This window comes from Actinomycetota bacterium (genome assembly GCA_014360655.1).
GTDB lineage: Bacteria > Actinomycetota > Geothermincolia > Geothermincolales > RBG-13-55-18 > JACIXC01.
In genome coordinates, this window is the sequence record JACIXC010000004.1 from 1 (window position 1) to 57,671 (window position 57,671).

The 57,671-nt window shown below is 64.8% G+C and carries 52 protein-coding genes and 1 pseudogene (1 of these 53 running past the window's edge); 39 read left to right on the top strand and 14 right to left on the bottom strand.

Features of this window, described 5'->3' with window-relative positions; translation table 11 throughout:
* Both H5T73_04035 and H5T73_04040 read left to right on the top strand, forming a co-directional pair.
* The coding region (locus tag H5T73_04035; GenBank protein ID MBC7246936.1) for a hypothetical protein at nucleotides 1-254 on the top strand (254 nt) is incomplete at its 5' end.
* Nucleotides 255-1,222: 968 nt separating this feature from the next.
* Nucleotides 1,223-2,635, top strand: coding sequence for a hypothetical protein (locus H5T73_04040; GenBank protein MBC7246937.1), 1,413 nt, complete (start codon nucleotides 1,223-1,225; stop codon nucleotides 2,633-2,635).
* Nucleotides 2,636-2,875: 240 nt separating this feature from the next.
* Here H5T73_04040 and H5T73_04045 read toward each other — a convergent pair.
* A pseudogene (locus H5T73_04045) lies at nucleotides 2,876-4,124 on the bottom strand (IS256 family transposase).
* 405 nt (nucleotides 4,125-4,529) lie between these two features.
* Here H5T73_04045 and H5T73_04050 point away from each other — a divergent pair.
* Nucleotides 4,530-5,741, top strand: coding sequence for an alpha/beta hydrolase (locus H5T73_04050; GenBank protein ID MBC7246938.1), 1,212 nt, complete (start codon nucleotides 4,530-4,532; stop codon nucleotides 5,739-5,741).
* Between the two features lie 316 nt (nucleotides 5,742-6,057).
* On the opposite strand, the gene H5T73_04055 is transcribed toward H5T73_04050, so the two are convergent.
* A complete protein-coding gene (locus tag H5T73_04055) occupies nucleotides 6,058-6,411 on the bottom strand; it encodes a hypothetical protein (GenBank protein ID MBC7246939.1) in 354 nt (117 codons plus the stop codon).
* A gap of 649 nt (nucleotides 6,412-7,060) precedes the next feature.
* Between H5T73_04055 and H5T73_04060 the strand changes: the two genes are divergently transcribed.
* The 20 genes from H5T73_04060 to H5T73_04155 all read left to right on the top strand — a co-directional run bounded on the left by H5T73_04060 (nucleotide 7,061) and on the right by H5T73_04155 (nucleotide 28,100).
* The gene (locus H5T73_04060) at nucleotides 7,061-9,685 is read left to right on the top strand and encodes a valine--tRNA ligase (GenBank protein ID MBC7246940.1); all 2,625 of its coding nucleotides are present in this window, start codon (nucleotides 7,061-7,063) and stop codon (nucleotides 9,683-9,685) included.
* 98 nt (nucleotides 9,686-9,783) lie between these two features.
* Nucleotides 9,784-11,097, top strand: coding sequence for a bifunctional folylpolyglutamate synthase/dihydrofolate synthase (locus H5T73_04065; GenBank protein MBC7246941.1), 1,314 nt, complete (start codon nucleotides 9,784-9,786; stop codon nucleotides 11,095-11,097).
* Nucleotides 11,098-11,296: 199 nt separating this feature from the next.
* Nucleotides 11,297-11,710 (top strand): nucleoside-diphosphate kinase, encoded by a 414-nt coding sequence (gene ndk, locus H5T73_04070; GenBank protein ID MBC7246942.1) that lies wholly within the window; start codon nucleotides 11,297-11,299, stop codon nucleotides 11,708-11,710.
* A gap of 348 nt (nucleotides 11,711-12,058) precedes the next feature.
* A complete protein-coding gene (locus H5T73_04075) occupies nucleotides 12,059-13,072 on the top strand; it encodes a rod shape-determining protein (GenBank protein ID MBC7246943.1) in 1,014 nt (337 codons plus the stop codon).
* Nucleotides 13,073-13,089: 17 nt separating this feature from the next.
* A complete protein-coding gene (mreC, locus tag H5T73_04080) occupies nucleotides 13,090-13,953 on the top strand; it encodes a rod shape-determining protein MreC (GenBank protein ID MBC7246944.1) in 864 nt (287 codons plus the stop codon).
* A 3-nt stretch (nucleotides 13,954-13,956) separates the two neighbouring features.
* On the top strand, nucleotides 13,957-14,463 hold the full coding sequence (gene mreD, locus H5T73_04085) for a rod shape-determining protein MreD (protein MBC7246945.1): 507 nt from the start codon (nucleotides 13,957-13,959) through the stop codon (nucleotides 14,461-14,463).
* Between the two features lie 12 nt (nucleotides 14,464-14,475).
* Nucleotides 14,476-16,428: a penicillin-binding protein 2 gene (gene mrdA / locus H5T73_04090; GenBank protein MBC7246946.1), complete on the top strand. Its 1,953-nt coding sequence runs from the start codon at nucleotides 14,476-14,478 to the stop codon at nucleotides 16,426-16,428.
* A 25-nt stretch (nucleotides 16,429-16,453) separates the two neighbouring features.
* Nucleotides 16,454-17,629 (top strand): rod shape-determining protein RodA, encoded by a 1,176-nt coding sequence (rodA, locus tag H5T73_04095; GenBank protein ID MBC7246947.1) that lies wholly within the window; start codon nucleotides 16,454-16,456, stop codon nucleotides 17,627-17,629.
* A 58-nt stretch (nucleotides 17,630-17,687) separates the two neighbouring features.
* A complete protein-coding gene (gene era / locus H5T73_04100) occupies nucleotides 17,688-18,596 on the top strand; it encodes a GTPase Era (protein ID MBC7246948.1) in 909 nt (302 codons plus the stop codon).
* Nucleotides 18,597-18,634: 38 nt separating this feature from the next.
* On the top strand, nucleotides 18,635-19,981 hold the full coding sequence (mgtE, locus tag H5T73_04105; GenBank protein ID MBC7246949.1) for a magnesium transporter: 1,347 nt from the start codon (nucleotides 18,635-18,637) through the stop codon (nucleotides 19,979-19,981).
* A gap of 60 nt (nucleotides 19,982-20,041) precedes the next feature.
* Entirely contained in the window at nucleotides 20,042-20,728 is a 687-nt protein-coding gene (gene deoC, locus H5T73_04110) for a deoxyribose-phosphate aldolase (protein ID MBC7246950.1), read from the top strand.
* A gap of 886 nt (nucleotides 20,729-21,614) precedes the next feature.
* A complete protein-coding gene (locus H5T73_04115; GenBank protein ID MBC7246951.1) occupies nucleotides 21,615-21,830 on the top strand; it encodes a hypothetical protein in 216 nt (71 codons plus the stop codon).
* 116 nt (nucleotides 21,831-21,946) lie between these two features.
* Complete coding sequence (locus tag H5T73_04120; GenBank protein MBC7246952.1) at nucleotides 21,947-22,672, top strand: isoprenyl transferase; 726 nt, start codon at nucleotides 21,947-21,949, stop codon at nucleotides 22,670-22,672.
* Between the two features lie 7 nt (nucleotides 22,673-22,679).
* The gene (gene recO / locus H5T73_04125; GenBank protein MBC7246953.1) at nucleotides 22,680-23,453 is read left to right on the top strand and encodes a DNA repair protein RecO; all 774 of its coding nucleotides are present in this window, start codon (nucleotides 22,680-22,682) and stop codon (nucleotides 23,451-23,453) included.
* 629 nt (nucleotides 23,454-24,082) lie between these two features.
* On the top strand, nucleotides 24,083-24,694 hold the full coding sequence (locus H5T73_04130; GenBank protein MBC7246954.1) for a sigma-70 family RNA polymerase sigma factor: 612 nt from the start codon (nucleotides 24,083-24,085) through the stop codon (nucleotides 24,692-24,694).
* A complete protein-coding gene (locus H5T73_04135) occupies nucleotides 24,691-24,996 on the top strand; it encodes a hypothetical protein (GenBank protein ID MBC7246955.1) in 306 nt (101 codons plus the stop codon). Before H5T73_04130 ends, H5T73_04135 begins: the two co-directional genes overlap by 4 nt.
* A gap of 12 nt (nucleotides 24,997-25,008) precedes the next feature.
* Nucleotides 25,009-25,254, top strand: coding sequence for an acyl carrier protein (gene acpP, locus H5T73_04140; protein ID MBC7246956.1), 246 nt, complete (start codon nucleotides 25,009-25,011; stop codon nucleotides 25,252-25,254).
* 27 nt (nucleotides 25,255-25,281) lie between these two features.
* The gene (locus H5T73_04145) at nucleotides 25,282-26,271 is read left to right on the top strand and encodes a hypothetical protein (GenBank protein MBC7246957.1); all 990 of its coding nucleotides are present in this window, start codon (nucleotides 25,282-25,284) and stop codon (nucleotides 26,269-26,271) included.
* Nucleotides 26,268-27,380: a CoA protein activase gene (locus H5T73_04150; GenBank protein ID MBC7246958.1), complete on the top strand. Its 1,113-nt coding sequence runs from the start codon at nucleotides 26,268-26,270 to the stop codon at nucleotides 27,378-27,380. The genes H5T73_04145 and H5T73_04150 overlap by 4 nt, the downstream gene beginning before the upstream one ends.
* A gap of 489 nt (nucleotides 27,381-27,869) precedes the next feature.
* On the top strand, nucleotides 27,870-28,100 hold the full coding sequence (locus tag H5T73_04155) for a hypothetical protein (protein ID MBC7246959.1): 231 nt from the start codon (nucleotides 27,870-27,872) through the stop codon (nucleotides 28,098-28,100).
* 392 nt (nucleotides 28,101-28,492) lie between these two features.
* On the opposite strand, the gene H5T73_04160 is transcribed toward H5T73_04155, so the two are convergent.
* The 12 genes from H5T73_04160 to H5T73_04215 form a co-directional block, all read right to left on the bottom strand.
* Nucleotides 28,493-28,990 carry a rubrerythrin family protein gene (locus H5T73_04160; protein MBC7246960.1) on the bottom strand — a complete coding sequence of 166 codons (498 nt, stop codon included), beginning with the start codon at nucleotides 28,988-28,990 and terminating at the stop codon, nucleotides 28,493-28,495.
* Nucleotides 28,991-29,198: 208 nt separating this feature from the next.
* A complete protein-coding gene (locus tag H5T73_04165; protein ID MBC7246961.1) occupies nucleotides 29,199-29,471 on the bottom strand; it encodes a sulfurtransferase TusA family protein in 273 nt (90 codons plus the stop codon).
* Nucleotides 29,472-29,566: 95 nt separating this feature from the next.
* Complete coding sequence (locus tag H5T73_04170; GenBank protein MBC7246962.1) at nucleotides 29,567-30,052, bottom strand: DsrE/DsrF/DrsH-like family protein; 486 nt, start codon at nucleotides 30,050-30,052, stop codon at nucleotides 29,567-29,569.
* Nucleotides 30,053-30,100: 48 nt separating this feature from the next.
* Entirely contained in the window at nucleotides 30,101-30,289 is a 189-nt protein-coding gene (locus H5T73_04175; GenBank protein MBC7246963.1) for a zinc-ribbon domain-containing protein, read from the bottom strand.
* 1 nt (nucleotide 30,290) lies between these two features.
* Nucleotides 30,291-30,674 carry a Fe-S cluster assembly scaffold protein NifU gene (gene nifU, locus H5T73_04180; GenBank protein MBC7246964.1) on the bottom strand — a complete coding sequence of 128 codons (384 nt, stop codon included), beginning with the start codon at nucleotides 30,672-30,674 and terminating at the stop codon, nucleotides 30,291-30,293.
* A gap of 4 nt (nucleotides 30,675-30,678) precedes the next feature.
* A complete protein-coding gene (locus H5T73_04185; protein ID MBC7246965.1) occupies nucleotides 30,679-31,857 on the bottom strand; it encodes a cysteine desulfurase in 1,179 nt (392 codons plus the stop codon).
* Nucleotides 31,854-33,674, bottom strand: a complete 1,821-nt coding sequence (locus tag H5T73_04190) for a thioredoxin domain-containing protein (GenBank protein MBC7246966.1) — start codon at nucleotides 33,672-33,674, stop codon at nucleotides 31,854-31,856. The genes H5T73_04185 and H5T73_04190 overlap by 4 nt, the downstream gene beginning before the upstream one ends.
* A gap of 614 nt (nucleotides 33,675-34,288) precedes the next feature.
* Entirely contained in the window at nucleotides 34,289-34,429 is a 141-nt protein-coding gene (locus H5T73_04195; GenBank protein ID MBC7246967.1) for a hypothetical protein, read from the bottom strand.
* Nucleotides 34,430-34,675: 246 nt separating this feature from the next.
* Nucleotides 34,676-35,353, bottom strand: a complete 678-nt coding sequence (locus H5T73_04200) for a Crp/Fnr family transcriptional regulator (protein MBC7246968.1) — start codon at nucleotides 35,351-35,353, stop codon at nucleotides 34,676-34,678.
* A 318-nt stretch (nucleotides 35,354-35,671) separates the two neighbouring features.
* A complete protein-coding gene (locus tag H5T73_04205; GenBank protein ID MBC7246969.1) occupies nucleotides 35,672-36,097 on the bottom strand; it encodes a CBS domain-containing protein in 426 nt (141 codons plus the stop codon).
* A gap of 15 nt (nucleotides 36,098-36,112) precedes the next feature.
* Complete coding sequence (locus H5T73_04210; protein MBC7246970.1) at nucleotides 36,113-37,339, bottom strand: cation:proton antiporter; 1,227 nt, start codon at nucleotides 37,337-37,339, stop codon at nucleotides 36,113-36,115.
* A gap of 4 nt (nucleotides 37,340-37,343) precedes the next feature.
* Nucleotides 37,344-37,799, bottom strand: a complete 456-nt coding sequence (locus H5T73_04215) for a MarR family transcriptional regulator (protein MBC7246971.1) — start codon at nucleotides 37,797-37,799, stop codon at nucleotides 37,344-37,346.
* Between the two features lie 613 nt (nucleotides 37,800-38,412).
* Here H5T73_04215 and H5T73_04220 point away from each other — a divergent pair.
* From H5T73_04220 to H5T73_04295, 16 genes are all read left to right on the top strand, one after another.
* Complete coding sequence (locus H5T73_04220) at nucleotides 38,413-39,996, top strand: CoA-binding protein (protein MBC7246972.1); 1,584 nt, start codon at nucleotides 38,413-38,415, stop codon at nucleotides 39,994-39,996.
* A 299-nt stretch (nucleotides 39,997-40,295) separates the two neighbouring features.
* Entirely contained in the window at nucleotides 40,296-43,097 is a 2,802-nt protein-coding gene (locus H5T73_04225; GenBank protein MBC7246973.1) for a cation-transporting P-type ATPase, read from the top strand.
* Nucleotides 43,098-43,309: 212 nt separating this feature from the next.
* A complete protein-coding gene (locus H5T73_04230) occupies nucleotides 43,310-43,960 on the top strand; it encodes a TrkA family potassium uptake protein (protein MBC7246974.1) in 651 nt (216 codons plus the stop codon).
* A gap of 10 nt (nucleotides 43,961-43,970) precedes the next feature.
* The gene (locus H5T73_04235; protein ID MBC7246975.1) at nucleotides 43,971-44,633 is read left to right on the top strand and encodes an NAD-binding protein; all 663 of its coding nucleotides are present in this window, start codon (nucleotides 43,971-43,973) and stop codon (nucleotides 44,631-44,633) included.
* Nucleotides 44,634-44,648: 15 nt separating this feature from the next.
* Nucleotides 44,649-46,049: an NAD-binding protein gene (locus H5T73_04240; GenBank protein MBC7246976.1), complete on the top strand. Its 1,401-nt coding sequence runs from the start codon at nucleotides 44,649-44,651 to the stop codon at nucleotides 46,047-46,049.
* A 154-nt stretch (nucleotides 46,050-46,203) separates the two neighbouring features.
* Entirely contained in the window at nucleotides 46,204-46,848 is a 645-nt protein-coding gene (locus H5T73_04245; protein MBC7246977.1) for a TrkA family potassium uptake protein, read from the top strand.
* Between the two features lie 595 nt (nucleotides 46,849-47,443).
* A complete protein-coding gene (locus H5T73_04250) occupies nucleotides 47,444-47,764 on the top strand; it encodes a hypothetical protein (protein MBC7246978.1) in 321 nt (106 codons plus the stop codon).
* A gap of 33 nt (nucleotides 47,765-47,797) precedes the next feature.
* Nucleotides 47,798-49,777, top strand: a complete 1,980-nt coding sequence (locus H5T73_04255; GenBank protein ID MBC7246979.1) for a V-type ATP synthase subunit I — start codon at nucleotides 47,798-47,800, stop codon at nucleotides 49,775-49,777.
* Nucleotides 49,778-49,789: 12 nt separating this feature from the next.
* Nucleotides 49,790-50,302: a V-type ATP synthase subunit K gene (locus H5T73_04260; protein ID MBC7246980.1), complete on the top strand. Its 513-nt coding sequence runs from the start codon at nucleotides 49,790-49,792 to the stop codon at nucleotides 50,300-50,302.
* A 21-nt stretch (nucleotides 50,303-50,323) separates the two neighbouring features.
* Nucleotides 50,324-50,926, top strand: coding sequence for a hypothetical protein (locus H5T73_04265; GenBank protein MBC7246981.1), 603 nt, complete (start codon nucleotides 50,324-50,326; stop codon nucleotides 50,924-50,926).
* Nucleotides 50,927-50,987: 61 nt separating this feature from the next.
* Nucleotides 50,988-52,100: a V-type ATPase subunit gene (locus H5T73_04270; protein MBC7246982.1), complete on the top strand. Its 1,113-nt coding sequence runs from the start codon at nucleotides 50,988-50,990 to the stop codon at nucleotides 52,098-52,100.
* 33 nt (nucleotides 52,101-52,133) lie between these two features.
* The gene (locus H5T73_04275; protein ID MBC7246983.1) at nucleotides 52,134-52,454 is read left to right on the top strand and encodes a hypothetical protein; all 321 of its coding nucleotides are present in this window, start codon (nucleotides 52,134-52,136) and stop codon (nucleotides 52,452-52,454) included.
* A gap of 103 nt (nucleotides 52,455-52,557) precedes the next feature.
* A complete protein-coding gene (locus H5T73_04280) occupies nucleotides 52,558-54,321 on the top strand; it encodes a V-type ATP synthase subunit A (protein MBC7246984.1) in 1,764 nt (587 codons plus the stop codon).
* A 108-nt stretch (nucleotides 54,322-54,429) separates the two neighbouring features.
* A complete protein-coding gene (locus H5T73_04285) occupies nucleotides 54,430-55,812 on the top strand; it encodes a V-type ATP synthase subunit B (protein MBC7246985.1) in 1,383 nt (460 codons plus the stop codon).
* Nucleotides 55,813-55,875: 63 nt separating this feature from the next.
* Nucleotides 55,876-56,508 (top strand): V-type ATP synthase subunit D, encoded by a 633-nt coding sequence (locus tag H5T73_04290; protein MBC7246986.1) that lies wholly within the window; start codon nucleotides 55,876-55,878, stop codon nucleotides 56,506-56,508.
* 416 nt (nucleotides 56,509-56,924) lie between these two features.
* A protein-coding gene (locus tag H5T73_04295; GenBank protein ID MBC7246987.1) for a SpoIIE family protein phosphatase crosses the window boundary here: on the top strand, nucleotides 56,925-57,671 show its start. Its footprint extends 1,878 nt past the window's final position; only the first 747 of its 2,625 coding nucleotides appear in the window; its start codon is at nucleotides 56,925-56,927; its stop codon lies off the right edge, out of view.

Consider the following 57,671-nt stretch of genomic DNA (forward strand, 5'->3'; position numbering starts at 1 on the left):
AGAACCCCAACGACAGCGAGGTCACCGTGGACCTGACCTTCCAGACCAACGAGGGCAAGAAGAACGGCCCCCAGGGGTTCGTGATCCCCGCGAACTCCCGGCAGTCCTTCCTCTTGAACTCCCTCCACAACAACCTGAAGGACATCTCCACCCAGGTGGTCTCCCACGGCGGGGAGGTCATCTGCGAGCGCGCCGTCTACGGAGCGGGCAAGGTCTGGGCCCACGACTCCATAGGCTACAGCGGCGCCTTCTGAGAGGAGGTTCAGGGGCGACAGGCGGGGAGAACGGGAAAGAGCGATCGAGGGCCGGCCGCCTGGCCGGCCCTCTGTCTGGGGTCACATCTTCGGTCTTCGGTTGCCCGACCCTTAGGGCTCACTCATATCCGCATCCTCGCCCTTCCGGCGCGGGGTTGCCTTGCCGCGCCAGGCCGGGCGGAAAAGTCATAAGGGGCCGGTGATCGAAGATGTGACCCCATTAGCGCCGTTAGGTCCGTGGCCCCCTTAGCGACCCTTCGGCCGAAGATCGAAGATGTGACCCCACTATATAACCAAGTGTTTGGCGATGGGGGGGTTAACGCACGCACGAATTCTCGCGAAAACCCCGAGAACGCGCTCTCCCGGTGAAGTCATAAAACGCCGCATGATCATGCGGGCTGCGATTAACCGTGAGAGCTCACGAACGCAAGGTGCAACACCCCCGGAATGCCTTATCGTTTCGGCGGGCGCTATTGGTTGAGAAGGTCGAGAGACCACCCTCTCGCCCTTTGCGTCAAATTAAGTCTACTCGAAAGCCCATTCGTTGACGCGGGCAAGAGCGTGATAATATCATGGGATTGCATGCGGAAAAGCGGAAGGTTTGTGGGCGGCTAGTCGGATGTTCTCAGGCAAGTAGCTTTGGAAACATTCGGTAACTGTCCCGGATCCCATCCTGATATTTGCGGGTGAAAAGAGGGGGTGATGAATCGCTGCTGCTACCACCGCAGGCCTTTTCGCATGCATGCGCTTGCAGGGGTTTCCCGCGGCGTTCCCTCGCCGAAGCGCGAAAAGATCAGAGGACGCGGGGAAAAGTGATCGCGCCTGGATGTGAAGGGGGTATCGTCATGAGTCCAAGGGTCCATCTCAAGCGCCCGGCAAAGCCTTTCATGCTTGTTCCGGTGGCGCTGCTTCTCGTGGTTTTGACATGTTCCCCGGGTACGTTGTCCCTTTTCGGAGGGGCGGTGGCCGTGGCCGAGGGGGAGCAGGGGACCCGGGAGGCCGACAACCCACTTTCCCGCTTGCTTTCCGAATACGGCACGGCGACAAATGGCGAGAACGGATACCTTGAGAGCTTATACCTGGCCGAGGGCTGCACCGCGGAGGGCATGGAGACCTGGCTGGTGTTCCAGAACCCCCTTGATGATGGGCCTGCCGTACTGGACATCGACTTTCTCACCGCGACGGGGCGCGTGGAGGGGCCCCGCGGCTTGGAGGTTCCCGTGCTCTCCCGACGCACTCTCCTGGTGAATACCTACCTGCCGGGCTGCTACGACCTTTCCATCGAGGTGAAGTGCAAGGAGAACGTGGTCTTGTGCGAGCGCTCCATGTACGGTCCGGGAAGGGCCTGGGGGCACTGCAACACGGCATCCTGGGGCCCTTTCGAGGTATGGCTCTTCCCCGAGGGCTGCACCGCGGGGGGCATGGAGACCTGGCTTGCCATCCAGAACCCCGATGATGAGGAGAAGGCCGTACTGGACATCGATTTCCTCACCGCGACGGGGCGCGTGGAGGGGCCCCGCGACGTGGAGGTGCCCGCGCTCTCCCGCCGCACCCTGCGCCTCAACGACTACCTGCCGGGCTGCTACGACCTCTCCGTTGCGGTTTACTGCAACGAAGGAGTGGTGGTCTGCGAGCGTTCCATGTACGGCCCGAATAAGACCTGGGGGCATTGCAGCTCTCTGAACATGTACATGATGGTAGCCGACGCTCCCGATGAAGTTTATCCATACTGGCTCTTCCCCGAGGGCTGCACCGCGGGGGGCATGGAGACCTGGCTTGCCATCCAGAACCCCGATGATGAGGAGAAGGCCGTGGTGGACATCGACTTCCTCACCGCGACGGGGCGGGTGGAGGGGCCCCGCGGCTTGGAGGTGCCCGCGCTCTCCCGCCGCACCCTGCGCCTCAACGACTACCTGCCGGGCTGCTACGACCTCTCCGTGGTGGTTTACCGCAAGGAGGGTTGGGTGGCCTGCGAGCGCTCCATGTACGGTCCGGGGGGACTCTGGGCGCACTGCGGGCAGGGAACCCCCACTTTATGGTGGGCCAGCCAAAACGGCGATGATTTATCCGGTGTCTTCGCGGAGGGCTGCACCGCGGCGGGCATGGAGACCTGGCTGGTACTGCAGAACCCGCTGGAGGAGAAGGCCGTGGTGGACATCGATTTCCTCACCGCGACGGGGCGGGTGGAGGGGCCCCGCGGCGTGGAGGTGCCCGCGCTCTCCCGCCGCACCCTGCGCCTCAACGACTACCTGCCGGGCTGCTACGACCTCTCCGTGGCGGTTTACCGCAAGGAGGGTTTGGCGGTGAGCGAGCGTTCCATGTACGGCCCGGGAAGGGCCTGGGGGCACAACACCTCCGGGATCCAGTTATTCGGCATTTGATAAATGCGTCATGCATATTTCTTGAAAGGGTGCGGGCCCTGGGGGCCCGCACCCATTCCTTCTCGGAGCCTCCCTGAACCCCGCTTTCTTCTGCGTGGGAGAGGCAAGGATGCCCCTAACATGGGCTTATGCCATGAATCAACACGATGGGGATATCGCCGGGCCCGCAATCGTACGGCGCCCACGTCCCATCAAGTGGTGTAATAAGCTCCATCGTGCCATCCCTTTGACGACGACGCCCTAGAAGGCCGCCGGCTCTAGCGACTTCACCTCCTTTTCTGAACCTAAGACCTCACCCTCGATCACGTTTATCCTCGCCTTGGCGAGCGTTTCCAGGCTCATGTAACGCCGGGTCACCTGCCACTCGTCGTCCTGCTCGGCCGGGACGGCACCGACCAGCCGGATGATGGCCTGCCGGTTGGGAAAGATGCCAACGACGTCGGTGCGCCTGCGCACCTCGCGGTTCAGCCGCTCCAGGGGGTTGTTGGACCAGACCTGACGCCACTGCGCCTTGGGATAGGGGGCGAAGGCCAGGATATCGTCGCGGGCCTCCACGGTCATCTCCGCCGCCTCCGGGAAGCGCGCCTCCAGCTGCTCCACCATGGCAGCGTGCTGGCAGAAGACGCTCTTTTTGTCGGGCTGAGCGAAGATGGTGCGCACGCAGGTGGCGACCAGGTCCTGGGAGGCCTTGGGGACCTTGCAAAGGAGGTTGCGGGCGAAGTGGGTGCGGCACCTCTTGAAGGAAGCTCCCGGCAGGCGAGCTGCGATGGCCTCCTTGAGGCCGGGGTGGGCGCCCGCGATGACCAAAGACACCCCGGAGAGCCCGCGGGACAGGAGGCCCCGCAAGAACGCCGTCCAGCCCGCGCCGTCCTCTGAGGTTATGAGGTCTACCCCCAGCACCTCGCGGTGCCCGCCGGAATTCACCGCGATGGCGATGACACACACTACATTCACCACCCTGACGCCCTCGCGCACCTTCTCATGTGAGCGCATCGAGCCAGAGGTAGGTGTAGGGACCTGAGGTCAGGGGGCGGTTCCGGAAGGCCTCCGCCATCTCGTCTAGGGCTTTGGCCATACGGGATACCTGGGAGCGGGATATACCCTCTATGCCCGGCGTCTTCACCGGTTTGTCCATCCTTCGGGTGGAGACGCCGGCCAGATAGCAGTCGGAGATGACGTTGATGAGCGCCTGCTCCGCCCGCCTACGGGGCTCGAGCAGCCAGGCGGGAAAGCAGGAGTCCTGCCTGAGCTTGGGGATCTCTAGGTCGATGGTCCCCACCCGCGTGTCCCGGGGTCGCTGCCGGTGACCGTTGCGCGAGTTCACGCGCTCCACCGATCTCTCCCGGTACTCCGCCCCGCAGATGGCGGCCACCTCGGCATCCATGAGCATGCCCGCCATCAGAGTCATCATCTCCCTGAGCAGGTCCGTATCCGCTTCCTCCAGCTGCTTGCGCAACCACTCCATAAGGTCCATAGTAGGGTTGACCATCGCGCTTCTCCTTTGTCTCTCGGCTTACACTTGAGAAAAGGATGGCACGTTGGTCCTTGCTTTGCTAGGGGGTTTTCGGTTTATACACCACTGCCGGAGACTCTAACGGCTTGCGGCTCGAGAGCGAGGGGGAACAAGCGCATCTCGTATCGGGAGAAACCGCCCGGGCCTGCGCCCATGGGCACGGGGAGCCGGGGTGGGACGCGCGACCTCGGACGTCTCAAACGCGAGGTCCTCCGCACCCCTCAAGGTTTCGGCGGAAGCCTCCGTTAAAAACCTTGTGGACGATATGGCGGCGGGCGGCCCGTTCGCCTCCCGTGCGCGGAGCCCGCTTCGCCGCAGGCAGGATGTCCTTGTCCTTGCGCGCGCCGCGCGCGGGGGTCGACGTACAAAGGAGGAGTCAAAATGGCCGAGGAGTTCAAGCGCGCCGGATTGAGGCTCAACCTGTTCCAGAACGAGGAGTTCGACTTCCAGGTGGTGAGGAGCCTGGGCGCCTCCTGCCGGGGCGGCGCCACGCTGGGAGAGTGCCTGGCCACGGCAGGCCGCATCGAGGACGGCGACGTGCGCGGCTGGGCGCGGGAGTGGGCGGCCACCGCGGGGATGGTGGAGGAGCGCGCGGAGGAGTTCGCCGCCGCCGGGGCGAGGAGCGCGGCCCGCGACGCCTACCTGCGGGCCTCCATGTACTGGCGCGCCGCAGAGTACTACGGCTTTTTCTCCGAGCCCGAGCGGCGCGCCCACTGGGAGAACAGCGTGCGCTGTTTTCGCGCCGCGGCCGGGCTCTCGGGGTATAGCTGGGAGGTACTGGAAATACCCTTCGGGGATCTGAGCCTGCCCGGTTATTTTTTCTCGCCCGGCGGCGGAGGAGGGCGTCTCCCCACCCTGATGGTCCTGTCGGGCTTCGACGGCACCATGGAGGAGTCCTATTTCGGCGTCGCCGCCTACGCCCTGGAGGACGGATACAACGTGATGATGTTCGAGGGTCCCGGCCAAGCGGCCATGTGCCATCTCCATCCCGACCGTCCCTTCATGCCCGATTTCGAGAAGCCGGTGGGCGCGGCGGTGGACCTCGCGCTCTCGAGGCCCGACGTGGACCCGGACCGGCTGGCCCTCATGGGCATCAGCCTGGGAGGGTACTTCGCCGCCCGGGCGGCGGTCCACGACCGCAGGATAACAGCGTGCATCCTCAACTCCCCCATCATAGACATGCACGCCTATTTCGCCGGCTCCGCGCTGAAGAACCTGGTCGAGCTGCCGGAGGAGGATTACGAGGCGGCCATGCAGGCGGTGCCGGTCATCCGCTGGGTGATCGAGACCTTCGGCCGGCGCTTCGGGGCGAGGACCGTGCCCGCCATGCTGGAGAGGATGAAGGAGTTCAACATCCTGGGGCGGGAGGGCGAGATCGCCTGCGCCACCTTGTCCCTGGTGGGGGAGGGGGAGGGCGAGGAGGCCCGCAGGCAGGCCGAGCTCTTCCACGCCAGGGTATCGGGGCCCAAGGCCATGCACGTGTTCAAGGCGGCGGAGGGGGCGGACGCGCACTGCCAGGTGGGCAACCTGCCCCTGGCGGCCGGCGTGATCCTGGCCTGGCTGAAGAAGGTCGACTGGGGAAGCCGGGCCTAGCCGGTTTCAGGGTCAACCCCGGACATGGGACGTTTGGTGCTGCCCGGTCGTGTTGATCGGCGCGGTTCCGCGCCGGTTTCCTTCTTCCGGCCCGGGCCGCCTGGAATAGTGGAATAGGGGTCGTGTCTTCGCTTTTTCATTCCGTCGTTTCGTCTTTTGGGTGCGCGCCGTCTCCTCGGAACGAAAAAGTGAAGACACGAACCTCATCTCCGCTCCGCAACGCCTGGCACCGTTGCGCCTCCGGCGCGATCGCTTCCGCGATGCAGGCTGTCGGGTGGGGGAGGGAAATCCCGGCGTGCATATCCGGACGGGTGCTTCAGCGGCGGAACCGTCCGGCGAAGCGGGCGGCGCGCAGCAGGGGGTGGGAGCGCATCTCCTCCAGGAAGTCCCGGATGTCGTCGACGGTCTCCCGCGTGTTGCGTCCTTCTGCTGAGATGTTGCGAACCCGCTCTTCCATGGAGCGGATAGAATCGCCGAGGCTCGCGGAATAACGCGAGAACTCGCGGCCCCAGGCCTGGCCGTCCTTCCAGGCGTAACGGAAGGCGCGGTAGAGGAGCAGGCCCGTCCTGACCAGCAGGGCCAGGGACAGGAAGAGAAGGGCCAGGGACGCGAGAACCGTCATCCAGGCGGCGAAACCCATGCAGTCTCCCTTCCAGTCCCAGGTCATCACTTATGTCATCTCGCCGGTGGTGATAGCATATCCCTCGCCTGGGAGGGGCGGCAAGATTCGTTTCGCGTAGCGAGGCGACATCTTCCTCCCGAGGCCCGCACGCACGATATTCTTGCGGACGCCCGGAGAATTCTTGCGGACGCCCGGAGAAGGGCAGCCCGGTTTCCCCGGATCCCGTATCATTTCAGCAGGAGATTCGGGCGGAAGAAGGTGAAGGGGCCCGCGCGATGCTGTAACGTTTCGGTAGGCGCTTTCCGGGTTGAAAAAGGTTGAGAGACCGCGCGGGGCGTTTGACAAAAAGGGAGGCCGCTTCTTACCATGCATTTTGACGCCTTGCGGGGGCGGCGTTCCGCTTGCGGGCTTATCACGACGGCGCGGACGCATGTGGCATGGTCCATGGGCGGGACGGTAGCCTCGCGGGCGGGGAAGGGGTGGGTGGAGGAAGGAGAGCGTCGGCAGGGTTCCACGCTGCGGACCGGAATGCGGCCTGCATACGCCCGGGGCAGGCAGGGAGAACCATGGAAGAACCGTGGGGATGTATGCCGGGTATGGGAATGGCAGGACCAGGCATGGGAAGTGGCGGGAAGGAAAGACGGCGGAGGTGAAACCCGAGGTGCCAGGTAAGGCCGCACGCGCGGAAGGATGCGACATGCCCAAGGCCTACGACCCGGGCGAGGTGGAGGAGAAATGGTACTCCTTCTGGGAGGAGAAGGGGTACTTCCACGCCGAGGTGAACCCGGAAAGGGAGCCCTTCACCATCGTCATACCCCCTCCCAACGTGACCGGTTCCCTGCACCTCGGGCACGCCCTCAACAACTCCCTGCAGGACTTCATCGTGCGGCGCAAGCGCATGCAGGGCTACGAGACCCTGTGGCTGCCGGGCACGGACCACGCGGCCATCGCCACCCAGGCGGTGGTGGAACGCAACCTCGCCCGTGAGGGCAAGACGCGGTGGGAGATAGGGCGCGAGGCCTTCCTGGAAAGGGTCTGGCAGTGGGTGGAGGAATACGGCGGCACCATCATCAGGCAGCTCAAGCGCATGGGCTGCTCCTGCGACTGGGAGCGGGAGCGTTTCACCATGGACGAGGGCTGCTCGCGCGCCGTGCGCGAGGTCTTCGTGCGCCTCTACGAGGAGGGCCTCATCTACCAGGGATACTACATCGTGAACTGGTGCCCGCGCTGCCTCACCGCCATCTCGGACATCGAGGTGGAGCACGAGGAGGTGGAGGGAAAGCTCTGGTACATCCGCTACGATCTCAAGGACTCCGATGAATGTTTCTACGTGGCCACCACCCGGCCGGAGACCATGCTGGGCGACACCGGGGTGGCGGTCAACCCGCGCGACCACCGCTACCGCCACCTGGTGGGGAAAACGGCCGTCCTCCCCCTGCTGGGGCGGGAGCTGCCCATCATAGCCGACGATTTCGTGGACCCCGAGTTCGGCACCGGCGCGGTGAAGGTCACCCCCGCCCACGACCCCAACGACTTCGAGATGGGGAAACGGCACGGCCTGCCGGAGATCAACATCTTCACCCCCGAGGCGGTGGTGAACGAGAACGGCGGCCCCTACGAGGGGCTGGACCGCTACGAGGCGCGCAACGCCGTGGTGCGCGACCTGGAGAAGATGCACTACGTCCAGAAAGTGGAAAACCACCTGCACGCGGTGGGGCACTGCTACCGCTGCCACACCGTCATCGAGCCCTACCTATCCAAGCAGTGGTTCGTGAGCATGAAGGAGCTGGCGGAACCGGCTATCAAGGCGGTGGAGGAGGGGAGGACGCGTTTCGTGCCTGCCCGCTGGGAGAAGATCTACTTCGACTGGATGTACAACGTGCGCGACTGGTGCATCTCGCGCCAGCTCTGGTTCGGGCACCGCATCCCCGCCTGGTACTGCCGGGAATGCGGGCGGGTCATCGTGTCGCGCGAGGACCCGGACCGCTGCCCGTGCGGCGGGGAGCTGGAGCAGGACCCCGACGTGCTGGACACCTGGTTCTCCTCCGGCCTGTGGCCCTTCTCCACCCTGGGCTGGCCCGAGGACGTGCCCGAGCTCGGTTACTTCTATCCCACCTCGGTGCTGGTGACGGCCTTCGATATCATCTTCTTCTGGGTGGCGCGCATGATGTTCCTGGGCATCCACTTCATGGGCGACGTGCCCTTCCGCGAGGTCTTCGTCACCGCCCTCATCCGCGACGAGTCGGGGAAGAAGATGAGCAAGTCGTCGGGGAACGTCATCGACCCCCTGGACGTCATCGAGCGTTACGGGGCCGACGCCCTGCGCTTTACCCTTGGGCACATCGCCGTGCCCGGGAGGGACGTCTTCCTCTCGGAGGAGCGCATCGCCGGCAGCCGCCATTTCTGCAACAAGATCTGGAACGCCTCCCGCTTCACCATCATGAACCTGGAGGACTTCGACCCGCAGGAGGTCGGGGAGGAAAAACTGGAACTCACCCTGGCCGATCGCTGGATCCTCTCCAGGTTGAGCGGGCTCATAACGTCCATGGACGAGTTCTTCGGATCCTACAACTTCAGCGAGGCCTGCCGTGCGCTCTACGAGTTCTTCTGGGGCGACTTCTGCGACTGGTACGTGGAGCTCTCGAAGCTGCGCCTCTACGGCGGGGACGGCACGGCCAGGCGCACGGCCCAGCACGTGCTGTGGACGGTGCTGGAGCAGGCCCTGCGCCTGCTGCACCCTTTCATGCCCTTCATCACCGAGGAGATATGGCAGCGCTTGCCACACGAGGGCGAGTCGCTGGTGGTGGCGCCCTGGCCGCGGCCGCGGGCTGAGCATCGCGACGCGCGTGCGGAGGAGGAGATGGCCGTACTGCAGGAGATCATCACCTGCCTGCGGCGTCTGCGTTCCGAGATGGGAGTGCGCCCCAACGTGCAAGTGGAGGCGATGGCGGTTCCCCTGGTCGAGGGCAGGCGCGAGCTCTTGCTCGAGCACGCGCTTTACGTGACCTCGCAGGCGCGGCTCTCCTCGCTCCGGCTGGTGGAGGGCGTGGAGGACCCGACCGCCTACGCGCGGGGGGTGGCGGCCGGCGTGGAGGTCTTCATCCCCCTGAAGGGGGAGGCTTTCTCGGAAGAGGCGGAGAGGATAAGGCGCGAGATCGCGCGGCTGGAGGAGGAAGCCCGCCGTTTCCAGGCCAAGCTGTCCAACGACCAGTTCCTGGCCAAGGCGCCTCCCGAAGTGGTGCGCAAGGAGCGGAAGAGGCTGGCCGAAAACCGGCTCAAGGTGGAACGCCTCAGCGAACAGCTGAGACTTTTGGGGGAGTAGCGGCAAACGGGACCTGTTCCCACGGCATCGCCGGCAATAAACGGTCCCTGGCCCCAGGGCGTGGTCCATGGTGTTGACGGTGAAGGGAAGGTTGCGCGGTGGATTTCAGGGAGGCGGAGGAATACCTCGACCGCAGGTCGCGCTTCGGCATAAAACCGGGGCTGGACCGCATCCGCCCGCTCCTCGAGCGGCTGGGTAACCCCCAGCTCGCTTACCCTTCCATCCATATAACAGGCACCAACGGCAAGACCTCCGTCGCGCGCATGGTCTCCTCCATCCTGGGGGTGGGAGGGAGGAGGGTCGCACGTTATACCTCCCCCCATCTCCAGAGCGTTACCGAACGCATATGCGTGGACGGACGGCCCGTGAGCGAGCGGGAGTTCGCCGCGCTGCTGGAGGCGGTCATCCCCGCGGTGGAGGAGACGGACGCGGAAACGGGCGACCCGCTCACCTACTTCGAGGTCACCACGGCCATGGCCTTCCTTCATTTCGCGCGGCGGAAGGTCGACCTGGCGGTCGCCGAGGTGGGGCTGGGCGGACGGTGGGACGCGACGAACCTGGTGCGTTCGCGGGTGCAGGTGATCACCAGGGTCGCCTACGACCACATGGACGTTTTGGGGGACACGCTGGAGGAGATCGCCTTCGAGAAGGCGGGGATCATCAAGGAGGGAAGCGTGGTGATAACGGCGGTGGATCACCCCGGGTCCTTCAGGGTGATCGAGGAGGCGTGCCGGGAGAAAGGGAGCGACCTGAAGATATTTGGAAAAGATTTCCATCTACTTTATAATCTTACCTACGGCGTGGAAACGGGCAAGATCGGGCAGGTTGTGGGCGTACGGGGCCTGCTGCGGGAATACGGCGACCTCTACCTCCCCCTGCTGGGCGAGCACCAGGGGGTGAACGCCGCCTGCGCGGTGGCGGCCTGCGAGGCCTACGCCGGATCGGCGCGGGACCTTTCCCTCACGGAAGTGGAGGCGGGCCTGCGCCGCGTCACCTCGCCGGGGAGGCTGGAGGTGGTCTCGCTGCACCCACTGGTGCTCCTAGACGGCGCCCATAACCCCGACGGCGCGGAGCGCCTGGCGCAGGTGATTGCGAACGACCTCGATTTCGAGAGGCTGGTGCTGGTGATCGGGATCCTGGAGGACAAGGACATGCGCCGCATTCTGGAGGTGCTGCTCCCCCTGGCGGACACCGTGGTGGTGACGCAGAGCTCGGAGGAGAGGGCCGCTCCCGCCCGCAGGCTGGCGGCACTGGTGCGGGAGATGGGCCGCGATTGCGTGGTGGTGGAGGATCTGAGGGAGGCGGTGAAGTTCGCCCGCACCCTGGCCGCGGTCACGGACATGGTCTGCGTCACCGGGTCGCTCTACACGGTTGGGGAGGCGAGGGCGGCCATGGGCCTGCGCCCGGAGTAGGTGTAGGGGTATCGCTCACCCCGTTATCGCTTCGCGGATGAGGTACGGGATAGAAGGTGATCGGAAGGAGGATAAGGCAGGAGGGGCGAAAAGGCGTAACGAGGAATCGCGCGAGGTAACATGGCGGAAGAGGCATGCAAAACACGGGAGCAAGAAGACGGCGTGGAACCGTAAGGGAGGACGGAGGAGCAAGAAAGACATGGAAAAGGAGAGGACCCTGGTCCTGGTCAAGCCCGACGGGGTGGAGAGGGGACTGGTGGGAGAGGTGATCTCCCGCTTCGAGAGGCTGGGCATGCGCATCGTGGCCATGCGCATGCTGAGGATGGACGAGGAGCTCGCCTCGCGGCATTACGCGGAACACGCGGGAAAGGATTTCTACGCGGAGCTGGTATCCTTCATAACCTCGGGCGACGTGGTGGCCATGGTGCTGGAAGGGGAGGCGGCCGTATCTCAGGTGCGCAAGGTGATGGGGGAGACGGACCCCCGCAAGGCGGCTCCCGGGACCATCAGGGGGGATTTCGCGGTGGAGATCACCCGCAACATCGTGCACGGTTCCGACAGCCCGGATACCGCCGCCAGGGAGATCGACCTCTTCTTCCCCGGGCTCGCATGAGAAGCTCTTCCCCGGACTCACCGTGAACGTGGGTGACGTGGGCCGGGTAACGGGCGGCGCGGCACCCGCCGGGATACGCGGCGTTTCGGGCGGCGTGCCGGCCCATGGAGCCGGACGGGGGTGCGGCCCTCGCCGGGTTGAGGGAACCGGGGGATGCCCGCTTCCGTCTACGGAACGGTGGGGCCGTGCCTACGGCATGCCGGGCATCCGCACCTCTTTGACCTGCTGAAAGGAGCGGGAAAGGGTATTGACGGCGTCCCCATGTGATAAAATGTTTGGTGCAGCAAGCGGCCTTCGGGCCGTTAAAAATATGAGGGAAAGGTGATAGGTATGTTCTCCTCCTGGGAGATGCTGGGAAGGGACATGGCCATCGACCTGGGGACGGCGAACACCCTGGTCTACGTGCGCGGGAAGGGCATCGTGCTCAACGAGCCCTCCGTGGTGGCCATCAACACCAGCAACGGCGCCATCCTCGCGGTGGGGGCGGAGGCGAAGAGGATGATCGGCCGTACCCCGGGCCATATCGTCGCGGTGCGCCCCCTCAAGGACGGGGTGATCGCCGATTTCGACGTCACGGAGAAGATGCTCCGCTACTTCATCCAGAAGGTGCACAAGAGGCGCCTCTTCGCCAGGCCCCGGGTGGTGGTCTGCGTGCCCTCGGGGACCACCGGGGTGGAGCAGAGGGCGGTCGAGGAGGCCTGCATACAGGCGGGAGCGAGGGCCGCCTACATCATCGAGGAACCCATGGCGGCGGCCATCGGGGCGGGACTTCCCATCCACGAGCCCACCGGAAACATGGTAGTGGACGTGGGCGGCGGCACCACGGAGGTGGCGGTGATCTCCCTGGGGGGCATAGTGACCAGCGAGTCCATCCGCATCGGCGGGGACGAGCTGGACGAGGCGGTGGTCAACTACATAAAGAGGGAGTACAACCTCATGATCGGGGAGCGAACGGCGGAGGAGCTGAAGATCCAGATCGGATCCGCTTTCCCCGTGGATGACGAGATCAACGCGGAGATAAGAGGGAGGGACCTGGTCACCGGCCTGCCCAAGACCATCGTGGTGCTGGCGGAGGAGATCAGGGAGGCCATAGAGGAGCCCGTCTCCTCCATCGTGGAAGCGGTCAAGACCACCCTGGACAAGACTCCCCCGGAGCTGGCCTCCGATATCATGGACCGCGGCATTTACCTCACGGGTGGGGGATCCCTGCTCACCGGGCTGGACGAGAGGTTGCGGCACGAGACGGCTATGCCGGTGGTGGTCACCGCCTCGCCCCTGTCCGACGTGGCCATAGGATCGGGGAAATGCCTCGAGGAGTTCGATATCATGAAAAAGGTGTTGATCTCCTCATCCCGGCACTGATCCGGGGTTGAGCGATCATGATGGAGAGAGAGAACCGGCGCCAGCGCACGCTGCTGATCATCCTCGTCGTCATCTGCGTCCTCCTGGTCACCGTCTATTCACGCGAGAGCGACGACGGGCTCTTCCACCGCCTGCAGCGCTTCTCCATGGACGTCGTCTCCCCCCTCCAGAAAGGGATGAAGAAGGTGTTCGGCCCGGTGCGGGACGGCATCGCTTTCCTGCTGGACCTGGGGAGGGCGAGGGGGGAACGCGACCGCCTGAAAGAGGAGGTCAAGGACCTGGAGGAGAAGGTGCACGAGCTGGAGGAGACGAAGCGGGAGAACGAGATGCTGCGGGAGATGATCTCCGTCAAGGAAGCCAACCCGGAACTGGAATTCCTGGTCGTGGACGTCATCGGCGCCAACCCGGACGCGTGGGAACAGACCATCCTCATCGGGGCGGGCTACTCCGACGGCCTGAAGGAATACATGGCGGTGCTGAGCGAGGACGGGAGCCTGGTGGGGAGGATCATTCTCTGCACCTCGCAGTCCTCCGTAGTCCAGCTCATCACCGACGAGGAGAGCGCGGTGGGGGCGAAGCTGCAGCGCAACTCGGAGATGGGCGTGCTGCGCGGCGAGGGGGGCGGAAAGGTGCACCTGGAGCTTCTCAACCAGGACGCGGACGTGCGCACGGGAGACATGGTCGTCTCCTCCGGCCTCGGGGGCACCTGCCCGGCCGGCATTCCCATAGGCGTCATCACCGAGATAGGGGAAAAGCAGGCGGACCTTTCGGTGGGCATCATCATCCAGCCCCGGGCCAACATGACCCGCCTGGACAAGGTCATGGTGGTGATGTCGCCACAGCCTTCCACCGCCCCGGGAGTGGCGGAAGGAGGTCGTTGAGATATGATGTCCGCACACCGCCGCCTCCTTTTCGCCATCATCCTTCTGGTCTTCCTGCTCATACAGGTGGGGGTGGCGACGGAGATAAGCGTGGGAAGGGTGAAGCCGGACATCCTGCTGGTGGCCACCATATGCTGGGCGCTGCTGGAGGGGCCGAGCCGGGGCGCGCTGTTCGGGTTTTTCGGCGGCCTGCTCGAGGACGCCTTCACCACGGCCGTTATGGGGGTGGGGGCGTTCGCCAAGACCATCCTGGGCTACGCGGGCGGGGAACTGCGGCAGCGCGTCATATCGAAATCCGTCGTCTGGCCGGCCGTCATCGTCTTTTTCGGCTCCATCCTGCACGAGCTCATCAAGTTCGCGACCTGGGCCATGGTGGGCATGGAGGAGAGGCCCGCCTTCAATTTCGGCATCATAGCCGGGATGGCGCTTTACAACGCCCTCCTCACCCTGGTGGTGTATCCCGTGCTGGCGAGGTTCAGCACCGGCGAGGAAAGGGCGTTGATGTTCTGATGGGGGGTGTAGATGATGCCGGTTAACCCGCAGCAGAAGGGCGCCATGGTCCATCGCTACACCCTTTTCGTGATGTTCGTAGGGGTCATGGTAGCGGTGCTCGTGGTGAGGTTGTGGTTCCTGCAGGTGGTGCAGGGGGACCGCTACCGCGTAATGGCCGAGGGCAACCGCATACGCGAGGTCCCCCTCGAGGCCTCGCGGGGCAAGATCCTGGACAGGAACGGTCAGATGCTGGTGGGCAACCGCTGGGCCCTATCCATTTTCGTCCTTCCCACCGAGTTCGAGAAGCTGGAGGACAAGGAAGGGGAGGCGGCGAGGCTGGCGGAGATGCTGGGCATGAGTGCCGAGGAGGTCCTGGAAAAGGTGCAGGGGGAGGAGGTGCAGCCCCACAAGCCGGTGCTGATCCGCAAGGACGTGGACCCCCGCGTCTACTTCTACATCGCCGAGCGGCAGGTGGATTTTCCCTGGGTGCTGGCGGAGAAGATGCCGGTGCGCGAGTACCCCGAGGGGGACGAGAGCCTGGCCGCCCACGTCCTCGGTTACCTGGGCGAGATATCGGAGGAACAACTGGAGAAGCTGAGCGAGAAGGGGTACAAGGCGGGGGACATCGTGGGCACCTCGGGCGTGGAGGCCTATTACGAGGACATCCTGCGCGGCGTGGACGGCAAGATGATCATGGAGGTGGATGCCCAGGGGAAGCCGCTGCAGGAGCTGGGAAAGGAGGAGCGCAACCCCGGGAAAACCCTGGTCCTGACGCTTGAAAAGGAGCTGCAGAGGGAGGTGGAGAGGAGCTTGCGCGACGGCATGGCAAGGGCGCGCACCTATTTCGACAAGGAGAGGGGTATGAGCTACGTGGCTCCGGCGGGGGCTGCCGTGGTGCTCGACCCCCGCAACGGCGAGATACTGGCCATGGCCAGCGAGCCCACCTTCAACCTCGAGGATTTCGTGGGCGGCATCGACGAGGAGGAGTGGCGCAAGCTCAACGACCCCGCGAATAACTACCCCCTGAACAACAGGGCCATCGTAGGGCAGTATCCGCCGGGTTCCACCTTCAAGGTGGTGACCGCCATGGCCGCCCTGCAGGAGGGGATGGTGGCCGCCCGTTCCCCCTTCCGCTGCAACCACGTGTTCAACCGCGGGGAGTTCGAGCAGTTCCCCAAGACGTGCTGGGGAACGCACGGCTCCATCGATTTCATCGACGGGATCATCCAATCCTGCGACGTGGTCTTCTACGAGTTGGGGTACGCCTTCTACGAGAACCGTAACCGGGAAGGCTGGGTCACGCGCCTGCAGGACTACGCTCTCCTGGCCGGCCTGGGCCACACCACGGGGGTGGACCTGCCAAACGAGTTCGAGGGGAGGGTCCCGACCCCCCAGTGGAAGTGGGAGTTCAACCAGGGAAACCCGGATTACCAGAGGTGGTACCCGGGGGATACGGTGAACATGGCCGTGGGCCAGGGGGATATCCTGGTAACCCCGCTGCAGCTGGCGAACCTCTACGCCGCCATCGCGAACCGCGGGCCTTTTTACCGGCCTCACGTGGGCAAGGAGATCCTCACCTACCTGGGCGAGACGGTGGAGACCATTCAGCCGCAGCGCCTGGGCGATATCACGGAACCCCGGAACGAGCTGGGCATATACGTGGGGAAAGACAAGCTCGACGTGGTGCGTTCCGCCCTCACCGGCGTGGTGGGCGGCGGGGGCACGGCGGCGGGCGCTTTCGCCGGCTTCCCCATAAGCCAGATACCCGTGGCGGGAAAGACCGGGACGGCCGAGGTGCAAGGCAAGCAGCCCTGCGCGTGGTTCGCCTGCTATGCGCCCGCGTACGATCCCCGCTACGTGGTGGTGGTCATGGTGGAAGAGGGTGGGCACGGAGGCCTGGTGGCTGCACCGATCGCGCGCCACATACTCGAATACATCTTCGGCCTGCCCCAGGGCCAGCCCGAAGTGACGGTGACGGAGTAGGAAGCCTTGTAGAGGGAGAGAACATATGCCGCAACGGCTGGGAAGGGTACTGGCTCCCAAGGTCACGGAGCGGAAGAGGAGCGACGAGCTGGCACGGCGGCTGGGCGAGCTCCCCGTCCGTCACGTGGACTGGACGCTCCTGGCGATAACCCTCTTCCTCGTGGTCTTCGGCATGATCATCCAGTATAGCGCCACCCGCGGCGACAACCCGGACCACCCGACCTATTACGTGCTGCGCACGGCGCTGAACCTCCTGCTGGGCCTGGTGGCGATGGGCCTCATCCTCAGCTTCGATTACCGCCGGCTGAAGGTGGCGACGCCCTTCATCTACGCGTTCTTCCTCCTGGCCCTGCTGGCGGTGTTCATCGCGGAGGAATCCATGGGCTCCCAGCGGTGGATAACCCTGGGCCCGCTGAGCTTCCAGCCCTCGGAGTACTGCAAGCTGGTGCTCATACTGACCCTGGCCAATTACCTCTCCGACAACCGCTCCGACCCGGAATCGTTCCGCAGTTTCTTCATCCCCGTGCTGTGGACGATGCCCTTGATGGTGCTCGTCTTCCTGCAACCGGACCTTGGGACGACCATGGTTTTCGCGGCCATCCTCCTGGGTATGCTCTATCTCGTGGGATGCCGCATGCGCTACTGGCTCGGCTTCCTGGGGTTCGGGGTGCTGGGATTCGTGCTGGGTTTCGCCTTCCATTTCTTCAAGCCTTACCAGGTGGAGCGCTTTACGGCTTTTCTCAAGCAGGGGGCGAGCATACAGGGTGCCGGTTACCAGCTCATGCAGTCGAAGATAGCCATCGGGTCCGGCCAGCTGGTGGGTAAGGGCCTGCTCAAGGGCACGCAGACCAACCTGAAGTTCATCCCCGCCCACCATACCGACTTCGTCTTCGCCGTGGTGGGGGAGGAGCTTGGCTTGCTGGGAGCCCTCCTCCTCATCGCCGCCTTCTGTTACCTGCTCTGGCGCGGGGTGCGCATCGCCAACAACGCGCGCGATTTCTATGGCACCATGATCGCCTTCGGCGTCGTGGTCATGTTCGCCTTCCAGATGATCGTGAACATCGGGATGACCATCGGGATCATGCCCATCACCGGTATACCCCTACCCTTCATCACCTACGGAGGGTCCAACCTGGTGGTCAACCTCATGGCCATAGGCCTGCTCACCAACGTCTACATGCGCAGGTTTTCCCAGATATAGGCATTTCGCGATCTATTGGAATATATTGGTAAGAACCTGGGGAGCGGGAAGGAGGAACATGCAAGGGGAAACGGAAGCGGACCGGCCCTTCCGGTCCGGGTTCGTCGGCATCATCGGGCGGCCCAACGTGGGAAAGTCGACCCTCCTCAACAACCTCATGCACCGCAAGTTGGCCATCATCTCCGACAAGCCGCAGACGACGCGAAACAGGATACGCTGCGTGCTGACCCGTGACGACGCGCAGGTGGTCTTCATCGACACCCCCGGTTTTCACAAACCGCGCAATGCCCTGGGGGAGCGTTTGAACAAGGCGGTGCGCGAGACCCTCTCCGAGGTGGACGTGGTGGTGTTCATGCTCGACGGTACCCAGACCATAGGCAAGGGGGACCTCTTCATCGCCAGGGAACTGGAGGAGCTGGAGACGCCGGTGGTGGCGGTTCTCAACAAGATAGACCGCCTTAACGCCGACCAGGTGGAAGCCCAGCTGGCCGTTGTCGAGAAGCTGGGCGAGTTCCGCGATATCATCCCCCTCGCGGCCAAGACGGGGGAGAACGTGCATGCCCTCGTGGAGCGCATAGTAGAATTGCTCCCCGAGGGCCCCAAGTACTATCCGGACGACATGGTCACCGACCAGCCGGCCTCCTTCATCGTGGCCGAGATCATCAGGGAGAAGGTCCTGCAGCTGACGCGGGAGGAGGTGCCTCACAGCGTCGCCGTGGTGGTGGAGGAGATGAAAAAGCGCGAGGAGAGCGACCTCGTGGATATCGATGCCGTGATCTACGTTGAGAGGGATTCCCAGAAAGGCATCATCATCGGCAGGGGAGGCAGGATGCTCAAGGAGATCGGCACGCGGAGCCGGCAGGAGATCGAGCCCCTGCTGGGGGAGCGGGTTTACCTGCGCCTGCAGGTCAAGGTGGAGAAGGACTGGTCAAGGCGGCCGCAGCTGGTCAGGAGGATGGGTTACTGAATGCCCCGGTTCGTAAATGAGGGTATGGTGACAGGCACATGGAGGAGAGGAACCGCGTACTGGGCGAGAGCCTGAGCGAGCTTCTTGAGCAGGGGAGGATGGGCGCGGCGCTCGCCCTGCTCGACGGGCTGCACCCGGCGGACGCCGCCGAGGTCCTGGAGAGCGTGCCCTACGAGGCGAGGTTGCGCATCTTCAAGGCATGGGATGCGGAGGAATCCTCCGAAGCCCTGCTCGAGATGTCCGAGGGCGGGCAGGTGGAGGTGGTCCAGGGCCTGGCGCGTAACCTGGCGGTGCGCATCATCTCCGAGATGCCCCCGGATGACGCCGTGGACCTGCTGGCGGACCTTCCGCCCAAGCTGGCGGAATCCATCCTTTCCGGTATCAACCCCGTTCACGCCGGCAAGCTGCGGCGGCTTCTCGCCCACGGCGAGAACACCGCCGGCGGGCTGATGACCCCCGAGGCCGTGCGGCTGCCCGATTCCCTTACCGTGGGGGAGATCCTGGAGGAATTGCGCGGGGCTCCGGAGAGCATAGAGATGATCTACTACGTTTATCTCCACGACGAGAACGACCGCCTCACGGGGGTGATATCGTTGCGCGAACTGATCGTCGCCGCTCCCGACCTGCCCGTGCGCGATATCATGCACCGCGACCTCATCACCGTGGGGCCGGGGGAGGACCAGGAAATAGTCGCCTCCCTCATCGACCGCTACGACCTGCTGGCGTTGCCGGTGGTGGACGAGCAGGGCAGGCTTCTCGGCATCGTGACCTTTGACGACGTGATGGACGTCATCGAGGAGGAGAGCAAGGAGGATATCTACGGCCTGGCGGGGACCTTCGAAGCGGAGGAAGGGAGGGAACGCCGTCCCTTCCTGGCGGCCTTCCTGGGAAGGCTCCCCTGGGTGCTCGTGGCGCTCGCCCTCGAGCTGCTGCTGGCGGGAGGGATACTCAGGGCGTTCTCCGGCGTGCTCAGGGAACACCTGGCGGTGATGTTCTTCATACCCGCCATCCTCTCCATGGGAAGTACCGTTTCGCTGCAGAGCGCCGCCCGCATCTCCGTGGATATCGCCCACGGGGGGGAGAGGCGCGGGAGAGCAAGGGGCATCCTGGGGGAGGCGGGCGTGGGACTCCTGGTGGCCGTTTTCGCCGGAGGGGCAATGGCCCTGGTGGCATGGTCCATGCGGGAAAGCGCTCGACTGGGAATGGTGGTGGGCCTGGCCATGGCGTGCAGCGTGGTCTTCGCTGCCCTGGTGGGAGCCGCGCTTCCCCTCACCCTGCGGGCCATGGGGAAGGACCCGTCGCGGGCGGGGGAGCCGCTGCTGGCGACCCTGATGGACGTCCTCTGCCTGGCGGTTTACATGGCGATCAGCCTGGCCCTCGTGTGAGAGCGGGAGAGAAGCGGCGTGGAGAAGGAGTACCTGGAATTATTTCCCACAGCAGGCCACCTGGCTTACCTGCTTGACGCCACCCTGCTGCGTCCCGAGGCCACGGAGTCGGATTATCTCGCTTTCCTGAGGGAGGCGGCGGACGGGCGCTTTCGGACCGTCTTCGTCCCCCCCTGCTATCTCCCCATGGCGCGCCTGGAGCTGCAGGGAAGCGGTGTGGCCCTGGGGGCCCCCGTCGCCTTCCCCTTCGGTTATGCCTCCACGGACGCCAAGAAGGCGGAGGCGGTCTTCGCGCTGCAGCAGGGCGCGACGGAGCTGGACATGGTGATAAACATCTCGGCCCTCAAGTCGGGGAGATTGCAGCGGGTGAGGGAGGATATCGGCGCGGTGGTGGGGCTGGCCCGACGTTATGACGCGGGCAGGGGGGAAGGCCACGTGGTGGTGAAGGTCATCCTCGAGACCTGTTACCTCACCCGCGAGGAGATGCGCCAGGGCGCGCTGCTCTCCATGGAGGCGGGCGCGGATTTCGTCAAGACCTCCACCGGTGTCGCCGAGCGGGGAGCCACCGCCGAGGACGTGGCCTTCCTGCGCGAGGTGGTGGGGCCGGGTTTCGGGGTGAAGGCCAGCGGCGGGATAAGGACGCTCCGCGACGTGGTGGAGATGGTGAGGGCCGGGGCCAACCGTATCGGCACCAGCGCGGCCTACACCATACTCCAGGAATACCTCCACATGTTCCCCTGGAGATGAGGGAGAGAGCTGCGCCCGCTCAATTGACCCTTTCCTTACTGCTTCCGGCCCGGGGCCTCAGGGTAACGGTCTCGCTCGCAGGCTCGCTGCGACCGACCCGGTCGTTCCCGGCCTCAGCAAGGTGCGTTTCCTTCCTTCTTCCGGCGGCCGGGCCGCCGGGTAACGGTCTCGCTCGCAGGCTCGCTGCGACCGACCCGGTCGTTCCCGGCCTTAGTGGTTGCGTATAAGGAGGCCGGGCCGGGGTTTCGTGCTCGCTCCGCGACGCGCGGCCTCGCGATGGTTTCCCCTCTTCATGCAGGAGCTCCATCCATGCAAGGGTTTATCACCTACCTTCCTCGTCCGGAGGCCGCTTGCGATGTCGCTCGCCCGACCCCCGGACCCGGCCTTGGTGGGTGGTTCAGTAAAGGCTCGCTGCGACCGACCCTGTAGTTCCCGGCCTTGGTGGGTGGGAATCGGGAGGCCGCTTGCGATGTCCCTCGCCCGATCCCCGGACCCGGCCTTGGTGGGTGATTCAGCAAAGGCTCGCTGCGACCGACCCTGTAGTTCCCCGGGCTGGGTGGTTGCGTGTCCGTACTGCTTCCGGCCCGGGGCCTCAGGGTAACGGTCTCGCTCGGCGCCGCGCGCCTTTCCCGTGCATGCGAAACACGGGGTAGGCGTCCTCGCTGCGACCGACCCTGTAGTTCCCCGGGCTTCGCACCTCGCTTGCCCGTGTGATAGCATTCACTTATGGCGATATCCCGGTGAAGAACCGCGGTAACGCGGCTTGCGAGGGCTCGTGAGGTTTGGTCAGCGCGAAAGGTGGCGGGAAGAGCGATCTTGAGGGATAGCCGAGGGGCTTCCCTGTGGCGGTCGGCCTCGTCGGGGAAGGAAGGAAAGGGAGGCATGTATGGGAAACGTCGCCGGGGCGTATTGCCCCTTCAGGGTGTCCGCCATCGCGGGCGCGCTTTCGCCGTGCAACGATGAGTGCGCGCTCTACATTCCAACCTCCAAGATGCCGCCGCAGAAGAGCTGCGCGCTTTCCATACTCGGCGTCTACGCCCTGCAGAGGATCATCTTCAAGCAGCAGGAGGGGGCTGGAGAGGCCGGGGAACGGGAGGAGTGAGCCCGCGGCACCCCCGTGGGAGTGATGCCGGCCGCGACGGAGGCGGCACGGGCGAGAGGCGGCGTAAGGTGCCGCTCGAAAGGGAATGGGAGGTAAGGTCGAGCGTGGAGGGACCCATGGTAGAAAAGCCGCAAGGGGCGCTTCCCCGCCACGTGGCCATCATCATGGACGGAAACGGCCGGTGGGCAAAAAGCAGAGACCTACCCCGCATAGCCGGCCATAAGGCGGGGGAGAAGTCCATCACGGATGTCGTGCGGGCCGCCTCGGAGTGGGGGATCGAGGCGCTCTCGCTCTTCGCCTTCTCCACGGAGAACTGGAACCGGCCGGAAAACGAGGTCAGTTTCCTCATGAGCTTCAACCGCAACCTCCTGAACAAGCGGGTGAAGGAGTTTCACGAGCGCAACATACGCATCCGCCACCTCGGGCGGAGGGATCGCATCCCCCCCTCGACCCTGCAGGCCATCGACAACGCCGTGGAGATGACCAGGGACAACACCGGCATGAGCCTTAACATCGCCTTCAACTACGGGGGCCGGACGGAGATCATGGACGCCGTCCGCGCGCTCTGCGGGGACGTGGCGCAGGGGAGGGTAAGCCCGGAGGAGGTGGACGAGGAACGCTTCCGCTCCTACCTCTACCTCCCGGACATGCCGGATCCCGACCTGCTGATCCGTACCGCGGGAGAGATGCGCATCAGCAACTTCATGATCTGGGAACTGGCCTACACGGAGCTCTACGTCACCGAGGTCCTCTGGCCCGACTTCGACCGCCGGCAGCTGGCGGAGGCGATAAAGGACTTCCAGCGCAGGGAAAGGCGCTTCGGCGCCATCCGGGAGGAGTAAGGGGTCCTTGGCCACCTACAAGGAAGAGGCCATAGTGCTCCACGCGCACGATCTCGGGGAGGCCGATCGCATCGTCTCTCTCATCACCTCCGGACGCGGGCTGCGCCGTGCCGTGGCCAAGGGGGTGAAACGCACCGCGAGCAGGTTCGGCGCGCGCCTGGAACCCTTCACCCACCTGCACGTGGTTCTCCACGAGGGGAGGAACCTCGATACCGTGACCCAGGCCGATATCATCACCTCCCACGCGCCGCTGCGGGACGATTTCACGGCGTTCCTCTTCGGGGAGGCCATGCTGGAGGTCATAGAGAAGTCCATGCAGGAGAACCAGAGCATCCCGCGCCTTTTCGACATGCTGCGCGTCTCCCTGGACGCCCTGGAAAGGGGACCCCGGGACCCCGCCCTGCTCCTCGCGGCCTTCCAGCTCAAGGTCTGCGCGCTCGTGGGCTACCGTCCCCACCTGGAGAGATGTCTCCACTGCCAGCGTGAGGCGAGGGGGGAAGGGATACGCCTGGACCTCGCGGGGGGCGGCGTGTTCTGCCCCGCGTGCCGCGGCGAGTCGGGTTCCGCCGTCCCCCTAAGCCCGGAGTGCCTGGAACTCATGCGCCGCGTTATGAACGAGGTCATGTCGAGGATCGCCGGGATGGATGCGGGCAAGAGGCTCAGTCGCGAGCTTTTGGGCGTTTCCTACCTCTATGCGGAGAATTTCCTGGAAAGACAGCTGAGGTCCCGCCCCATCGTCCTTGGCTACCTGGACGCCATGTCCCGCGAAAGGCCCGCATAATGCCCGTCGTCCACGAGGTGGACCAGACTAATACCACGGTATTAGGAATATTCACCGGTAGAAGGAAGGCGTTCTTATAAAATCCCTGCTAAAAAGGTATTGACGTTTTAATACTTCGGTGGTACTTTAAGTATGGCCCCAAGGAGCTGATGGAAAGTCCGGAAGGGGTCCCGGAGGGAAGAACCGGAAGGCGCAAGCCGGAAGGGGAGGCCGGAAGGGAAATCGGAAGGGCGGACCAAAGGTTACTTGGGGCCACTCCTTTCCCGCTTTCCCCTCAGCCTTTGCCGTCTTTCCGATCGGCTCCCCTGCGATCGGGCAACCCGCCGCGGAAGGTCTTTATGGCGACCGGAACGCACGACGGGAAGCGGGGGACAAGCGCACCAGGTCACCGGTGAGGTCGCTCCCGCCCACGCGGCCGCGGCAACGTGCGGGCACGCTGTGGGGGACGAGGCACGCGGGCGGTGGAACGGGAGGGGCGTGCCGTAAACTTGCTGTAAGCATGGTCCGTGATATACCCATAAAGGTATAAAAGCCGGGGCCTATGCCCGAAGGCGCCGGGTAACCATGTCCGGCTGCATGTGTTTATAATGTGCGAAAATACCGAAAATACCGAACACAACGCGGCGGATATGGTTGCGGCGGCAGAAAGGGAGGCCGGTTTCGCCATGAGCGGCGACGGGAACCAGGGAACCTGCCACGAGGACGGAGTCCTGGTGCGCAAGGCGCAGGAGAAGCGCGAGGACTTCGACGCTCTCTACAGGAAGTACCTCAAAAAGGTATACACGTATGTCTTTTACCGGGTGGGAAAGGCGGAGGATGCCGAGGACATCACCGAGAGCGTGTTCCTGCATGCGTTGCTGCACCTCGACCGCTACCAGGACAGGGGCATACCCTTTTCCGCCTGGTTGCTGCGCATAGCCCACAACCTGGTGGCCAACTGGCACCGGGACACCGGCCGGCACCGTTCCGTGAACCTGGAAACCGCGGAGGGCCTGAAGGACATGTCCCCCTCGCCGGAGGAGAGCGCGGAAAACAGGGAGGAGATACGGCGCCTGAGGGAGGCCTTCTCTTCCCTGCCCGAAGACAGGCAGCAGGTACTCATCCTCCGTTACGCGGAGGGGATGAAACATCGCGAGATCGGAGAGGTGATGGGAAAGAGCACGGGGGCGGTCAAGGTCCTCGTGCACCGCTCCCTGATAACCCTGCACAGGCGCCTTTCCGAAAAGGAGGAAGAGGGATGATGGAGAAGGGGATGCAAGGAGAGAGGAAGCGTGGTTACCGCCACACGGTGAGGCTGCTCCAGGAGTACCTGCGCCCCGTGGACCCCAGGCCGAGCTTCTCACGCCACCTGGAAGACCTATGCCGCAGCATGGGGGCGGACGAGTTCGTGATGGCGGAGGCCGTGGAGCGGGGGGAAAGCGCCTCGCGGCGCAGGATGATCCTGGGCGGCGCCGTCTTTTCCGCCCTTCCCTTTCTCGGGGTCGCGGCTTATGCTATAGGCAGACATCTGCAGAGGCGTAGGGTCGTGGCCATGGGCGTCTAAGGGAAAGGAGCCATGAGGAGGGAAGAGGTTTTCGCGGTGGTGCGCGCCGCGCTGGCAGAGGCTTTGGAAATACCGGAGGACGAGATCGGGGAGGATTCGCGCTTCAAGGAGGACCTGGAAGCGGATTCCCTTGACCTGGTGGAGCTCCTCCTGGAGATGGAAAGCGAGTACGGGTTCAAGGTCGACGACGAGGAGGCGGCGGAGATCCTCACCGTGGGGGACGCGGTGGACCTGATACTGCGCAAGACAGCCGCTTGAACGATCGAGTCTGGGGTTGGTCTGGCGATGAGAGTGGGCATCCCCGGCGGGCTGCTCTACTACCGCTACGGAAAGCTGTGGACTTCCTTCCTGCAAGCCCTGGGAGCCGAGGTGGTGGAATCCGGTGAGACCACCCGTTCCATCCTGAGCTCCGGGGTGAGCAAGGCGGAGAACGAGAGCTGCCTGCCGGTCAAGGTATTCTACGGGCACGTGCTGGCCCTGCGGGACAAGGTGGACGCCATCTTCGTGCCCCGCCTGGTGAGCGTGCGCAAGGGTACCCATACCTGTCCCAAGATGCTGGGGTTGCCCGACCTGGCGCGCGTGGCCGTGGAGGACAGGACCCCCATCATAGCACCTACCATTAATTTCCAGGAAGGCATGTGGGCCAATTACAGGGCGGTCTATTCGCTGGGTCGTCTCTTCACCCACAACCCCTGGCGCATTATACGGGCGGGGATCAGGGCCTGGAGGGAGCACCGCCTCTACCTGGAGAGGCTCACCCTGGGCCTCGACCACCGCAGCGCCCTGCGGGGGGAGGCGGAGAACCTGCTCTGCGAGGGAAGGGAACTGCGCATAGCGGTCATCGGCCACCATTACAACGTCTACGACACCTTCACCACCATGTCGCTGCTGGACCGCCTCAGCTCCATGGGGGTGGACGTGGTCACCGCGGACATGGTGCCGGAGGACCTGCGCAAGAAGGAGCTCAAGCGCCTTCCCAAGGACATCTACTGGAGTTACGAACAGGAGATAGCGGGCGCCATCCTCGCCTGCACCCGGCACCGCCTGGTTGACGGGATAATCTTCATGATCTCCTTCCCCTGCGGTCCCGACTCCATCGTGCGCGTGCTGTGCGAACAGGAGAACAAGCGCATGGGAGGGGTGCCCCTCCTCGCGCTGGTCATCGATGAGCACACCGGCGAGGGAGGTTTCCTCACCCGCATCGAGGCTTTCGTGGACATGCTGTGGAGGAAGAAGGGAGAGGCGGCGAGGGAGAGGGAGGCGGTGGCGGTATGAGGATAAGCTGGCCCCACATGGGCAGCCTCGAATTCGTGCTCAGCAGCGTCTTCGAGGAACTGGGGCTGGAGTACGTGCTCCCCCCGCCCAGCTCGCAGCGGACCCTGGAGCTGGGCGCGCGTTACGGTCCGGAGTTCGCCTGCTTCCCCCTCAAGACCACCCTGGGGAATTTCATCGAGGCCATAGAGGCGGGGGCGGACACCCTCATCATGGTGGCGGGAAGGGGACCCTGCCGCTTCGGCTTCTATGCCGAGACGCAGCGGCGCATCCTGGAGGAGGCGGGCTACGAGTTCCGCATGGTGCCCCTCGAGTTCGAGCCGGCAAGGATCCCGACCACCGTGCGCAGGCTGCGTGAGCTCAAGCAGGGGAGGTCATGGTCCTCGCTGTTCAGGGCCATAAAGTTCGCCTTGAGCAAGGCCTATCTCATAGACCGCCTGGAGCAGCAGGCGCTGCACCAGCGCTGCCTGGACCGGGAGAGGGGCGCCACGACGAAGGCCCTGGAGAAGTGCTACCGCATGGTCTGGAAGGCGGATTCCTATGCCTCCCTGCGCAGGGTCGAGGAGGAGGCGTTCGCCCTCCTTCTCTCGCTGCCCCGCGCGGAGCGGGAGACGGTGAAGGTGGGTATCGTGGGAGAGTTCTACCTCGTGCTCGAGCCCTTCTTCAACCTGGGGGTGGAGGAGCAACTGGGAAACCTCGGCGCCTACGTGGAGCGCAACATCTACCTCACCGACTGGCTGCGGCCCTCGGGGAGGAACCCGGTGGCCGGCCACCACGACCGCGAGTCGGAGGAGGCGGCACGCCCCTACCTCACCCACTTCGTGGGAGGAGAGGGGCTGCATTCCGTGGGGGGTACCGTGCTTTACCGGCGCCATGGCTTCGACGGCGTGGTGCACATCATGCCCTTCACCTGCATGCCCGAGACCATCGCCAAGAGCATCCTCCCCCAGGTCTCCCGCGACCTGGGCATCCCCGTCCTCTCCCTGGTCATCGACGAGATGACCGGGAAGGCCGGCGTGGCCACGCGCCTGGAGGCCTTCGTGGACCTGGCGCGTTTCCGCCGTCGCGCGGGGGAACGGGGGCTGGACCTTTCCCTGCAGCCGGCGTTCTGAACGGGAGGACACCTTCCGAAGGCCCTTTTTCGCATGGCGCTGTACGCGCCTTTCCCGCCTGACGCGGTAAGGATGCCCCCGGGAGCGTGACGGTAGGCGAAGGGCGTGGGAGGAGCGTTTTTCGCGCCGCCCCGCCGGAAGACGCCCCCCTCTCCAGGGCTAGGGGAAAGGAGAGTTCGCGGCGAGGAGAGAGGGAAAGGGGCTATCTTGCCCGGGCTTGCGGCCTTCTGCCGTATCTTTGCATCGTGCGCCTTCCGGGTTGAAAAAGGCAGAGAGTACGCCGTGCCATCCCGGCAAGGTGGGCGGTTCCGACTTGAGGAGGGGAATCGCCTCCCGGACCTCCTCTTCGGGGACCGTGGTGCCGCATACGGTGCGCGAGGCGGGAAAAGGGTGTGGATAGCGGATGCGTATGCGCGGTGCGTGTGGCGCGAGGTGCGGGTTCGGGTATAATGTATAGGACGTTCGGCTTAACGGGAAGGAGGTAAATCGATGGCGGACGAAAAAGAGGAGTTGTTGAACAAGGAAATCGGCGCCTACGAGGAGGAGCTCAAGGTGCTCGCGGGCAAGCTCCAGGAGCTGGCCGGAGTCGACTGCTCCTTCGGGGCGTGTGTGTTCGATCCCGAGATGCAGGACGTGGAGGCCAAGCTGGCCGAGATCGAGAAGAGGAAGAAGGTCCTGGCCGAGGTGATGGACGCCCTCAAGCAGTGCGGCATAGAGTGAGCGGTTCCCGATACCGGGGAAAAACGGGAGGAGGTCCTTCCGGACCTCCTCTCTTTATCTCTTTCATATTTTTACTTTCATATTTTTACGCCCCCGGGAATCATTACGGCCCGGGGATGACACCGCCTTTGCCCATCACGCCCCGGGAATCATTACGCCCCCGGGAATCATTACGGCCCGGGGATGACGCCGCCTTTGCCCATCACGCCCCGGGAATCATTGCGGCCCGGGTAATCATTACGGCCCGGGGATGACGCCTGCGGCTTCGCAGCAACGCCCCCTGTTGTTTTTTGCCCGCGAGAGGGCATCGGGTCTTTCCACCGGCGGGCAGGGGCCGCTTGATCCCTCCCGCCACACAAGTATCCCGCGGTACACTCTGCGCGGAAGGGCTCCTATTCCACCTCGAAGAACTTCTCCTCCGGGGCGCCGCAGACGGGACATTTTTCGGGCACGACGTCGTCGGCCACGTAGCCGCACACGCCGCATACGAAGTAGGACGGGATCCTCTCGGCCACCAGGTGCTGCAGGGCGCCCTCGTAGAGCCTGGCATGCCGCTCCTCGACGTCGCGCGCGTAGGCGAACATCATCGCCGCCGCCCTCTCGCCCTCCGCCTCGGCGTCGGCGATGAAGGAGTCGTAAGCCACCTGGGCGATCTTCTGCTCGGAGGCCAGGGCCTCCTCAAGGTTCGTCTCCGTGTCCTTTATCTCGCGCAGGAGGCGCAGGTTGTTGAAGGCATGCACGCTCTCCGATTCGGCCACCGCCCGGAATAGCCTGGCCACCCCCGGGTATTCCTCCTCCTCGGCCTTGGCGGCGAAGGCCTTCAGGCGCACCACGGCCTTCGACTCGCCCGTATAGGCGTCGTAAAGGTTCTTCCTCGTCTTGTCGCCCATGCTTCCCCCTTTCCTGTCTTTTCTCCGTCCTTCGTGATGCTTCGGGTGTCGCGAGGCCCCGACATGTCTTCAGGTTCAAGGTTCGGCGCCTCTCCCTTCCCTGCCGCACAGAACAGGGCGACCCTTTGCGGAAGAGGGTCCGGTGCAAAAGCCTGTCCCGATGACCGCGGCCGCTCCGATGCCGTGAGGCGGGACGTCAGCGACCTCATCAACCGCCTCTCTTGCGCACGAAGACGTGGTATTCGCCGTCCCTCTCCTCGAGTCCCAGGAATTCATGTCCCGTCTTCGCGCACCAGGCGGGCATGTCGCTCACGATGCCCTTGTCGTCGGCGACGACCTCCAGCACCTCCCCCTCCGCGAGCTCGCCTATCTCCTGGGAGGTCTTGACGATGGGCATGGGGCAGTAGAGGCCCACGCAATCCACCACCCTGTCCGCCTGCAAGGACATCACCTCCTTTATCCACGTTGCGTGCCTTATCATACTCCAGAACCGCTTTCTCGCCACCTGCCGCGGCGGTCATGTGTTCCGGCGCTGACCGCGGCCCGCCGCCCCCCTGCCCCGAAGCCCGCCGGACATCAGATGAAGAGGTTTATCGCGGAGCGGGAAGCCTTTTCCACGTAGGTGGCGGCGCCGGCGAATTCGTCCACCTCGGGGATGAAATCCTCCTCCGTGAGGCCCATGAGGGCCATGGAGGTGGTGCAGGCGATGAAGCGCACCCCCAGCTCCCCGGCCAGGGATATCATCTCCCCGAGGGAGGGCATGCGGAACTCGCGCATGAGCACCTTCATGGCCGCCTTGCCGCCACCCAGCATGTGTAGGCGGGAGAGGGGCAGGCGGGCGGCGCCCCCGCGGTTCAGAAGGCCCAGCATGCGTTGCAGAAAGGTCTTGCCGCCCCCGCTTCCCCGTTCCTTCCGGATGACGTTGAGGCCCCAGAAGGTGAAGAACATGGTCACCTCCATGCCCATGGACGCGGCAGCGGTGGCGATGTTGAAGGCGGCAAGGGCCCGGTCCAGCTCGCCGCTGAAGACCACGATGGTCGCTACCTCTTCCCTGTCGCTCACGGTACTGTTCACCCCCCTTGCGAATCGTGCGCCCCGGGGTGTCCGCGCCTACAGGGGCTGCCCGCAGTGGGGGCACTTCTCGGCGCCTTCCCGCACCGCCTCTCCGCAGTGGCTGCAGGCGACGATGACGATCCTGCAGGGCTGGCAGAAGGCGGGAAGGTCCACGGCGGCCTCGATCTCCGCCTCGCAATACGGGCACTTGCAGACGGTGCCCTTTTCCCTGTGCTCCTCTTGCATCTCACTTCCTTCCTTTCTTTTCCAGGTAATCCTCGATGGCCTTGTGCAGGGCATCCGCTCCCAGGTTGGAACAGTGCATCTTGTTGGCCGGCAGGCCGCCCAGCTCCTCGGCCACGTCGTTGCGGGTGATCTTCAGGGCCTCCTCCAGGGTCTTTCCCTTGGCCATCTCGCTCACCATGCTGGAGACGGCTATGGCGGCGCCGCATCCGAAGGTCTTGAACTTGACGTCGGAGAGGCGGCCCTCGTCGTCCACCTTGATGTAGAAGGTCATCATGTCCCCGCACACGGGGTTGCCCACCTCGCCAACCCCGTCGGCGTCCTCGATCTCACCCACGTTGCGCGGGTTGGTGAAGTGGTCCATGACCACGTCGCTGTACTGCACCATGCTCTCACCCCCTTTCCTTGAGGTACTTCGCGTATAGCGGCGACATCTGCCGCAACCTCTCCACGATGGGAGGAAAGACCTCCAGGACGTAGTCGACGTCCTGCATGGTATTATGCGGCCCGAAGCTGAAGAGGATGGAACCCTGGGCCCTCTCCGGCGGCACCCCCATGGCGGCGAGCACGTGGGAGCCCTTGAGGGCCCGGGAGGTGCAGGCCGATCCGCTGGATACCGCCACGCCCTGCTGGTCCAGGAAGAGGAGCATCCCCTCCCCCTCTATGAACTCCACGGCAAAGCTTGCGTTCCAGGGCAGGCGCTCCACGGGATGGCCGGTGAGGTGCACGTGCTCCACCCTGCGCGGCAGGCCCTCGATGAGGGCGTCACGCAGGCCGCGCAGGTAGGCGCTCCTTTCCGTCATGCGCTCGCGGGCCAGCTGCGCCGCCACGCCCATGCCCACTATGCCGGGGACGTTTTCCGTGCCGCCCCTCCTGCCGCTCTCCTGCACGCCGCCGTCGAGAAGGGGGATGAGGCGCTGGCCGCGTTTCACCCACAGCGCCCCCGCGCCCTGCGGGCCGTAGAGGAGGTCCGAGGATAGGGAGAGGGCCTGCACTCCCAGTTCCCCGACATCGATGGGGATGTGGGCGGCCGCGGCCACGGCGTCCGTGTGGAAGGGTACCTCCCTCTCCGCCGCCAGGCGGGCCGCCTCGGCGACGGGCTGGACGGTGCCCACCTCGCCGTTGGCCAGCATCACCGAGACCAGGACGGTGTCGTCCCGGATGAGGGAGCGCAGCTCGTCGAGGTCTATGCGGCCGTGCTCGTCCACGGGGACCAGGTCCAGCTCGTATCCCTGCTTTTCCAGGGAGCGCGCCGCGTGCAGGACGGAGAAGTGCTCCACCGCCGAGACCACGACGTGCCTGCCCTTGCGGCGGGAACCGGCGACCATGCCCTTCACCGCCAGGTTGTTGGCCTCCGTGCCGTTGGAAGTGAAGATGATCTCCTCCGGCGCCGCCCCGATGAGGGCCGCAACGCGCTCCCGCGCCTCCTCCACCGCCTCCCTCGCAGCGTCCCCCCTGCCGTGCAGGGAAGAAGGGTTCCCGTAGCGCTCTCCGAGGAAGGGGAGCATGGCATCCCTTGCTTCCGGAAGAAGGGGAGAGGCCGCGTAATTGTCCAGGTATACCTCTCTCATCTCTCACACCTCCCGGGTCGCTTTTCCTTGATTATTCCCGACTTGACCCCCAGGTAAGCGGCGAGCTCTTCGTGCTTCTCGCTGCGGAGAAAACACGCGTCCTCCCCGCATACCTCGGCGTAAGCGGGTCCTTCCGGCGGCGTGCGCGTCGCGGGCTTGGAAAGGAGTATGACCCGGTGGTCGGGGGAGAGCAGGGCGGCGGCGAGGAAGGGGCCGCGCCCGTGGGGGCCATCGCCCTCCACCCTCACCAGAAGGGGGCCCTGCAGTAAAAGGTCGAGGGCGAGCGCAAGGGGCGCGGCGAAGAGGGAATGGGAAGAGACCGCTTCCGCCTGCGAGGCGAGGACGGCTTCCGCCGCGGTCTTCCATTCGGACCCGCCGCCCAGGTGCCACTGGCGGAGCATGGCCTCCGCCGCCCGCGCCGCGCTTCCGGGCCCCGCCGCCTGGGGTTGCAGGCCCGGTGGGGAGAAAGCGGCAGCGACGTCGAGGAGCACGCCCCTTTCCCGCTCCCAGAAGGCGTCCAGTACGAAGCGCAGCAGGATTTCGGCTCTGTCGAGGTAGAGGGGATCTCCGGTGATGCCGTAGGCGCCCTGCATGGCAAGGGCCGCCTCCACCTGGTCTTCGAGGAGCCCCCGGCGGCGTGGGGAACCGTCGTGGTAATGGGCCATGCCCTCTCCGGCACGGTAGATTTCCTCCCACGCGAAGGCGAGGAAACCAAGCGCCAGCTCGCGGTATTCCTTCCTGCCCAGCACCGTCCCCGCCTCCAGTAGGGAGGAGGCGGCGAGGGACGAGGTGTCCGTGTAGGTGGTGCCGTCCACGGGAGGAGGCGACTTTCGTCTGCGCGCGTCCGCCGGCAACGTGTAATACCCCTCGTCCGCGTCCTGGCTCCCGAAGAAGCGCCGCTCCCCGTCGCTCAGTGTATGGAAGATATAGGAAGCCGTCTCCGCGGCCGTGGCGAGGAAGAGCGGTTCGCCCGCGGCACCGTAGGCCCGCAGGAGCAGGGTGAGCAGCGCGGCGTTGTCGCCGAGCATCTTCTCGTAATGGGGGAGGGACCAGTCGCGGGTGGTGGAGTAACGGAAGAAGCCTCCCTCCACGTCATCCCTGAGGTTCCCCTCGATCATGGCCCGCAGGGATTGCGTCACCAGGGCGAGGTATTCCTCCCCCCCTCCGCGGCGGTGGAGATGCAGGGCTAGCGCGAGGGCATCCGCGAAGGGGAACTTGGGTTCCAGTCCAAGTCCGCCGAACTCACGGTCCCAGGCGGCGAGCACGCTTTCTCCCACCGCATGCACCAGCGAGGCGTCCGGAGGGGGCACGTTTCCGGAGGCGGGACGGAGCCCGGAGGCGCCCCCGGCCGTGAAGCCCCGGCCTTCCGCGCCCTCAAGCTCGAGGCGGTTACGCCGGTAGAGCTCGGATATCCGGGCGAGCGCCCTGCGCATGGTCTCGGGAGGGATATAGGTCGCTCCGGCAAGGAGTGTACCCCGCGAGGAGAGAAAGGCGGTTGTAGGCCACCCTCCCTGGTTGTAGCGGCGATTGATGTCCGGGTTGCGATCGTTGTCCACCCTCACCGGCACATAGTTGCGGTTGACCAGTTCGATGACCTCCGGGTCGGAATAGGTGGTCTCGTCCATCACGTGGCACCAGTGGCACCACACGGCGGAGATAGAGAGGAGGATCGGCTTCTCCTCCCTTGCGGCCCTGGAGAAAGCCTCTTCGCCCCAGGGCAGCCATCCTATCTCGTGGGCCCGGTTGGGTCGCGGCGAGAAACGAAAATCACCCCGCACCTCGCGCGCGTCCTCCCTTGCGGCATCGTTCTCTTTCATGCAACCTCCCCCCTGGCAGGCTTCCCTTGTCTTTCTTGCGATGGCCGGGCCGCCGGGTAACGGTCTCGCTCGCAGGCTCGCTGCGAGCGACCCGGTCGTTCCCGGCCTCCGCAAGGTGCGTTTCCGTCCTTCTTCCGACGGCCGGGCCGCCGGGTAACGGTCTCGCTCGCAGGCTCGCTGCGAGCGACCCGGTCGTTCCCGGCCTGGGTGGTTACGTATAAGGAGGCCGGGCCGGGGGCTCGTGCTCGCTCCGCGACGCGCGGCCTCGCGATGGCTACATCCCTTCCTTAGGGCAAGGCCTTTCTCAAACGGGGACATTTCGACGGGGCCATGATGGAGGCCGCTTGCGATGTCCCTCGCCCGACCCCCGGACCCGGCCTGGGTGATTTGTTCAGTAAGGGAGTTTGCGAGCGACCCGGTCGTTCCCGGCCTCCGTGGTGCCCTACGGCAAGTCCCGTGCCCTTCGTTCACCCCTGGCCTTCGATGCCTCCTCCCGTCATCCGGAGAAACGCGAACCCGGCACCGGTTAAAAACAAGGAGCGTTTTACCGCCCCTTGCAAGCGTCCGTTCTTACGTCTTCGCGGGATCTTGATGCCCGACTTACGCCTCGACGGTCAACCCTCGCCGTTCTTCTCCTCGGTCTCGGCGGGAGCATCCTTGCGCATCTGCTTCTCCATGGTAACGCAGGGATACTTTGAATCCGCGCAATGGGGGCAGCAAAGGCCACCCTTTTCCCTGTCCTTCTTCTTGCTCATGGCGCCTCCAGGAGTCTTACCGTTTCCGTGTCCCGTCCAAATCACCGTCTTTTAATAACATAGCGGGCAGGCGGTTTCCGGGGAATGATCCAAATCAAAACCCCTCCTGCCTTTACCGCGGGTTTACCGCGGGAATATCCGCGCCCTCCCTTACGCCGTCCGTTATTCCCCGGAGAAGGGCAAAGGAGTGCCGCGAGGTCGCGTCCTCCGACACGGGCTTCCGCCGATCGTCAGCGCAACGGGGTGCTAGATGGTTTCGAAGTAGGAGAGAAGGGCCCGCTTGTCTTTGACCACCAGGAGCTTGCCCTCCGTGGTGAGTATCTCCTGCTTCTTGAGGCGGCTCATCACCCGCGACACCGTTTCCTCGGTGGAACCGACCAGGCCCGCGATGTCCCGGTTGGTGAGGGGGGTGTCGATGACCAGGCCGCACTTGTCGGTGATGCCGATCTCGTCGGCCATCTTCAGGAGTATGCAGGCGATGCGTTTTTCCACCCTCTCGCCGGCGATGCAGCGCTCCTTGTAATACGCCTGGTCCAGCTTCATGACCACCCGCCGCGTGAGGTAGAGGGCGAAGAGGGGATCGCGGGAAGCCAGCCATTGCAGGTCGTCCCAGCTTATGCGCCATACCCGGGAGTCGTCGCGGGCCACGGCGGAGTAGGAATAGACCCCTTCCTCGTAGAGCGCTCCCTCCCCGAAAAGGTCCCCGGGGTAAAGAAAGCCCAGGATGTACAGCCTGCCGTCCCCGTGCACTATGTTGGCCTCCACCACGCCCTCCTCCACCACGTAGAGGTGGGCGGCCTCGTCCTGGTCTATGAAGATGTACTGTTCCCGGTCGTATCTTTCGGGCTGGAAGAGGTCGCGGGCCTCCTCCCGCAACCCTTCCTCCAGGTGGTTGAGGAACTCCCGCAGCGCACCCTCCTCCAAGGCGAGCCTCCCTTCCTCAGAAGCAGGTATTGCCATTTCAGGATGATTATAGCAACCGAGGCGCCCACCTGGACAGGAAACGCCCGCCCGGACGCCACGAGCCGTGCCGCGTGCCCCGGGCAGACGGCGGGGGGCTCAGTCAGGCGAGATCGCCGCCTTCCTCCCCTGCCGTTCCGCGGCTTGCGGGAACGGGAAGAGCGGCAGGGCCCGTGAACATGTAATTACCATAATATGGATAAGAGGCCGGATTGCCGGTGCGGACAAGGGGCATGGGGCGTATCCGCGGCAAGGGCGGCTCGTGGGGCAGGGGGGGCTCCTTCAGCCTCCGCTTCCTTCCCTCTCGCAGCGGATGCCGCCGACGAGGTCGATGCGGGTGACGAGGCCCACCGGCTTCCTCTCCTCGTCCACGACCACCAGGAGGCGCGTCTGGTCCGCGAACATCTTCATGACCGCATTCTGTATGGATTCCTTCAGCCCGATGGTGGGTGGCGGGGTCTGCATGATGTCCTCCACCCTGCTGTAGGCACGCGAGGCGGGGTCGCGGCGCGCGAAGATGGAGATGACATCCGTGTCCCGCACGATCCCCACCAGCCTGCCCTCGGCGTTCAGTACGGGGAAGCCGTGGAATTTGTGGGTCTTGATGAGGTCCACCAGGACATCCAGCCCGTCGCCGGCGCGCACGCAGACCGGATGCCAGGTCATCACGTCCTCGACCTTTCCCTCCAGGTAGAGACGCAGTTCCACTTCCCTTACACCTCCTCAGACCCTGGCTTCCCCCGCCTTTATTATCGCATGCCGGGTGCAGGGTGGGCCCACCAGCTGGAAAAAGAGGGTGGTGGCGGCGATGACGCTTATGGCCATCATTCCCAGCTCCACCCCGGCTTCCCCGAACCTCCCACCCCCGAACTCGAGCATGGTCTGGATGGAGAGGCCGATGGCCACCCCCGCCTGGGAAAAGAGGCACAACCCCAGGTATTTGCGCACGCTTTCCGGTGCCCTGGATATCATCCCGCCCAGGGAGGCCCCGCCCTGCTTCCCCAACGAGCGGAACACGATGTAGAGCAGGCCTATCCATCCCAGGCTGAGCAGTTTACCCGCCTGCAGCTGTGATCCCACCACCACGAAGAAGATGACGAAGAGGGGGGGAGTGCTCCCGCGCATGATCTCGAAGAGGTCTTCCCGCCGCCACCTGGTGAGGTTTACCACGGTCATCCCCATGGCCATGTTGGCCAGGATGAGGGAGAAGTGCAGGGCGTTGGCCAGACCGGTGGTGAGGGCTATGGCCCCCCAGGTTAGAACCAGGAGCCCCCTACGTGCGGTGTAGCCGCGGATGAGGAGGAGAAAGAGCAACCCGACCGCCGCTCCCAGCATCAGGGAGCCGAGTATTTCCAGCAGGGGGCGGAGCACGGCCTCTGCCACGCGCACCTCGCCTCCGGCGAGGAGGGTCTTGGCCAGGAAGATGGCGAAGGCGTAGATGATGATGGCGATCCCGTCGTCGATCCCCACCACGGCGAATGCGGTGGTGGTGAGCGGACCCGATGCCTGGTACTCGCGCAGCACGTCCACGGTGGCCGCGGGGGCGGTGGCCGAGGCCAAGGCGCCGAAGACCAGGGCGACGTAGAGCTTGCGCGTATAGAGATAGACGGCTATGGTCACCAGGATGGTGGCGGCCGCGGACTCGAGTATGGAGATCCAGAGGATGGACTTCCCCAGGTGGCGGAGCTTGCGGAAGGCCAGCTCGCCGCCGATGTCGAATCCGATGCATGCCAGCGCCAGGTAGGTGAAGAAGACCAGGCCGCCGAAGTTATCGTCGTTGAAGATGGAAAGTAGCGACTTGCCCATGATTATCCCCACGATGATGTAGCCCACCACCATGGGTACCTTGAGGCGACGGCAGAGGAGACCCGCGCCCCAGCCCAGAAGAAGGGCCAGGCCCACCATCATCATGACGACGTGCGGGTTGGCGGGAAGGATCTCCTTGAGCATCCCTTCAGCCCCCCTCCTCTTTCATGTACAGGTATGCCCGGTTGAATTCCGCGAGCGAGGAGGCGAGACGATCCCTCGCCGGGTCGTCCATCCTGCGCAGGATAGACTGCAGCAGGCGCCTTCTGCGCGTGTTGACCCTGCGCACGAGGTCGGCCCCCTCTTCCGTGAGGGCTACTTCCACCCGGCGCCGGTCCGAGGTCAGCGGTTCGCGGCGCAGCAGCCCCTTCGCTTCCAACCGTTCCAGGAGAAAGGTAACCGCGGGCGGGGATACGCTGAGCATGCGGGCTATCTCCGCCGGCTTGCCGGTCAGGTTGGCGACCATGTCAAGGATGCGGAACTGCGGCACGGTTATCTGCTCGCCGCCTTCCCGCAACAGCGCCTCCGCTAGGATGTTCACCATGATGCGGGCGGCGTTGAGGATGCGGTCCTCGAGCACGTCCGCCGCGGCCTTTCCCCTCATCTGCCAGGCCTCCTTTCCCGCAGGAAGGTCGCGCCGTTTCCCGCACCCCTCGGGCGTTCGGTAAGGCAGCGTTTCCGGGCAGCGCGCCCACGTGGAGGCGGGAAACGGTTCCCGATATACCGCAACAGCCCCCGAAAGGTTATTAAGATAATTAAATATTAATATACTTTACTGAATTTGACAACCCGGGGCGGGTTGCCGCCTTCGATTATTGCGCGCAGCGTTCGGGGTGGGGTCCCGTTGGAAGAATATGAGATGCCGGATCGGGCATATCGGGCATATACTGCATATGGCGTTCGGAGTCCGGGTTCCGCGGCTCGTCGTCGAGGGGCGCGCGAAAGGAACTACGTTTTCACCGCGGAACGATCACCTCGGAGGGGGGATCTTGAGCCCCGCTTGAAACACCTCTTTCTTCATGTATAATCATGACCTACATGTGACGCTTTCGGTGCACCGGCCCCGCGCAGACCGGTACGCCTTTCCCCTTCCTGTATTATGTAGAGCGGAGCGCGTGATCGGTTGTCGGTAACCGTAAAGACGGCAAACGTGCGATGCGTGTGCAGGCGGATCGCGCCCGGTGTGCAAGGCTTGCGAGCGCGTGTAAGGAGGAAGCGTGGACGGTTTCCCCAGGGATTTCGACAGGCTCTTCAACCCGTGTTCCGTGGCCGTGGTGGGGGCCTCCAACCTGCCCGGCAAGTGGGGCTTCAACATGCCCCTGAACATAATCGGGGGCGGGTACCGCGGCGAGCTCTTCATGGTCAATCCCCGCGAGAAACGCGTCCTCGGCTTTCCGGCCTATCCCTCTCTGCGGGACATACCTTGCGAGATCGACCTGGTGGTGATCGCCATCCCCGCGCGCAAGGTTGCCGCCGTCCTGGAGGACGCGGCGGAGAAAGGGGTCAGGAACGCGGTCATCGTCTCCTCCAACTTCAGCGAGGCGGGGGAGGAAGGCGCGAGGCTGGAACGCCGCGTGGCGGAGATAGCCGACGGGGCGGGCATCACCATAGTAGGCCCCAACACCATGGGCATCTACAGCAGGACCAGCTCCCTGTGCTGCCTGGGGGCGCCGGTCTTCCCCCTGCCGGGGGGAGTGGGCTTCGTTTCGCAGAGCGGGAACCTGGGTGTGCAGCTCATGACCTGGGGTTACCGCAAGGGAGTCGGCTTCAGCCGCTTCATCGGCAGCGGCAACGCCGCCAACACGGACATCAGCGACTGGCTGGAGTTCCTGGGCGAGGACCCGGAGACGGAGACCATCATCCTCTACATCGAGGGAGTCAAGGACGGCAGGAAACTTCTGGAAGTGGCACGGCGCATCACCCCGCGCAAGCCGGTCATCGCCCTCAAGGCGGGGAAGGGGCGCCAGGGGGAGCAGGCGGTCGTCTCCCATTCCGGGTCCCTGGCCGGCCCCTACGAGCTCTTTCGGGGGGCCATGGAGCAGTCGGGGATAATCGAGGCGGAGAGCACCGAGGAGCTGGTGGACCTGGCCGCCGCCTTCTCCTCCCTGCCCGTGCCCCGCGGGAACCGGGTGGGGGTGATGACCCTGGGGGGCGGCTGGGGGGTGGCCGCCGCGGACGCCTGCGACCGCGAGGGGCTGCAGATGGCCATCCTGCCGGAAGCCGTCATCCGGGAACTGGACGATCACCTCCCGGCGTTCTGGAGCCGGCGCAACCCGGTGGACATCGTGGGCAACGTGCGGCGCGCCAACCACTTCCGTGTCCTCGACGCCCTCGCCCGCTGCGAGGAGGTGGACGTGGTCATCAACATGGGCACCCTCATGGGGCGGGACTTCTGGCTGGAGAACATGTTCAAGACCGCCGTGCGCCCCTTCCTGAGCATGCTCCTGCGGCGCCCCCGCCTCCTGCCGCACTTCCAGCTGTCGGTGTGGAGGGGATTCCGGGAATCCCTCAGGAAACGGGGGGGACAGAGCAGGGAGGGGAGCGGGGGCATAGACCCCGCCGAGACCCTGCAGTGGTCGGACATGGCCGTGGTGCGCCGCATCAAGCGCCTCATGGAGGAGGAAGGGAAACCCGTCATCGCCGTGGCGGTCAACGAGGGGGAGAGGTCCGCCTCCTTCCGCATGCGCAGCGCCGGCGTCTTCACCGCCTCCACCCCGGAGCGCGCGGTGCGCGTGGCGGGCAAGCTGGCCTGGTACGCGCGCTGGAAGGCGAGGTCGCACGGGGGCGGGAAGGCTCCCTGACGTAACGGGGCAAGCGGCGTGGGCAATGCGCGCGGTTCCTCGCGTGCGCCGCGTGAAACCAGGAGACGGCCCGCGGGCGGTTTCCCGCAGTCTGGATCCGACCGCCGCTTCCCGTCGTCCCGGGTAGCGGCCTCGCGGGGCGGTCTCGGCGGGCAGCCCCCGGTAGCCCCCGGTAGCCAAGCCGGCCGGCCCGTTGACACCCGAAGGCGCGGGGTTTAATCTCAATTTTCATAGCTGGACGAAATGACTGGATGACTTTGCGGGGCGTCGTTGCGGGTTAAAACGATGCGAGGAACGGCATGCGGGACATCGCGGAGATATATCGCCTGAACCCCGAGGAGGTCTACTCCGCGTTAGACACCACGCCCCAGGGGCTCAGCCAGGAGGAAGCCGTAAGGCGCCTGGAGGAGTACGGCAGAAACGAGATCCGCGAGATCAAGGGCGTTCCTCTCTGGAAGAAACTGATAGTTCACTTCACCAATTTCTTCGCCATCCTCCTGTGGGTCGGGGGTGCGCTGGCCTTCATCGCCGACCAGGCGCCCCTGGCCTGGGCCATCTTCGGGGTCATCGTGATCAACGCCGTCTTCACCTTCATCCAGGAGTACAAGGCCGAGAAGGCCACCGAGGCCCTGAAAAGGCTGCTGCCCCCCATGGCCACCGTCATCAGGGGCGGCGAGGAGAGGGAGATCGAGGCCACGCAGCTGGTCCCCGGGGACCTCATGGTCCTGCGCGAGGGGGACCACATATCCGCGGACGCGCGCCTGGTGGCCAGTGCCGACATGCGCACCAACAACTCCGCCCTCACCGGCGAGTCGGAGCCGGTGCGGCGTACCTCCGCTCCCGTGCTCGAGGAGGACCTGGCCTTGAGCGACGTCCTCAACCTGGTCTTCATGGGGACCACCGTGACTATCGGCAGCGGGCGGGCGGTGGTCTACGCCACGGGGATGAATACCGAGTTCGGCAAGATCGCGCAGCTCACCCAGGCGGTGGAAGAGGAGGAATCCCCCATCCAGGTGCAGATGAAGCGCATCACCAAGTTCGTGGCCGTGCTGGCGGTGGGCCTGGGCGTGGTCTTCTTCCTCCTCGGGCAGTACGCGGTGAAGCTCCCCTTCACCGAGAACCTCATCTTCGCCATCGGCATCATCGTGGCCAACGTCCCCGAGGGGCTGCTTCCCACCGTGACACTGGCGCTGGCCATGGCCACGCAGCGCATGGCCAGGCGCAACGCGCTGGTGAAGAAGCTCTCCAGCGTGGAGACGCTGGGTTCCACCACCGTGATCTGCACGGACAAGACCGGCACCCTTACCCAGAACGAGATGACCGTGCGCTCCCTGTGGACCCCGTGGGTGGAGGTGGAGGTGAGCGGCGTGGGCTACGCGCCGGTGGGGGACCTGTTGAAGAGAGGCAACGGTAACGGGAAAGGTCACGGGAAGAAAGGCGAAGCCAGGAAGCTGTCCGCGGAGGAGATAGGGCGACTCGAGAAGCCCCTGCTGGCATGCGTGCTTTGCAACAACTCCCGCCTCGTGGAGGAGGAGGGCAAGTGGCGGATAATCGGTGATCCCACCGAGGGAGCCCTGGTGGTGCTGGGCAGGAAGGGAGGCCTGGATGTCGCCAAAGTGAACGAGGAGCGCAGGCGCGTGGCCGAGCTCCCCTTCGACTCCTCGCGCAAGATGATGAGCGTCGTCTGCGAGGAGGGGGGGAGAAGGGTCGCTTACGTGAAGGGCGCTCCCGGCGAGGTGGTGAAACGGTGCACCGGCATCCTGACGCCGGACGGGGTGCGCGAGATGCTTCCCGAGGACCGCGAGCGCATCCTGGGGGTCAACGACCGCTACGCCCGTTCCGCCCTGCGCGTGCTTGCCCTGGCCGCGAGGGAGCTGCCGGTCGGGCTGGAGCGCTACGAAGTGGAGAACACGGAGGCGGACCTGACCTTCCTGGGGCTGGCGGCCATGATGGACCCCCCGCGCCCGGAGGTGGAGGAGGCGGTAAACAAGTGCCGCACCGCGGGCATCAGGGTGATCATGATCACCGGCGACTACGGCCTCACCGCCGAGTCCATCGCCCGGCGCATCGGCATGGTCAAGGGGCAACCGGCCATCGTCACCGGCGGGGAGCTGGAGGATATGGACGACGGGGAGCTCAAGTCGCGCCTGCGCGAGGAGGAGATAATCTTCGCCCGCGTGTCCCCCGAGCACAAGATGCGCATCGCCCAGGCACTCAGGGACATGGGCGAGGTGGTGGCCATGACCGGGGACGGGGTGAACGACGCCCCGGCGCTGAAGACCGCCGACATCGGCATCGCCATGGGCAGGGCGGGGACAGACGTGGCCAAGGAGGCGGCGGACATGATCCTCATCGACGACAACTTCGCCTCCATAGTCGCCGCCGTGGAGGAGGGGCGGGCCATCTTCGACAACATCCGCCGCTTCATCACCTACATCCTGGCCTCAAACATACCGGAGATCGTGCCCTTCATACTCATGGTCGTCTTCAAGATCCCCCTCCCCCTGACCATAATCCAGATACTGGCAGTCGACCTGGGAACCGACCTCCTGCCCGCCCTGGCCCTGGGCACGGAGGCGCCGGAGCCGGGGATCATGGAGAGGCCGCCGCGTCCCATGGAGGAGAGACTCCTCAACCTGCGGGTGCTGCTGCGCGCCTACGGCTTCCTGGGCCCCCTCGAGGCCCTGGTGTGCATGCTCGGCTACCTTTACATGTTCGGATGGAGGTGGGGGGAGGAGCTGCGAGCCTTCAGCGATGCCAATCCCCTCACCTACGTCAAGGCCACCACCATGTCCCTCACGGGCATCGTCATGACCCAGATCGGCAACGGATTCGCCTGCCGCACCACCCGGGAGTCCATCTTCCGGGTGGGGTTCCACACCAACCGCCTCTACCTGCTGGGCATCGCCAGCGAGGTGTCCCTGCAGGTGCTCATAGTATACGTGCCCTTCCTCAACCGCGTCTTCGAGACGGCACCCATATCCTTCAGTGACTGGCTGTTCCTGGTACCCTTCATCCCCACCTGCCTGCTGGCGGACGAGATAAGGAAGGCCCTGCTGCGCGCCCATCTTCGCAGGAGGAAGAAGGGGGACGAAGGATGACTTTATGGCGGCGGGTGCGAAAGGAAACCGACAGGTGATACTATCGAAAATGAAGAAAGGGAAGAGCGACGCCGCGAGCTCCGCTGCGCCGGGTTCGGCGCCGCGTCGGATGATGGATGCCGGGGAGCCGAGGATGCTTATTGAGATTTCAGGCACATGGGGACGGCGCGATGCATAACAACGGGGAAAGCTGAGAGGCCGGGGGTGAGAAGATGCACGTGGTCATAGGCGGATGCGGCCGGGTGGGTTCCTACCTCGCCTACATGCTGGAGCGGGAAGGCCACACGGTAGCGGTCATCGACAAGGACGAGCAGGCCTTCGAGAACCTCTGGGAGGGGTTTTCCGGCAAGAAGGTCAAGGGAGTGGTCTTCGACCGCGACGCCCTCATCGAGGCGGGGATAGAGAAGGCTGACGCCTTCGCCTCCGTCACCAGCGGCGACAACAGCAACATCGTGAGCGCCCGCCTGGCCAAGGAATACTTCCGCGTTCCCAGGGTGATCACGCGCATCTACGATCCCAGGAGGGCGGAGATCTACCGCCGCCTCAGGATCCCCACCATCGCCACCGTGGCCTGGGCTGGTCACCGCATCCTCAGCTTCATATCCCACGGTGAGCTGGACAGCGAGTTCCAGTTCGGGAGCGGGGAGGTGGACCTGGTGCGGCTGGAGATCCCCCTGCACCTGGCGGGCAGGAAGGCGGCGGACGTCAACGTCCCGGGTGAGGTTCACGTGATCTCGGTGGTGCGCGAGGGGAGCGCCAGGCTGGCCACGCCCGGGACCATCTTCCGGGAGGGGGATATCCTGTACATCGCGGTGGCCAAGGAGAGCCAGTCCAAGCTGGAAAGGCTGTTGGGTCTGAGGTGAGGGGGTAAGGATGCGCATCATCGTGCTGGGCGGCGGCATGGTCGGCCGCTACCTGCTGGAATCCCTGCGCCGGGACCACCAGGTGGTGGTGGTGGAGAAACGGCCGGAGAGGGTGCGGGAGTTGAGGGAATGGTTTCCGGAAGCGGACATCATCCACGGCGACGCCTGTGAGCCCCATGTCCTGGACGCGGCGAGGGTGGCGGGCGCCGACGTGGTGGCCGCGGTGACCGGCGACGACGAGGACAACCTGGTCATCTCCTACCTGGCCAAGTTCGAGTACGGCGTGCCCCTGGTGTTCTCCCGGGTGAACAACCCAAAGAACGAGTGGATGTTCACGTCGGAATGGGGCGTGGACGAGGCCGTCTGCAGCGCTTCCATCATCGTGCAGCTGGTGCAGGAGGAGATAACCCTGGGGGAGATGGTCACCCTGCTCAAGTTGCGCCGCGAAAACCTGGTGGTGGAGGAGGTGCTCCTGGAGGAGGGCAACGCGGTCATCGGGAAGTCCATCGGCGAGCTGGGATTGCCCGCGCAGACGCTGGTGGCCACCGTCCTGCGCGACCGCCATATACTGGTGCCCCGCGGAGACCTGGTCCTGCAGAAGGGGGACAAGGTCCTCTTCCTGTCGGAGGTGGAGAAGGCGGACGAGTTAAAGAGGGCACTCGGCCTCTCTTGAGAAGGGAGGCAAGCCGTGCACGTCATCATCGCCGGTTGCGGGAGAGTAGGCTCCCAGTTGGCCACGCTGCTTTCCAGCGAAGGCCATAACGTGGTGGTCATCGACAAGGACCCTGGTTCCTTCCAGAGGCTGGAGCTTCCCTTCAACGGGTTGACCCTGACCGGGGTGGCCTTCGACCTGGACGTGCTGAGGGAGGCGGGTATAGATAGGGCGGACGTTTTCGCGGCCCTCACCAACTACGATAACACCAACCTCATGGCCGCGGAGATAGCCACCGACATCTTCAAGGTTCCCAGCGTCCTGGCCAGGGTCTACAATCCCGACAAGGAGCTGACCTATCGAAGCATGGGTATCTCGTACCTCTGCGGGAGCACTCTTTTGGCGGAGGCCTTCCACCGCATGCTGACCTGGCACGATATCATGGTCCACGTGGAGAGAAGGGTAGGTTGCCAGGTGGTGGAGCTGGAGGCAAATGCCGCCGGAGGCGATCTGGCCGTCGCGGAACTGAAAGAGCTCGGGCGGGTCAGGCTGATGGGCCTGCTGCGGAACGAAAGGCCCGTCTTTTTCACCCGGGACACCCGTATCTGGCCGGGTGACCATCTCATACTGGCGGTGGACCTCAGGGAGGCTTCCCTCGGGAAACTGTTCCGCTCGGGAGGCGCCGGTGCGGTGAGCGCGTCCGACCGGGATGCGCTCAAGCCTGGGAGCGCGGCGAGGGAGGAGAGGGGAAACTGGAAAGTGGTCGTCGCCGGCTGCGGTCGCGTGGGGGCCAACCTCGCGGAGATGCTCTCCCTCGACGGCTACCGGGTGGCGGTTGTCGACCGTGAAGAGGATGCCTTCAGGAAATTGAGCAAGACCTACCAGGGGGAGTTTGTCCATGGCATGGCCTTCGACCTGGACGTGCTGGAGGAGGCGGGAATCGAGGAAGCCGACGCCTTCGCTGCCCTCACCAATTACGACAACACGAACCTCATGGCGGCGGAGGTGGCCAGGGGCATTTACGGGGTGAAGAGGGTGGTCTCCCGTCTTTACAACCCCGACAAAGGGGAGACGTACCAGGCCCTGGATATCGATTACATCTGCGGGACCTCCCTCCTGGCGGAGTATTTCATGCAGCGCATGGTGCCTGACCGCCTGAAGGTGCTTTCCTGGACGGCCAACAACCGGGTGCTGCTGGTGGAGTTCACCTGCCCGCGGCGCTATCACGGCAAGCCAGTAGGAAGGCTGGAGCGGGAGGAGATGCTCCGGGTAGGCATGATCACCAGGGGAGAGGAGGCCAGCGTGGCCTCGGCGGATAAGGTGCTGCGGGAAAAGGACGTCATCGTCGCAGCCATCCTCGCACCGCGCCTGCACAGGATAAGGAAGATGACGGATCATGAAAGAGTCTTGGCTGGAGCACGGAGAAGGGGCGCCTGAGAGAGGGCGCAGGGGCGGGCCCGTGCGGGATCTGCGTGCGGCGCCCCGGGGTAAGGGCGGCGGCCTTGCCGGTAAACGGTGGGCGCGGCTTACCGGCAAGAGCGGAGGATGTACGGAAGACGGGGGCAGGTGAGTAAAGATAAAGATAGTGATCATGGGGGGCGGGAAGGTAGGGTCCTTCCTGGCCGAAGCCCTGGAGGCCAAGGGTCATAAGGTGACGGTGATCGAGCGCAACCGCGAGCTCTGCGAGAGGATAGCCATGCGCACCGCGGCGACGGTCATCGAGGGTGACGGCTGTGACCTCCGCTTCCAGGAGGAGGCCGAGGTGGATAAGGCCGACGTCTTCGCGGCCGTGACCGGAGACGATGACGACAACCTGGTGGCCTGCCAGCTGGCCCGGACGCATTTCCAGGTCCCGCGCGCCGTGGCACGGGTGAACAACCCCAAGAACGAGAGGATATTCAACAAGCTGGGAGTGGACGCCATATCCAGCACGACCGTGATCGCGCAGCTCATAGAGGAGCGCACCACGGTGGGCGACATCATCACCCTGCACACCCTGAAGAAGGGAAAGCTGGCCGTGGTGGAGCTCGACCTTCCGGAGGACCGCTGCCGTTCCTGCGACGTCCCTCTCAGGAACCTCGGACTACCTCAGGGCTGCGTGCTGGTCTCCATCATCAGGGGAGAGGAGGTCATCATCCCCCAGGGCGGATCGATGCTGCAGCCAGGTGACACGGTGATTGCGGTCACCGAGCCGGAGAAGGAAGGCGAGTTGAAGAGGGTTCTCAAGGGGGAATGACCGGCGTCCCGCCACCGGTCGCCACCGGTTGCCCGCACAGGCGAAGCGGGGCTTGGTAGGCAGCTGGCTCAGGTTGTGCAAGCGTCTCCGGATTTTCAGATCCCCACAACATGATGCTGTAACGTTTCGACACGTGCCTTCCGGGAATTGAAAAAGATCGACGCGCCACGCCGTCGTCCGGGCATGCCGGGTAGACGCGACGGGAGAAAAGGGGCGATCTCCCCGACGTTCGGCCCGGGACCGCAGCAGGTGCCCCCGGGGCAGGTACCCCCGCGGCCTTGAACCCTGCGTCGCAAAGAAATAGACTAATATGTTTGGGCGTGCTCGGCAGGGCATGGGCATGGGCTGGCGCGGAGGGAGGAAGCCGATGGAGGGGATCGGTGGAAGGGAAGGGCGGTAAATACGGTGAGGCGCCTTGTCAAGTCGCCGGTGAAGGAGTAGTATGTGATGGGTCCAAAATTAAAATTTTGGAACCTCGAAATATAAATTGCGTTAACATGAAAAAATCATCTTGGCCATGCGGGGTGAAAAAGCGGCCTCGCCAGGATCTTCGCTGCCCGGGGAGAGGGCCTTTCCGGAAGGAGAGGAGTCAACGGTGAGTACGGCGACGGAAAAGTTGAAGCGGGTCAAGGAAGCTGAGGATCGTGCCGCGGAGGTCATCGCTGCTTCCCAGGCCCAAGCGGAGGAGATCCTGCGCGGGGCCCGTGAGGAAGGCGAGGCTTTGCGGGAGAGCGAGAGGGAAAGAGCGCGGGAGAAGGGCGAAAAGGACCTGCGGGGAAGGGTGGAGCAGGCCGAGAAGGAGGCCGAGGAGATACGCCGCGCCTACCGGGAGGAAAAGGAGCGGATCCTCGGCGTCGCCCGGGGAAAATCAGGTGAGGCGGTAGCCTACCTGCTGCGGAAGATGGAAGAGGTCTGACGGGCCTCTCTTTTTTATCGCGAGAGGTTGACGATGGCGGTCGCCAGGGTGTCAAAGACCACCATACTGGCTCCACGCGACCGGCGCGAGGAGCTGATCGAGCGACTCTACCACCTGGGAGCCATGCACGTGGTCGACCTTTCCTCGGCCCTGGACGAGGAAGAGGAGCTGCGGGACCTGGTAAGACCCTGCGAGCTCGACGTGCGCGACCTGCGCCTTGCCCACTCCCGGTGCGAATTCCTCCTCGACCTGCTTGAACGCTACGAGGAGAAGAAGGGCGGCCTTCTTTCCGGTTTCCTGCAGGAGAGGATCCATCTTACCTACGAGGAATTCTGCGCCGTGGAGCAAGAGATCGATCTTCCAGCTATTTACCAGGAAATGGTAGAAATGGCCACCCGGCTCCGCCACGTCGAGAGCCGCATCACCGAGATGGGGCGGGAACTGGAAGCCTTGCGCCACTGGCGCGACCTCGCCTTTCCCCTTGGCGCGCTGCGGGATATGAGTTGGTGCGATGCCAGGCTGGCGGTCATGGGGGTCAGCTCCCTCGAGGCATGGTCGCGGGAGATGTCGGAGGCCTGTCCCTGCTCCGCCTGGGAGGAAGTACGCAGGGAGGGGGAGAGGGTTTACCTGGTCGTCCTGGTGCACCGCGATTGCCGCGAGGAATACCAGGCCCTGGCCCAGCGCTACAACCTGGAAGAGGTGCAGTTCCCCGGGAAGGAGGGAACGCCGCACGAGGAGATGGAACGGCTGGAGGAGCGCCTGGCGGCGGAAAAGGCGGATAAGGAGACGCTGGAGGAGGGGATAAGGGAGAGGCTCCCCCTCAAGCCCAAGCTGTTGGCGCTCGACGATTACCTGCGCAACCTGCTCATGAAGGAGGAGGTTAAGGAGAGCTTCCTCCACACCGAGCGGGTGGTGGCCGTGGAGGGATGGGTGGAGGAAGCCCGGCAGGAGGAGGTCCAGCGGGAGCTGCAGGAGCTGGGCCCGGAGCTCGAGATCTCCTTCTCTCCGCCGGGGGAGGATGACGTTCCCCCCACCCTGCTCCTGAACCGCAGGCGGATCAAGCCGGCGGAGAGTCTTATCAACCTGTTCGGGCTGCCCAACCACGCGGAGACCGACCCCACGCCCTTCGTGGCGCCCTTCTTCATCTTGTTCTTCGGTATGTGCATAGGGGACGTGGGTTACGGCGCCATCCTGACCCTGGCTGCCTGGTGGGCGCTGAGGAAGCTGGACCTCTCGGAAGCCGCCAGGCGTTTCTTCCGCCTCATCATGTATTGCGGGATAGCCGCCATGGTGGTGGGCATCTTCACCCGGGGATATTTCGGGATCGAGAGCGAATCCCTGCCCGCATTCCTCAGGTTTCCGGGCTCCCTGGACGTGCTCCTCAACCCCATCCCCATGATGCTCATCTGCGCCGCCCTGGGGCTCATGCACATCTCCCTGGGGGTGGCCATCGAGATGTACGACAACATCCGCCAGAACTCGCTTTGGATGGGCTTCTGCGAGCAGGGGACCACCCTCGTCATGTGGCTGGGGCTGGCGGTGCTGGCCCTGGGGGCTGGCGTCAAGGTGGCGGCCGTACAGACGGCGGGAATGATCGTCTTGGCCGCGGGGGCGGCGGGAGTGGTGCTGCTCTCCAATGTCTCCAGCAAATCCATCCTGGGCAAGTTCTTCGGCGGCCTCTACAACCTCTACGGGCTGTTCGGGGGGACCATCGGGGACGTGGCATCCTACCTGCGACTCTACGCGCTGGGCATGGCCACGGTGGCCATAGGGAGCGTGGTGAACCGCATGGCGGGAATGGTCTTCGGGATCCCGGTTCTGGGAGTCATCGCCATGATCGTCATCCTGGTGGGCGGCCATCTCTTCAACCTGCTCATCAACCTGCTGAGCGCCTTCGTCCACCCCCTGCGTTTGCAGTATGTGGAATTTTTTGGCAAGTTTTACGATGACGGGGGGCTGCCCTTCGAGCCCTTCACCATAAGCACGCGAAGAGTGGTCATAGATGAGCGTTAAAGGAGGTAAGGCATGAATGCTACTTTCGGAGGATTGTCCGGCCTGCACTGGGCATTGCTGGGAGCCGCGGTGGCGGTGATCGGGGGAGGATCCGGGTCCTCCATGGGCATCACCTACATCGCCAACGTGGCCGGCGGCATCCTCACCGACTTGCCCGATAGATTCGGACCACTGCTCCCCCTGGTGGTCATCCCCGGCACCCAGGGCATCTACGGATTCATCACCGGGGTCCTGGTGGCCTTCGTCATGAAGCCGGGATCGGGCTGGGAGGCCCTGCCCGGATGGGTGGGCTTCCAGATCTTTCTGGCCTGCCTGCCGGTGTGTTTCGTCTGTTTCGTCTCCGGGGCCTACCAGGGGTTGACCTCCGCGGGAGCGGCGGGGATGGTGGCCAAGCGGCGCGAGGAGATGGGGCGGGCACTGGTGCTCCCCGCCCTGGTGGAGACCTATGCCGTGCTCTCCCTCATCATCACCATCCTTTATTTCTTCGTGGTGATTAGGCCCTTCTATACCACTCTGGGGATCTGAGGCCCCGGCGGGGAGCGCGAGATGTCCCTGGAAAAGCTGCTGGAAAAGATAGAGAGCGACGCCCGGGAAGAAGGGGAACTCATCATCGCCCGGGCGGAGGAGGAGGCTGCCCGCATCAGGCGGGAGGCCGAGGAGAAGGCGGCGCGAGAAGGTGAGGCCATCGCCAGGTCCTTCCACGCCCGGGCGGAGAGCGAGCGCCTGAAGATACTCAGCCAGGCCCGCCTGGAGAGCCGCATCGAGCTCCTTGCGGCCAAGGACGAGCTGGTCGAGGAGGTCTTCCGCGAGGCGAAGCGCTCCTTCCTGGAGCTTCCCCAGGAGAGGTACCGCAAGTGGCTGAAGGATATCATCCTGAAGAGCGTGGTAAGCGGCGACGAGGAGCTGGTGGCCTCCGAGCACGACCGTGAGCTGCTGGCCGCCGGACTCCTGGAGGAGCTGAACGGAGAACTGCGCGTGCGTGGCTCTCGGGGAGGACTGAAGCTCTCGCCGGAGACGGCCCCCTGCGAGCGGGGGGTGATCCTGCGGGGAGACAAGACGGAGAGCAACCTCTCCGTGGAGGCGGTGCTGCAGAGGGTGCGGGTGCAGGGCGAGGAGGAGGTCTCGCGCATCCTCTTCGGCAAAACGTAAGTGTAGGAAAGAGGAAGGCCGGCAGCCGCGGGACGGCGGCTGGAGAGCATCGAGGAGACGGATGTACCGCAAGCACAGACTGGAGGTGGACCCCCTACGGGAGCAGCCTTCCCCCCGCGACGAGGGTCGGAGGCTGAGGAAGCCGCCCCGCTTCCTGCGCATTGACCTGGCGGCCATCAAGCCCTTCCACGAGACCCTCCGCTACGGCCACGCGGTGGGGAGGATAAAGGCGCAGGAGATGAAGCTCCTCCTCTCCCACCACGTGGGAAGGCTGATCGAGGCCGATTTCGAGGAGGCCCTACACATCCTGGACGAGGTGGAGATGGGGGATTACCTGGCGGGGGCTCAGACGGCGCGGGAGGTGGACGACGGCCTTACCGCCTACCTCCACGACGTGTACGATTTCCTGCGGGAAGCCTTGCCCGCGGACTCCGTGCTCTTCGAGTTCTTCCACTGCCGCTACGACTTCCACAACCTGAAGGTGCTGCTCAAGGCGGCGAAAGAGGGTGCGCCGGAGGAGGCCCTGCTGCCGCGACTGGGAAGCATGGACGTGGAAAGCCTGCGGCGGGGCGTGGAACATCCCGTGGAGCTTCCGTCTCCCTACAAGGAGCTGGTCCTCGAGATGGAGGGCAGGGAGCTATCCCCCCAGGAACTGGAAACGCTGATCGACGCGTATTTCCTGAGATACAGGCTCTTCCTCGCCCGTCGCGAGGGAAACGCCTTCATGGAAGAGCTGGCGCGCGCCGCCATCGACCTCTCCAACCTGAAGGCGATCCTCCGGGCGCGGAGACTGGGTAAAGAGCGAGAGAAGGTACAGAAGGGCCTTGTGGAGGGCGGCTACATCCCCACCGGGTACCTCCTCGAACTGTACGGGGACACGGACGACGTCATAGTGAAGAAGCTGGAGAGGACGCGGTATCCTTCCCGGCTCCTGGATTTCCTGGTCGAGGAGGAGAAGCCGAGCCTGAGCGACTTCGACCGCCGCAGCGACGACTACATCATGGACCTGCTGCGGGCAAGCCGCCGCATCTCGGTGGGAGTGGAGCCGGTCTTTTCCTTCGTGCGGGCGCGGGAGAACGAGGTGACCATGGTACGCATGATCCTCATGGCCAAGCTGCACAACCTCGCGCCAGAGGCCATCGAGAAGATGCTCAGGAAGCTATACATCGAGTGACGGCGTGATGCCCGGGGAAGACAGGGGCGGAAGATGGAAGGATTGAAGGTGGCCATGCTGGGGGGGCGGACCTCCACCCTCGGGTTCAAGGCGGTGGGGGTGGAGGCCTTCGTGGCGCCCCTTCCCGCTGACGGGCCCCGCATCTGGCAGGAGATGGACCTCAGCCGCTACGCGGTGGTCATGGTGACCGAGCCGGTCTACGAAGTCCTGGAGCGCGAGGTGCCGGGTTTTCCTCCCCACGGGGGACTGCCGGTGGTCATGGTCATCCCCGCGGTCACCGGCTCGCGCGAGATGGCGGCGGCACGCATGCGCGAGCGGGTGCAGAAGGCGGTGGGCGCCGACCTGGAGAAGTGAGAAGGGACCGTCCCGGCGACGGGTATATGGAAATATATGGAAATATATGGAAATATATGGAATTGCTGTCGTAAGCGGCAGCGAAAGAGACGAGGAGCGTTAAATGGAAGCGGGAGTAGTGGTAAAGGTTTCCGGGCCCCTGGTGGTGGCCAGGGATCTTCCCGATCCCAAGATGTACGACCTGGTCAAGGTGGGGAAAGACCGCCTCATGGGGGAGATCATAGAGCTGCGCGGCAACCGGGCCTCCATCCAGGTTTACGAGGAAACGGCGGGCCTGGGTCCGGGTGACGAGGTCATCTCCACCGGGGAGCCCCTCAGCGTGGAGCTGGGACCGGGCCTCCTCACCTCCATCTACGACGGCGTGCAGCGTCCCCTGGACGTCATCCGCGCCAAGTACGGCAATTACGTGACGCGTGGGGTGGAGGAACCGGGCCTCTCCCGTGAGAGGAGGTGGCCCTTCCAACCCGCGGTGAAGGTGGGGGACGAGGTGGTTCCCGGGGACGTGCTGGGGACGGTGCAGGAGACCGCCGTCATCGTCCACAGGGTCATGGTACCCGTGGGGGTGGAGGGCAGGATCTCCGAGATACGTGATGGCGATTTCACGGTGGAGGAGACGGTGGCGGTGGTGGAAACGGACGCCGGCGAGGTGCCCGTGACCATGATGCAGCGCTGGCCGGTGCGCCGGCCGCGCCTCTACAGGGAGAAGATGGCGCCCGCGGAGCCCCTGGTCACGGGCCAGAGGATCGTGGACACCCTCTTTCCCATATCCATGGGCGGCACCGCCTGCGTCCCGGGTCCATTCGGCTCGGGGAAGACGGTGCTGCAGCACGCCATCGCCAAGTGGGCCAACGCGCAGATAGTGGTCTTCGTGGGATGCGGGGAGCGCGGCAACGAGATGACCGACGTGCTCCTGGAGTTCCCGGAGCTCACCGACCCCTACAGCGGGGAGCCCCTCATGCTGCGCACGGTGCTCATCGCCAACACCTCCAACATGCCGGTGGCGGCCCGCGAGGCCTCCGTGTACACGGGCATTACCATAGCCGAGTACTACCGGGACATGGGCTACCACGTGGCCCTGCAGGCGGACTCCACCTCCCGCTGGGCGGAGGCCCTGCGCGAGATCTCGGGCCGCCTGGAAGAGATGCCCGGCGAGGAAGGGTATCCCGCTTATCTGGGCACCCGTCTGGCCGCCTTCTACGAGCGGGCGGGACGGGTCATCTGCCTGGGCAGGGAGGGCCGGGTGGGCTCGGTGAGCGCCATCGGTTCAGTCTCGCCCCCGGGAGGCGACCTCTCGGAGCCGGTGACCCAGGCCACCCTGCGCGTGGTGAAGGTCTTCTGGGGGCTGGAGGACCGCCTGGCCTTCGCCCGCCACTTCCCCGCCATAAACTGGTTGAACAGCTACAGCCTCTACCAGGAGAAGGTGCAGGAGTACTGGAACCAGGAGGTGGACGAGGCATACGGCGAGCTGCGCGAGGAGGCCATGGGCATCCTGCAGCGGGAAGCGGAGCTGCAGGAGGTGGTGAGGCTCATCGGCATCGAGGCCCTCTCCGACCAGGAAAGGCTGATCATGGAGACGGCGAAGTCGTTGCGCGAGGACTTCCTGCAGCAGAACGCGTTCGACGACGCCGATGCCTTCACCTCCCTCATGAAGCAGTTCCGCCTGCTCAAGCTGATCATGACCTATCACCGCCTGGCCACCCGGGAACTGGAGAAGGGCAGGCCCGTGGAGGAGCTCATCGACCTCCCCGTACAGGAGGAGATCGCGCGCGCCAAGTTCATCCCCGAGGAGGAGATGGAGCGCTTCGACCGCCTGGAGGAGAAGGTGGCGGAGCAGCTGGCGGGGGAGGCCTCGCAGGTGAGGGCCTGAGACGCGACGGGAAACGGGATATGGAATTTTATGGATAATAATGGCCGGAGAAGGAGTGCCCGCTTCAGCGGGAGGACATATCCATAACCGGGGAAGGAGTCGGAGAAGATGCTCAAGGAATACCTGACGGTCAAGGAGATCGTGGGGCCTCTCATCCTCCTGGAGGGGGTGGAGGGCGCCAAGTACAACGAGCTGGTGGAGGTGGAGTTCCCCGACGGCTCCGTGGGCCTGGGGAACGTGCTGGAGGTGGAGGATGACCTCGTGCTCCTGCAGTCCTTCGAGGCTACCAGCGGCCTGAACATCGCCCAGACCAAGGTGCGCTTCACCGGGCGCGGGCTGGAGCTCCCGGTGTCGCGGGACATCCTGGGAAGGGTGTTCGACGGGCTGGGGAGGCCCATCGACAACGGCCCCCGCATCATCCCCGACGATAGGCTGGATATAAACGGCAACCCCATTAACCCTTACGCCCGCGACTTCCCCACCGACTTCATCCAGACCGGCATCTCGGCCATCGACGGGCTGAACCCGCTGGTGCGCGGCCAGAAGCTGCCCATCTTCTCGGGCGCCGGCCTGCCCCATTCCCGCCTGGCGGCGCAGATCGCCCGGCAGGCGGGCGTGCTCGGCCAGGAGGAGGAGTTCGCCGTGGTCTTCGCGGCCATGGGCATCACCTTCGAGGAGGCGGAGTTCTTCATCCAGGAGTTCCGCTCCACCGCCGCCCTGGAGAGGGCGGTGCTCTTCATCAACCTGGCGGACGACCCGGCCATCGAGCGTATCGCCACCCCGCGCATGGCGCTCACGGCGGCGGAGTACCTGGCCTTCGAGCTGGACATGCACGTGCTGGTCATCCTCATAGACATGACCTATTACTGCGAGGCCCTGCGTGAGATCTCCGCCGCGCGCAAGGAAGTGCCGGGACGGCGCGGTTACCCCGGCTACCTCTACACCGACCTGGCCACCATCTACGAGCGCGCGGGGAGGATCAAGGACGCCAGGGGGTCCATAACCCAGATCCCGGTGCTCTCCATGCCCGACGACGACAAGACCCATCCCATACCGGACCTCACGGGGTACATCACCGAGGGGCAGATCATACTCTCGCGGGACCTGCACCGCCGGGGCATCTACCCGCCCATCGACGTCCTGCCCTCGCTATCCCGCCTCAAGGAGAAGGGCATCGGGGTGGGCAAGACGCGAGAGGACCACTCGCCCCTCTCCAACCAACTCTTCTCTGCCTACGCCCGCGGCAAGGAGGCCAAGGAGCTGGCGGTCATCCTGGGCGAGGCGGCCCTCTCGGACGAGGACAAGCTCTTCGTGCAGTTCAGCGACGCCTTCGAGGACCGCTTCATCAGGCAGGGAGAATACGAGGACCGCTCCATCGAGGAGACCCTGGCCATCGGCTGGGAGCTCTTGCGCATCCTCCCCCGCGCCGAGCTGAAGAGGGTCAAGGAGGAACACATAAGGAAATACATGGAAGGTGAGGGCCGGGCTTAAGCGGGGCAGGGTCCCGTTCACGCTTGAGCGAGGAACGACCGCGGGAGGAAAGGGAGAGAGGATTTGGCGCGCGTACAGGTGAACCCAAACCGCATGGAGCTCCTCAAGCTCCGCAAGCGGGCGGCCATCGCCCGGCGCGGGCACAAGCTTCTCAAGGACAAGCTGGACGAGCTCATGAAGCAGTTCCTGACCCTGGTCAGGGAGAGCCGGGAGCTGCGCCGCGACGTGGAGGCGAGGCTGGCCGATGCCCACCTCATCTTCGCCATCGCCCGTAGCGAGGTGACCACCGAGGAAGTGGAGGGCTCACTCTCCGTTCCCACCATGGACCTGGAGGTCACGGTGGAGCGCGCCAGCATCATGGGCGTGCGTGTACCCCATTTCGACGTGCGCATGGGGGGCGACTTCGACTGCTACAGCCTCATCGCGACACCATTCTCACTGGACGAGGCGCTCATGAACTACCGTGAGCTGGTGCCGGAACTTGTGAGGCTGGCGGAGATGGAGAACAACGTCTCCCTCCTGGCACAGGAGATCGAGCGCACCAGGCGCCGGGTGAACGCACTGGAGCACGTGCTCATCCCCTCCCTCACGGAGACCATCACCTACATCACCATGAAGCTGGACGAGATGGAGCGCTCCTACCGCACCCAGCTCATGAAGATCAAGAGCATGCAGGAGGAGGCGGCCGGCAGGTAAACGCCCGCGCCGCGACCGACCGCTAAACCCCTTCCATCATCTTGCCGCGAGGCGCTATCCCGGAAGGCCGACGCGGGCATTGCTCCTCCTGGGCGCAGGCTGCGTGTTTCCGGAGGCGCGGCGGGAAAAGGTGTCGGAGCGCTCGTTTGGCCTTTTCCGGGTTGAAGATGGATGGTAGGCAATTACATCATCCCCAAGACACATGCCATTTTGACATCCCTTTTCCGCGGCTTCTATACTTTTCACAAGGGAGCCTTTCCGGCAGCCTGCCCTGCTGCAGCATTGCCCGGAAGGGTCGGACAGGAACGCACGGGCGCGGCGCACATACACCCATCCCTTGGCTGATGAGCGGCGGAAAGGCGGGGAAGCACCAGCGGCCCCGGTCCGCAGGGAACCCTGCAAGAGAGGTCCAGGAAATGCTCGATGAGCCGTCCACGAGGACAACCCCGAGCTTCGACGACCTTATACGTGAGATAGGGGGGGCGCTGGATCGCAGCCTCCCCACCTACGCCGGTCTTTCGCAATCCGTCAAGGACGAGATCAGGGGGCAGGTGACCGAACTCATCCAGCGCACCGCCGAACACGTGACCGGCGCGCGGATGAACCGCGAGGAGCTCTACGCCTTCGCCCGGCGCATGGGCAGGAGCCGTGCACTGCAGGGCATCCCCCTGGGGGATCTCATACGTGCCTTCTTCCTGGTGGAATCCATAGTTTGGGGCCGCCTGGTGGCGGTTTTCCTGGACAGGGAGCTCTCGGCGGAGGAATGGCTCGCCTTCTTCAGGTCGCGGGGCGAGATCAACGCCGAGCTCGTAGCGGCCCTTTCCGCCTCCTACCTGGAGACCAGGGACGCCTTGATAAACCGGCAGCTGCGCGAGCTGCACGGCCTCCTGGAGGTGGGACGCACCATCTCCTCCACCATGGACCTCGACCGCGTCTTTATCCAGATACTGGAAGTCGCGACGGAGATCATGCAGGCCCCCATGGGCGCCGTCTATCTCCTGGAGGGTGGAGAGCTGGAGCTGGTGGCCCAGATCGGCCTCTCGTCCCCCTGGACCAAGGGAAGGAAGGTGGACCTGCGGCGCTCGCTGCTGGCGCGTGCCATCGAGGAGAAGGCCCCCGTGAGCGGGTTGGACGAGCACCTGCGGGGGCTGGCGCTGCCCGCT

Bases quoted from the DNA above. Each gene is read 5' to 3' on its own strand.
- H5T73_04120 (MBC7246952.1), top strand. From the start codon at position 21,947: ATGGTAGAAAAGCCGCAAGGGGCGCTTCCCCGCCACGTGGCCATCATC.
- mreD (MBC7246945.1), top strand. From the start codon at position 13,957: ATGATGTCCGCACACCGCCGCCTCCTTTTCGCCATCATCCTTCTGGTC.
- H5T73_04265 (MBC7246981.1), top strand. From the start codon at position 50,324: ATGTCCCTGGAAAAGCTGCTGGAAAAGATAGAGAGCGACGCCCGGGAA.
- H5T73_04175 (MBC7246963.1), bottom strand. From the start codon at position 30,289: ATGCAAGAGGAGCACAGGGAAAAGGGCACCGTCTGCAAGTGCCCGTAT.
- H5T73_04050 (MBC7246938.1), top strand. From the start codon at position 4,530: ATGGCCGAGGAGTTCAAGCGCGCCGGATTGAGGCTCAACCTGTTCCAG.
- H5T73_04145 (MBC7246957.1), top strand. From the start codon at position 25,282: ATGAGAGTGGGCATCCCCGGCGGGCTGCTCTACTACCGCTACGGAAAG.
- H5T73_04165 (MBC7246961.1), bottom strand. From the start codon at position 29,471: ATGATAAGGCACGCAACGTGGATAAAGGAGGTGATGTCCTTGCAGGCG.
- H5T73_04235 (MBC7246975.1), top strand. From the start codon at position 43,971: ATGCGCATCATCGTGCTGGGCGGCGGCATGGTCGGCCGCTACCTGCTG.
- rodA (MBC7246947.1), top strand. From the start codon at position 16,454: ATGCCGCAACGGCTGGGAAGGGTACTGGCTCCCAAGGTCACGGAGCGG.
- mreC (MBC7246944.1), top strand. From the start codon at position 13,090: ATGATGGAGAGAGAGAACCGGCGCCAGCGCACGCTGCTGATCATCCTC.
- H5T73_04075 (MBC7246943.1), top strand. From the start codon at position 12,059: ATGCTGGGAAGGGACATGGCCATCGACCTGGGGACGGCGAACACCCTG.
- H5T73_04225 (MBC7246973.1), top strand. From the start codon at position 40,296: ATGCGGGACATCGCGGAGATATATCGCCTGAACCCCGAGGAGGTCTAC.
- H5T73_04285 (MBC7246985.1), top strand. From the start codon at position 54,430: ATGCTCAAGGAATACCTGACGGTCAAGGAGATCGTGGGGCCTCTCATC.
- H5T73_04135 (MBC7246955.1), top strand. From the start codon at position 24,691: ATGATGGAGAAGGGGATGCAAGGAGAGAGGAAGCGTGGTTACCGCCAC.
- H5T73_04115 (MBC7246951.1), top strand. From the start codon at position 21,615: ATGGGAAACGTCGCCGGGGCGTATTGCCCCTTCAGGGTGTCCGCCATC.
- H5T73_04270 (MBC7246982.1), top strand. From the start codon at position 50,988: ATGTACCGCAAGCACAGACTGGAGGTGGACCCCCTACGGGAGCAGCCT.
- H5T73_04190 (MBC7246966.1), bottom strand. From the start codon at position 33,674: ATGAAAGAGAACGATGCCGCAAGGGAGGACGCGCGCGAGGTGCGGGGT.
- H5T73_04260 (MBC7246980.1), top strand. From the start codon at position 49,790: ATGAATGCTACTTTCGGAGGATTGTCCGGCCTGCACTGGGCATTGCTG.
- H5T73_04275 (MBC7246983.1), top strand. From the start codon at position 52,134: ATGGAAGGATTGAAGGTGGCCATGCTGGGGGGGCGGACCTCCACCCTC.
- ndk (MBC7246942.1), top strand. From the start codon at position 11,297: ATGGAAAAGGAGAGGACCCTGGTCCTGGTCAAGCCCGACGGGGTGGAG.
- mrdA (MBC7246946.1), top strand. From the start codon at position 14,476: ATGATGCCGGTTAACCCGCAGCAGAAGGGCGCCATGGTCCATCGCTAC.
- H5T73_04130 (MBC7246954.1), top strand. From the start codon at position 24,083: ATGGTTGCGGCGGCAGAAAGGGAGGCCGGTTTCGCCATGAGCGGCGAC.
- H5T73_04245 (MBC7246977.1), top strand. From the start codon at position 46,204: ATGGGGGGCGGGAAGGTAGGGTCCTTCCTGGCCGAAGCCCTGGAGGCC.
- H5T73_04160 (MBC7246960.1), bottom strand. From the start codon at position 28,990: ATGGGCGACAAGACGAGGAAGAACCTTTACGACGCCTATACGGGCGAG.
- H5T73_04255 (MBC7246979.1), top strand. From the start codon at position 47,798: ATGGCGGTCGCCAGGGTGTCAAAGACCACCATACTGGCTCCACGCGAC.
- nifU (MBC7246964.1), bottom strand. From the start codon at position 30,674: ATGGTGCAGTACAGCGACGTGGTCATGGACCACTTCACCAACCCGCGC.
- H5T73_04280 (MBC7246984.1), top strand. From the start codon at position 52,558: ATGGAAGCGGGAGTAGTGGTAAAGGTTTCCGGGCCCCTGGTGGTGGCC.
- H5T73_04195 (MBC7246967.1), bottom strand. From the start codon at position 34,429: ATGAGCAAGAAGAAGGACAGGGAAAAGGGTGGCCTTTGCTGCCCCCAT.
- acpP (MBC7246956.1), top strand. From the start codon at position 25,009: ATGAGGAGGGAAGAGGTTTTCGCGGTGGTGCGCGCCGCGCTGGCAGAG.
- H5T73_04155 (MBC7246959.1), top strand. From the start codon at position 27,870: ATGGCGGACGAAAAAGAGGAGTTGTTGAACAAGGAAATCGGCGCCTAC.
- H5T73_04060 (MBC7246940.1), top strand. From the start codon at position 7,061: ATGCCCAAGGCCTACGACCCGGGCGAGGTGGAGGAGAAATGGTACTCC.
- H5T73_04230 (MBC7246974.1), top strand. From the start codon at position 43,310: ATGCACGTGGTCATAGGCGGATGCGGCCGGGTGGGTTCCTACCTCGCC.
- H5T73_04215 (MBC7246971.1), bottom strand. From the start codon at position 37,799: ATGAGGGGAAAGGCCGCGGCGGACGTGCTCGAGGACCGCATCCTCAAC.
- era (MBC7246948.1), top strand. From the start codon at position 17,688: ATGCAAGGGGAAACGGAAGCGGACCGGCCCTTCCGGTCCGGGTTCGTC.
- H5T73_04185 (MBC7246965.1), bottom strand. From the start codon at position 31,857: ATGAGAGAGGTATACCTGGACAATTACGCGGCCTCTCCCCTTCTTCCG.
- H5T73_04210 (MBC7246970.1), bottom strand. From the start codon at position 37,339: ATGCTCAAGGAGATCCTTCCCGCCAACCCGCACGTCGTCATGATGATG.
- H5T73_04150 (MBC7246958.1), top strand. From the start codon at position 26,268: ATGAGGATAAGCTGGCCCCACATGGGCAGCCTCGAATTCGTGCTCAGC.
- mgtE (MBC7246949.1), top strand. From the start codon at position 18,635: ATGGAGGAGAGGAACCGCGTACTGGGCGAGAGCCTGAGCGAGCTTCTT.